Here is a 48,414-nt window from a genome sequence, read left to right as displayed (position 1 = left end):
TAATCAATTCTCGATTAAACTAACCATACTAGAAAAATGATTACGTGACTACTGTCAAATCAAAAATAAATCCTCTATCACTTGCAGAAGTAAGAAAAAACTGATCATCAGCAAGCGATTACATTTATTCTTCGATTAATTCTCTGTATTTTGAACATCAGATATGTTTCTTTCGCAAATAATTGTAAACTAATAACGTTAAAGAAGCTATGAAGAGTCAACTCAACTCATTATTGATCGTTGGTCCCTCACTCAAGACCGTAATCATTATTATTACCAAAAAAGGAGACACCGGATGCGAACCAATGCCTTATGGTGATCGTCTTTTTAAAAAGAATCCGTGAAAGTAGAGCCGTGATCATCGGAACAGTCGCCAAAATCACACTGCTAGTTGCCACATTAACCTTCTTCACCCCTTTATTAAAAGTGAGCATGCACAAAAAGAACCTCGATGCGCCTGATAATAAGATGCGGTCAATGTCCTTTCTCCTGATCTTTCACAATTTTAGAAAAGGAATCAACACAACCAAAGCCGCCGATGCAACCAAGTAACGCAAAAAGCTTAATGATTCTGATGAAATTTCCACCATTACCAAACGAGACAAGACAAATGCCAAGGACCAAAAAATGATCGTGACCATCGCATACACATGGAAACTAGTTTCTCTTTTCAATTTCACTCCTCCGGTCAAAAACTCCTTTAGCCTAAAATACAATAATCCTTAGGGAACAACTACTGTTTATTAAAAAAAACGTTTTTTGTCCACTAGTTTTTAGCTTAATGCTTAAACTAAAAAACCTCACAAAAAATGTGAGGCTAGTTTTTGTATTCATTTAATTGCTCTTGGAACCAAGCAAGGTTGACCTCATGATGGCGTTTTGAGTTTTCCATCATTTTGGCAAATTCCGGTCGCGTTTGCTTCTGGGATTTTAGTGCCAAATCGATCAGTTGGATTTTTTCTTGAGTTTGCTGAATCTGTTTTTCCAATATTTCTTTCATGACTTCTGGTTCTACTTCATCTACAAACAGCATCGGCGTATAAAAAGGAAATGTGACTGGTTCACTCTTACTGCCATATTTCAAAAAAAGACGTTCGAATTCTTTTTCCCCTAACTCAGTAAGGACATAACGATTCTTTTCCTTCTCGACTGTCGACTTCTCCGTCATTACTTTTTGGATCATGCTCTTTTCTTCCAGCTGCTGCATATTATAATAGAAGGAACCCTTCGTAAAGTGGACAAAATACTGAAAGTAATTTGTTTCCATATCTGCTAATAGTTCATAGCCGTAGGATTCCGGTCGTTCCTTTAACAAGCCTAATATTAAAAGCGGGATCATCCTTCCACCTCTTTCAATTATTGGGCGATCTCAGCATATTTTTCCATGAACTTCTGATAATCAATTTTGCCAAAAGCAAAATCACGACTCAATAAATAAATTTTTTCATTTTTAGTCGTTTCTCGACCATAGATTTTACTTAATCTTTCGTCTTCATCCCCCATAGTTCCGGGAACATCTGCTTTTCTTGAAAAAGCCTCATAATAACGAATACCGAATTGTCGTTGCGATTCAGCATCGATATGGATTCCATCTGGATTCGCCGCCAGGTTTTCTGCGCTGACTAGATAGCAATTTTCTACTTCCGCTACAACCTTCGCCATTTCTCGATTGATTTCTTTAAACTCAGTTGCACTCAAACCAAAACCAGTTTTTCCTAAAAAGTCTGGTAGCTCGCCAACGATGATCGGCAACTCTGGTAATCCAAGTTCATTCCGGAAATGATCAAATACGGCTTTTAATTTCCCAGCGTATTCTTCATAGCGTCCGTTCAAGCTGTCATTTTCTCCTTGATGCCATAGGATTCCGATCAGTTCACTTGTTTCCATTGCAAATTTTGCTTCAGCAAGCGCATGACGCGTCAGCATCTGATCCTCGCCCCATTCATCGATGGAGCTTCCCCCTTCAGCACAAGGAATCAAACCTAGCTTTTCGTCTGGATGATCCTGTGACCACGCAGCCGCAAAAGACGCAGCAGGTCCGACACCCGCAACTTCCCGATCAAAATGAATCGGCTCTGCCATCATTTGCCAGCGTCCGTTCCGGAGCATTTCAATATTTTCATTATAGATAGCAGGAACATCACGTAAATATCCACGTCCCGCCATATTTGATTGACCAATTAATAAAATTGATTTCATTTTCTCCACCTCAAATTCTTTACACCGCCCACTATAGTCTAATTAGACTATAGTGTCAATTATTCTCTTCGATAAAAAAAGCCCTTCTAAGCAGAAGGACTCATCTATTTAGTCTGTTATTTCTTGAAAATGATGATCAAAGCGTTTCGTTTCATTGGCAAAATCATAATAAGCTGGCTTGCGATCATAAAATAGCTGCAAGCCAAAATCAGCGACTTCAATAATTTGCGGAAACAGCTCTGCATTAAAGCAATAATGATCCCTATCTATATGATGCCAAAATAGATAGGTACCGCAAGTAGAACAGAAGCAACGTTCTACTTCTTCACTAGACTGATAATAAGTCGCAGAATCTTCTGCTAAATCCAAGACCACGTTCTCGCCTTTTTCCGGATCAACGCCCATCACCGGACCCGCCGACATTTTCCGGCACATATCACAATGACAGCTGTAAACAAAGTTTCCATATTGTTTAAGCGTGATATGATTTTTGCCACACAAACAAGTTCCCTTAACATTTTCCATCCTATCGCCTCTTCCTTTTTTCTATCAATAAATTATATCGTGCTAGCGATCTCACTAAGCTTAGTATGTCACTTTTTCTTTCCTGCTTATGAACAAATAGAACAGTAAACCAAGTAGACAATGAACAGCTAAAACCCCACCGTATTGCAGCATATTCGACAACCGACCATTCAATAAATCCATCAATCCATAGAATGTGGCACATGATGGCAATAGGAAAGATAAAAGCCGTATGCCGCTCTTCTCAGGAATCATCAGGTAAAAAAGAATTGGCGGTGCTAGATACAAAATCATCACGATCTTGATATAGGCGATACCAACCATCATATTACTCGAAAAGCGTCCGATAAATAAGCCAAGAAGTGCCGCAACGAAGGCTGAAAGAAGGCTCAAGAGCAACATAGCTAGAAATTTAATTGTATCTAGACGAATACAAATAGCTGCGGTCACGAGCGATGACACTGTTGCCCCACAAAAACCTAAAAAAATTTTTTGAAGGAGATATTCACTAGATGTCATGGGTGTAATCTTATTAATCAGAGCGATTCCTTCCTCTTTTTCACCAATGATGCTCATCGCATTAAAGGTACATCCCATAAACATGGCTGTTACCATTGTAACTACTAGTAATAATTTTTTTAACCCATCAGAATTACTTTTTGCCGGCAATATATCGAGTTTTACTGAATTAGCGCTTTTTCTCTTAGCATACATCGTTGGTAGTTTTTGACCGATCGCTGTGTAGAGAGTCCACTCATCACCTGATAGAAACGTCTGAAGCTCACCTTCATTTGCTGCTACCCCGATCATTTGAGTAGCAGGATCATTAACGGCTTGATACAGCCGTTCTTGGTTGTCGTAAAATGTGAGTTCACCAACAGTTTTCAACCAAACGGACATTTCCTTCGTTAACGATGCTTTCACCGCACCAAAAGCGGGCGCTTCTGTCCCTGAGAGATCGACCTTCGCAAAAACATTTACCGCCAACCCAAGGATAATCGGTAGAAGAAACGTCAAAATGCATAGCTTGTCTCTACGGATATTCCTTAATTGATACAACATCCCTCTCACGAATTATCCCTCCTTTATCATTTCCAGCGACAACACCTTACGCGCTGTGAAAAAAAGCAGCAAAATCACAGCACAGCAGCTGTAATAATAAGCAACACCAGCCGTTGGATTTTGAAAATAGGCCTGTTTAAATGCCATAAATAAATGATACAACGGATGAAAAATGATCCATTCCCAAGTAACACTCGTTTGTCCCACCAAGAAAATCGGTGTCGTAACAAAAACCGCGAGAACTAAATAGACCAATGAAAATTGTTTGAAATCAGATAAATAGACCGCACAGATAAATCCAATAAGCGCCATAATCAGCGCCAGAATTCCCGTCTGCAGCAGCACAGCCGGCAAAATACTGAATCCAGGACTGATACCCAGATTAAGCAGCGTGAGTAGGCAAGCAAAAACCAAATCAGCAATTAAAAATAAACCTATTTTTGATAGAATAAAAAGACTCTTACTTATGGGCATCACACCATGAATCCTGATGACACCCATCTGCTTTTCCTTAAACAAGGTCGAGGCAACCCCTAAAAAACCGACTGCCACTAACTCAAAAAATAGAAATTCACTGGTGATCTCTCGCAGTTTTTTCATTCTTTTAGTGAATTGACCAATAGTTTTTACCTTAGTATTCTGGTTGCTGTCCAGCAGGGATAAAGCATAGTTGATTTTCAGGTGATCACTCTTCTTTGTGCCGGAAGTCTTCATCACGAGCTTAGGCTTTTCTTGCGTGAAGTCGATGCCAATTCCGTCTTTGTCAATTGCCTGTTTCTTAAGTTCAGCCGATGAGTCCACTTGCTTTATACTAGTCGATACCTCTGAGACCGAACTATTGGGATCGTAAAGAAAGACCGGATAGGCTTCTTGATCAATGTTTACGTATACCAGTTGGATGTAGCAGCAATAAAGGATCAATGAGCCAAAAGCCAGCAGCAAAAATTTACTGGATATCATCATACTGAAATCTTTTTTTAAAAGGGAAAGCAAGGTCTTCCTCATCAAGACAACCCTCTTCCTGTATACTGGATGAATATCTCTTCCAATGTCGGCTCTTGAGAATGAATCCGTATAAGCTCGTCATGTGGAAACGACAGCCCGCCGCCAATCTCAAGCAGTGGCAGGGTTTTACTCATTCGTTCTTTATTTAATGAATAAGTGACTACGACTTGTCGCTCGCTATTTTGCTCCTTCATGTTTTTTGGTGTATCAATTGCAGCAATCGTGCCATCTACTATGAATGCTACACGATCACATAGCAAATCGGCATCAATCATATTATGAGTCGTTAGAAAAATCGTCGTTCCTTTCTTACGCTCCTCTTCAATAATTTTGCGAAACAACACCGCACCGGAAGGGTCTAATCCGCTGGTTGGCTCATCTAAAAACAGCAGCCTTGGACTTGTCATTAGTGCCCTTGCCATGCTCACTCGTTGACGCATCCCTTTTGAATAGGAAGAAACAGGTTTGTTGAGATAATCATGTTTAAATTCAAGCAATTCTAGTAATTCAGAAATGTCTCGCAGCTGATCCTTTGGGTAAAAGGATGCAAAATAATGTAAATTATCTAAAGCACTCAAGTTCGAATATAGATAAGGGTATTCAAATAGAACACCGATCTGCTGAAAAAAACTTTGCGGCAGTTTGGAACGAATATCCTGACCAAATAAAGCTACATCCCCACTGTACTCTCGTAATACACCTGTGAGAATTTTTTGAGTTGTCGATTTACCTGAACCGTTTGGTCCTAAAAATCCGAAGATTTCTCCGTCCTCCACGGAAAAATCAATACCGTGCAGTGTTTGCTTGTTTTTCCCATAAGTGAACCTCAGATTCTTTACTTCAATCATTTCTCATTCCCCCATTTGTCGCGTTTTGTTTCTTTTCGTTTTCGCTCTCCCCACCAATTCATGAATTTGATTTTAAACGGCAGTGAAAGAAGAAAAATTCCCGCAAAAACAAGCCACCAATACCATGCAAGACCTAGAAACATCATGATCCCTCCCATCTACAAATATCGTTTTATCTTCTCTAAATTTACGCTGTTCCTGTAAAGACGGTGTAAAGATGAGATGAAGACAACGTAAAAAAAGCCGCGCTTGCTTCAGCACGGCTACTACTCAATTGTTATTCAACTATAGGTAAAGAAAAATAAAATTCCACACCAGCAGCATGATTTATAAAACCATAATCCGCCTGATGCATGGTCAGAATTTGCGCTGCGATAGTGAGCCCTAATCCCGATCCGTTTTTATTTATTGCACTTTTATCTCGTTCAAACTTTTTCCAAATCTCCTTTGTCACTTTCGGACCATCATTGTAAATAGAGAAGCGGGTACGTCCATCTGAGCTGGTTAATGCAATATGAATTTTACCGTCAGCTGACACAAATTTCTTCGCATTGCTCATAAAATTGTGCAGTACTTGGCGCATTCGATTCTCATCAGCAGTAATAATCACAGGTTGATCTGGCAGTAAATAACTGATTTCAAAGTTTGTTGTCGGACTATCAATGTATTCACGTCCAGCAACGACTTCTACTAATTCAACCAAGTCAAAGGGTCCTTTCATCAGCTTTGTTGAGCCGGCCTCTAACGCAGATAAATCGAGTAAATCATTGACCATCTCTGACATTTTTTCCGTTTCTTCGATGATTGTTTGGCGATAGGCCGCTTCTTGTTCTGGCAGCGCATCCCCTAAGCCTTCTGCATAAGCACGAATGACCCCCAATGGTGTTTTCAGTTCATGCGACAAGGAATCCGTTAGGTCTTTTCGTTGGCGCAGGGCCTGCTCAAGATTGCTCGCCGTTTGATTTAAATTTTCCGCAAGTGCTCCAAGCTCATCGTTAGAATTGACCGGACACGGTTCTGAAAAATCTAAAGCGGTCATGCGCTGAGCTGCTTCACTGATTTCATGAATCGGTTGAGAAACAATTTTTCGCAATAACAAATCCCAGCTTAAAATCAACACCAGCAGCAAAACGATAAAGACACTGTCTCTGATCCAACCATCAAAAGCTGAAGACACGATGTAGGACAAGAGACAGCCGGCAATGACGATTTTAGATAGAAAAAAGATTTTTTTATTTGTTAGATAGATCGAATACCACTTGTGAGAAGAGTGATCAGTCATCCGCATTCACCTCAAATTTGTAGCCCGAACGAATCAACGTAACGATCGCCTGTCCTTCTTTTCCTAATTTTTGCCGCAGATTCTTCACGTGGACATCTACTGTTCTGGTCGTTCCCTCAAAATCATAACCCCAGATTCGATTAAGCAGCTGTTCCCTTGAGAAGACGTGCTTAGGATGCTGCATGAATAACAGCAGAAGCTCATATTCCGTGTGGGTCAATTCAACAACAGCATCTTCTACTGCTACTTCATGAGAACTGGGGTCTAAAACGATCTGACCTGCTTTCAGGAAATCCTCCTTCTCCGCTCCCCCTCCTGTCCTTTTGAGAAGTGCTCGTACTTTTGCCATCAGAACATTGGGACTAAAAGGTTTCGTTACATAATCATCGGCACCCAAGTGATAGCCATGCAGCTTATCTGCTTCCTCAACTTTCGCGGTTAGGAAAATAATCGGTAAATCACTGATTTCTCGAACCTGCTTACAAACATCATAACCATCGACATTCGGCATCATGATATCCAGGATCAGTAACTCAACTGGATGATTCTTTAGGATAGCCAGCGCCTCAGCACCATCATCAGCCAAAAGTACCGAATGATCCTCCTTCTTAGCATAATCCGCAATAATCGTTTGGATCTGTTTTTCATCTTCTGCAATCAATATAGTAGCCATAGTGTTAACACCTCCAAGAATACACGTTTGCTTCCCTTATTTTATCATATAGGATTTATGTACTTGAAGATGGCTTATTATCAATGAGGTAAATAAGTAACCCTAGCTTGAGAACTTTTCACCAAGTAATTCTTCCCCCAGCATCCATAGCCGTTCTGCTTTAGCAGGATCAATCGACCAAGGACGGACACCAAATTTTGATGTGCTTGCTTCGCTAACAACTGTCCCGATATTCGAATCCTCGATAAATACTCTGCCTTTATCCTTCAGCAAAGGACTAGTAGCCGCCCACAAGATCGATGCCGCCCCTTGATTCACCGTTTTGAAATAATCGTATTCTTTCTCACCATGCAGTTTAGCAGCTAGACGATTTTTAGTACTGATCAAGCGGGTGACTTGCAACTCATTCATAACAAGTGTACTATCTTCAAAATTGATTCAATCTACTCAATAAAAGACGATGCCATAATCAACTCTATAATCTCCAAAAGCTGCTCAAATTATAGCCTGCTGATCGATGACTGGAACTCGATTTCTACTCTGGCATTTGTCATTCTATCGATTGAACTTTTCTTTTTAAAATAACAGACTTTAATTTGAAATTTTCAATAAATGTTCTATTTTAAGACAGCAGCAATCTCGCCAACTTGTTTTTCGCCAAAATTTATTTCAACTTTTTTGTCCTTCAATTCCGGGAAAACGACGATCACGACATCATCTTTCTTGTTTTCTGCTAAAAAAGCCAGATCAACTTGAACCAATGGATCACCAGCTTTGACTTTTTGACCTTCTTGAATGGTTGAACTGAAGCCGTCACCGTTCAACTCGACAGTGTCCAGCCCGATATGAATCAGAATGTCCAAGCCATCTTCGGCTTCCAAGGTCAAGGCATGCAATGATGGGAAGACGGATTTCACTGTACCCTTGATCGGTGCACAGATTTTTCCATCTGAGGGTTTCACAGCGAAGCCTTCCCCCATCATTTTTTCGCTGAACATCGGATCACTGACTTCTTTTAGATCAACAACCTCGCCATTAACAGGTGTATTGATCTCGCTGCTTTTACTTTTGAATAATCCAAACATATTTTTTTGCTCCTTTCATCCGATCTTTTGTTTCAACTCTTCAAAATGCTGATTTCTTTTTTTCAATCCCCTTAGTGTATAATACCAAAGTAAGGGCTCTATTGATTATTATAAGAGGTGTGAAAATGGATTTAGAATTAGTGACTAAAGGAAAACAACTATCGGATAATGACCGAACGATCTTGACTTACTTAGCAGCTCACGTCAATGAACTAGATGGTGTTTCATTAAGAAAAATCGCTGCTACCTTATATACTTCTCCAGCAACTATTGTGCGTCTAGCACAAAAATTAGATTTTTCTGGTTACTTAGAGCTATTTTACTTCTTGAAAAATCAATACCAACCCCAAAACCAATTGGTTGAGGCTACCGTTGATATCTCAATTCCAACCGAGAGAATCGCTCCTTCGATCCAAAATATGAAGCAAATCTATCAAGCCGATCAAGGAAAGTTCATCACGATTTACGCGACCGGTTTTTCAAGTATCATTGCCGAATATCTTTATAAGAAACTCCTGGTCAATGGAATCAAGACGCTTTTCGTAAATGCAGCAGATTCGTCGGGGATCATCAACAATAATGCCGATAACATCAGTATGCTGATTGTCATATCCAAATCCGGCGAGACTCAAAAAGTGATTGAGAAAATGCAGTTTTCCCAAGAACGCAAGATCCCTACTATTCTGTTTACTGGTAACAGTCAATCCCGCGCGACTGAGGCGGCAACGATCATCTTTGAAGTGGCTGACGAACGGCCGCTAGATAGTCAAAACATCAAATACAACAGCTTCTTTGGCAAGCTATTATTATTGATGGAATACATCGTTCAAGAATTCACTCAAAGCTAATTGCTAAAGTAGGTTTGAGCTAGCCGCGTATAAGATTCATGATTGGTTGGCTCAGGGAAAAAGGCTTCTTGCGCCTCTTGAACCAGTACGTTCGGCTGCTCTAATAAATAGTACAAACCGAAAATCGGCTCATTTTGCGGTGCGTAATAGCAAGCTACACCAAAAACGTCTGCTGCTAATTGCCCCAAAACTGCTGTTTGGAAAAAGCCGCCGCTGACAGATAATGATTCATCCTTTGCGACAAGTTCAACCAGCTTACGAATATTTAATAGAACCCCTTCAATCACACTTCGCAGCATATCCATTCGTGTATGCTGCAGGGTCAAATCATAGAAACCGCCTTTGATTTCATTACTCCAGTAAGGGGCGCGTTCGCCATTCAGATAGGGCCAAAAGCGTAACCCATTCGCACCTAACTCCGTTTGTTCGAATAGATCTGGCAGCAGTTCATAAAATTTCGCTGGATTATCAGCTAAATGATTGGCAGCCCAAGCCAAAACGACCCCACCGTTGTTAGAAGGTGCCCCACTAACAAATAAATCGTTTTTCAAGTAGTAGCAGAAATTTTGCTTGGTCTGATCTAAGTGAATGGTGTCCGTGATCTGACGGACCGCCGCGCTTGTTCCGATCGTTAAGCTAGCGGATCTGCCCGTCGCATAATAGCTGGCATAGGCCGCTAATGTGCCATCGCTTGCGCCAATGACGACCTTTGTGCCAGCAGAAAAGTCAAATAGATCACGTATTTCAGGGAGTAGCTCAAATGCTTGATCCGTATCAACTAGCGGTGCTAATTGCTCCGCATTAATATCAAGGTAAGCGAGAATCTTAGGGCTCCATTGTTTTTTCCTCAAATCGAACAAGCCTGTTGCGGAGGCGGTAGAGTAATCGATCACTGGTTTTCCAGTAAAATACTCCATGACCAGTTCCTTGATCCCATACCAACGTGTCCCTGCTGGATACAGTTCTTTTTCTTGGAAATAAAGCAGCTTGGCAAACGGAGACATGGCATGGATTGGAGTGCCGGAAATTTCATAAAAATGTGTTGCTAAGTTCGTTTGCTTAAAGCGATCCATCGTCTCCGCTGCTTGCAGATCTGACCATAAAAAAACTTGCTTTTCGCCATCATCAGGCATCAGGCTGTGCATCGCTGTACTGAAACTAATAGTCGAAATTTGTTGACGAAGCGAAGTCGGAATGGCTAAAATTCCAGCCTGCAAAATCGTTAAAAGTTCATTTCCGTCTTGATACTTGATCCGATCATCTCCATAGGTTTGAAGCGGTAAATCACTGGTATAAAGCAAAGCATTTTCCTGAATTACACCTAACTTGATAGCGGTCGTGCCGATATCTATTCCTAAAAAAACTGACAAAATCATTCATCCTTTACAAAGGCGTGTCCGCCAAACTGATTGCGCAATAATGCGACAAGCTTCTCACTTATTTTATCACAATCCTCTGATGCAAAGCGTGTCATAAGTGATTGGGTGATCACCGGCAGGTTCACCTTTAATTTCAGCGCTTCCTCAACCGTCCATTTCCCCTCTCCGGAAGATGGGATGATTCCTGCAATCTCAGTCAGATTCACTCGATCGCGATAGATATTTTCCATTAGTTCCATTAACCAAGAGCGAATCACTGAACCATGATTAAATACTTGAGCAACATCCTTCATTTGATAGTCATAAGGACTATGATGAAGTAAATTGAAGCCTTCGCCAATTGATTGCATCATCCCATATTCGATGCCGTTATGAACCATCTTAAGATAATGCCCGCTTCCAACAGCTCCGCAATAGATAAAGCCTTTTTCTACGCATAGATCAGCAAAGATTGGCTTCAGATCCTCAAAAACAACCTGTTCGCCACCGATCATCATACATGCCCCATGCTTTGCACCTTCCACACCGCCGGAAGTTCCAATGTCAATAAAATGAATACCCTTTGCCTGACAATAATCAAAATTGTTTAAGCTGTCCTGATAATGAGAATTTCCGGCATCAATCACGATATCGCCTTCCTTCAATCTTTCAGTAACCTCTACAATCATATCATTCGTCAAGCTTCCGGCTGGCAGCATCAGCCACACAATCCGCCGATCCCTTTGATTTTCTAACAGACTTTCAATATCTGAGTAAAAGACTCCGCCTAAATCTGTTAATGTTTCTGCAACATTAGGATCTATATCTAAACCTTTCACTTTATGTTGATGTCGCAATAAATTCTCAGCAACTCCTAAACCCATTTTGCCCAGACCGATCATCGTAATTTCCATTCCCGTTCCTCCAGTAATCTTTTTAGAAAAAAAGGATCGTAGCAGCAACTCAATCATCGTTGCTGCCACATCCTTTAAAATTAATGTAATTCTGGCCAAGCATCACCGTTTTCGGCAATCAGATCATCTAATAGTTCCTTAGCTATCTGCGCACTTGGAACGGTTTTCGATAAAGTCAATGCTTGCCACATTTTTTGATAGCTGTTCTCTACATAAGCCTCGACTACTAATTTTTCAACAGTGACCTGCTGGAACATCAATGCTTGCTGGAAGGCTGGAATTTGTCCTTGAGTCAATGCTTCTGGTCCATCTGTACCAACAATACATGGGACTTCCACCATTGCATCATCAGGGAAATTGGCGATCGCGCCATTATTTTCCACGATCATCACCATCCGTTCATGAGTATTGAAGGCAATCGCACGCGCTAAGTTAACGATGAAGGTCGCATGAGCATCAATGTCAAAGGCAATGCCCTCTGCGGAGCCATTAGCGATGATTTGTTTGGCATGATCAAAAACATTTTTTTCCCGACCTTCCATCACTTCATTCGCACGGGTAAATTCTGGATGGTCCTTCATGTGTTCAAATACGTAATCAGGATACAAGTAATATTTCAAGTACGTGTTCGGCAAATACTCTGGTGTTACTGCTAAAATATCCTTGGCTTTCTTATGAGTTTCCTGCCAGCTTGGATCGGTATGCTGGGTATCTACTTCGATTTGCGTCAAGTAGCCATGTTCGGAAACATAATTCCGAATTTGGTCAATGTACTCATGTCCCTCTTTGTCCTTGACACTGGTCCACCAGCCAAAATGATTCAAGCCAAAGTAGCGAACCTCTAATTCTTCCGGTTTCTTGCCGATGATCTGGGACATCCGGCGCAGTGTTCCTATCGGCATATCGCAAATGTTCAGCACTTTCGATTCTGGTCGCAACACACGGCAGGCCTCAGCGACGATCGCCGCAGGATTAGAATAATTCAGCATCCAGCAGTCCGGCGAATATTTTTCTATGTAATCGATAATCTCCAGCATGCCAGTGATGCTGCGCATGCCATAAGCGATTCCGCCTGGCCCGCAGGTTTCCTGACCAAATACGCCATGACGCAATGGAACTTTTTCATCTTTTTCCCGCATCGCGTATTTTCCCACACGAATATGTGCCATACAAAAATCTACATCGGTGAATGCAACTTCCGGATCGGTCGTATACAGAAAGTCAATCTCTGGTGCTTGCTCCTTCAACAAAATCTCTAATGCTTCACCGAGAACTCCTTGGCGATCGCCATCATTGTCGTATAATTTCAAGGTTTTTAAGGGAAAGCGTTCTAAGTTATCCAACATCATCATGACGATTCCTGGAGTAAAGGTACTCCCGCCGCCGGCAATTACTACTGAGAATTTTTTCATATCTATTCGTCTCCTCCACTGTCTCTTCCTAAATATTTTTCAAGTTTCTCGCGCACTTGCGGTACGGTCAAGCCGTAAACCACATGGACATTTTCTCCGTTACTGATAACGCCTTTTGCCTGGGTTTGATTTTTCAACAGCCCTTCATTCACTAAAGCTGGATTGGCTAGCTTTAGACGCAGCCGGGTGTAACAATTATCGATGGTTTTGATATTTTCGGCTCCGCCCAAACCTTCCACTATTTTCCCTGAAAGTTCATCATCAGATGTTGGAGCTGCTAATGCGCCATCATCCGGTACTGCCATTTTTTTCTCGTTATAATCCTTCTTCGAATAAAGCTTCGTCTCTTGGTCCTCATCTTCTCGTCCAACCGTCTTGAAGTTAAACTTAACGATCAAGAAGCGGAAAATAAAGTAATAGATAAAGAAGAAGGCCACACCGACTAAGAGATAGATCGGCCATCGGGTCTTCTCTGTTCCCAATGGAATATTATAAAGCAGAAAGTCAATAAAGCCATTCGGACCGATCGCCCTTGATCCGAGAATATTCAGTGCCACCATACTCAATCCGCTCAAGGCTGAATGAATGACAAACAGTGCCGGGGCCACGAACATAAATGAAAATTCAATCGGCTCAGTTACTCCGGCGACAAACGAGGTCACAACTGCTGGAATCAAGATCGCTTTTACTTTGAATTTGTTTTCTGGCTTCGCTGTCTGATACATCGCTAAACAAGCTCCGATCAAACCGAACATTTTCGAAATCCCTCGAGCATCCCAGATCACGCTTTGAGATAGGACTTTGATCGCAGGATCAGCAATCTCTGCAAAGTAGATATTTCGCGCGCCTTCGAAAACCTGACCACCAACTTCTGCCACGCCGCCGAGAGACGTATATAAGAATGGCGTATAGATTAAATGATGCAATCCAGTCGGGATCAACAACCGTTCTAACGATCCATAGAGGAAGATTCCAAAGTTTCCAGTTTTCTGAATGACTCCGCCTAAACCATCGATCCCTTGTTGAATAACCGGCCAGATAAATGAAAGCAGAATAGCTACCAGCACTAATACCGGAATCAAAACAATAAAGACAAAGCGGGCACCGCCGTAAACTTGAAAAGCATTATTAAAGGTCGTATCAATGAAACGATTGTGGATCAACGCCACTACGATCCCAAGAATAATTCCTAGAAAAACACCCATGTCCAAGACTTGAACGCCTAAAACTAAAGCTTGTCCTGAACCTTGCAATTGTTCAGGCGCCACCAGCATATCGCGAATCTCCATAAATTTATTCATGGCATATAGGAATACTAAGTAACCAAGCAGCGCGGTAAACGCGGCCTCCGCCTTTTTCTTATTGGCTAATCCCAACGCAATTCCGACACAGAAGATCACTCCGAGGTTTGTCAAAACTGGCAGTAAGGCCGCTGACAAGATACTGCCAAATCCCATCGTGATCGGATTATCTAAAAAGCCAAAAGTCTCAATCAACCGCGGATTGGTAAACACATTTCCGATCGCAATCAAAATACCGGCTATCGGCAAAATCAATACAGGAACAAACATTGCCTTCGAAAATTTTTGCATGCTATCCATGATTTTCGCTTTCATCATTTTCTCTCCTTCTTTTATGATGTGTTTAGTATACGGGCCGCTATTCCAAAAATAAATAGATACCGCTTACAACTCAACTCGTTTCACGATCTGAAACACGTTTCATGATTGCCACAAAAAAGAGCTTTCCCGCAAGAAAACTCTTAATGGCTTTAGCCTTATAATCAATTCTATTTTAATAATCAGTCATAATTATTGGACTTTTTAGACAGCAGATTTTCAATATCAAGCTGAATAACATGATCCACCAGCACGGGATTTCTCGTTCGATATGGCCATGCGCCTCCTTCAAAAAGTGCATACAACTGATTGCCGTCAGTAGTGATTTGTTCAATGTAAGGCGGCGTGTCCACTGAAAACTCTGCATCCTTAAGCGAGAAGAAATTATCGACCTTATCTAGATTAAAGAAATAGATTTTCTCTGGGCGATCAGGTCCCCACGACTGAGACATCACTAAATAATCCTTATAGAAAGTCAATCCTTGAATCATGTCCAAAGTTTTCCAAGAACCAAGGGAACGAGCAAATTGAGAGGGTGGAATCGGTGTTACTCCCGATTGACCCTTCTTTCCCTGATCAAAACTCGAAACCTTTTCTTGGGAAGCGATCGTTAATTCACCTTGATTGTTTAAACGATAAGTCGCCATGCGTCCATATTCACCCAAAGTAAAATAACCCACGACTAAAACGCCAGAGGTATAGCTCAAAGCCGAAGCATGAGAAACTTCTTTTAAGGAAAATTGCTGATGGTACGAAATGACATGGTTCTTCTTCAGCTGATATGCTTCCATCTCTTTCAAATCAATCGACGATAAGCCCGCAAACAGTCCTCCAGTTGTGACCCAAACCCGCTCATGCTTCGGATCATAGGCCAACCCGCCAAGATGTGGGTGCCCTGGCAATACGACAGTTTTAATAAAACGATGTGTTTGTCGATCCAGCATATAGATCACGGAATGATTCTGATGATCATGACTGTACGCCGAGATCAAAAGATATTTTTCTGTCAGGGTAACTCCCTGCGGTGTCATCGTCCGACTATCCACAATCTCATTGGTTGCCAAGCTCAGTGTTTCAGCCTGATATAATCCTGGAATTTTGTACATACCAAAATCATCGTCAACGCCCTCATTAGAAAAAGCCGCTCCATAAAATTGATGGTATTGTTTCAGCTGCTCCATTTGCTGTTCAGTCGTCAGCCAATGATGAGCAGCTTGGGCTTTCACTGGGAAAAGGAATAGAAGAAATAGGAGAATGATTCCATAACTTTTCTTATACATTCGAAAGGCTCCTTGTTTTTTTACTAATCAGACCATAGCAGATATTTCCTTAAACAACAATTAAAGCGCTGTGGTGTTCAATTATTGTTGACTGCGAAAAGCCAAACTGACAGTTAGCTCGTAATAAGGAAGCATTATGCAAAAAAAAAACGAGCCCTTTTTTAGGAACTCGTTAATATCTATTTCATTCAGTTATACTACTACATCAACAGGCTCTTCCAGCTTCTCCTCTTTTCGTTTCTTTTTGCCCTTCGTTCGTTTGTCGCGATTAACGATTGCTACCTGCATCACGATACATAGAAGCATCAGTAAGCCGACAAATATCTTGGTCCACCATGAGCTGAGCGTTCCTTGGAAATCGACCATCGTACGTATCACACCAGTAATCAAGACACCAATCACCGGTCCGATCAGAGAACCGACACCGCCTGTCAGTAATACGCCGCCGATTACACAGGCCGCGATTGCATCCATTTCCAGCCCTTGAGCATGCAAGCCATACCCTGATAAGGTATAGAAGCTGAACATGACACCCGCTAGTGAAGAAGCAAAGCCGCTTAATGAGTAAATCATTATTTTTGTCCGACCCACTGGCAATCCCATTAGCATCGCTGATTGCATATTGCCGCCCATCGCATAAACGGTACGACCGAACTGCGTATATTTTGATAAGTAGATACAAACAAGCACGAAGACGATCGCAATCAACACATTGAGGGAAATAAAGTAGCCCGGCAACAAATAGACTTTAAATTGTGAGAGATCGTAAAAAGCATCGTTTGTAATAGGAATCGATTCGATCGAGATCAAGTAGCAGACTCCGCGGGCAAAGAACATACCCGCCAGAGTAACGATCCATGGATGCATTCTGAAATACTGGATCAAGAAGCCTTGGACTGTTCCGAAGACAGCACCGACGATCAAACAAATAGCGATCACTAAAAAGGCATTCATACCACCCTTTAATAAAGCTGCCGCAATCATCGAGGTCATCGCAATCACTGCGCCAACTGATAAATCGATACCGCCAGTCAAAATTGGAAAACAAATACCGCAAGCCAACACGATCAGATGCGCATTATTGATAAACAGATTTAAAACAACTCGTAAGGATAAAAAGCTAGGATACATGACTGAGCCGGCTAGAAACAAGAGTAAGAAAATCCCAATAGAAGCCAATAACGGAACGTTTAAATTGCCAATTTTAATTTTCAACTGAGGCACCTTCCTTTCTTTTCTGTTTCATAGCCGCCGACCAGTCTTTCATTCGTTCGGAAGAAAGCAGTACGACAAAGATGACAACGATGGCCTTGACCACCATGATTGTTTCTGAAGGAATCCCAAAGGTAAAGATAGTCGTACTCAGGGTTTGGATAAACAGGGCCCCGATGACCGTTCCGCCAAGGTAGAATTTACCGCCATCCATTGAAGTTCCGCCTAATACAACAGCTAGAATCGCATCTAGTTCCAACGCTAATCCATTGTTGTTTCCATCTGCACTGGAAACATTAGCGCTATCCATCATACCGCTCAATGCCGCCAGCACACCACAAATTATGTAGCAGATCCATAGAACTTGGCGTGTATTGATACCTGCATAACGTGCCGATTGTTCATTGATTCCAACAGATTCGATCGATAATCCGAGCGACGTTTTTCTAGTCAGCAGATAAACACCCAGTACCACCAAGCCCATTAAAATTGCAGGAAATGGCAAACCAAAGAGGTAACCGCGACCGATAAATGAATAGGAAGTTTTGCCCAAAGTTAAAATCTCTCCGCCTGAAATGATTTGGGCAAGCCCACGTCCGACTGTCATCAAGATCAACGTTGCGATCATCGGTTGGATATTCAATCTTGCCACTAAGAAGCCATTCCATAATCCGCAGAGACAGCCAGCGATCAGTCCGGCTATGATTGCTGCACCAACGGGCATTCCGATCGTCAATAGATAAGCGGCGATCATCGCCCCTAAGGCATTGACTGAGCCGACGGAAATATCGATCCCGCGAGTCGCGATAACTAAACAAACGCCGGTAGACACGATCACTAAGGAGGCTCCGCGGTTCAGCACATCGATCATGCTTCCATAGAGATGTCCATCATTGATAGACAATTTGAAAAAGTTCGGTGAGAAGAATAAGTTGAACAATAAGATCAGCAACAGACCGACTACCGCCCACAATTCCTTTCGTTTTAACAATGGTTTGAGTTTTTCCATTATGATACCTCCCCGGCAATAGCGCTCATAATATTATTTTCGGAAATTTCTTCTTCGATCAATTCAGCTACTGAAAGTCGATCTCTTAAAACGATGATTCGATCACAACAGCGAACCATTTCCTCGTATTCAGAAGAGATAAACAAGATCGATACTCCGTCTCTAGATAGTGATAAAATCAAACTTTCAATCTCTCTTTTAGAACCGATATCGATCCCTCTTGTCGGTTCATCTAAGATCAACAACTTGGGTTCGGTGACGAGCCAGCGTGCCAACAAGACTTTTTGCTGATTCCCGCCTGATAATTCCCCCACCTTTTTATCGGCATTTGGTGTTTTGATATTCAACAGCTTGATATATTTTTCTGCAATCTCCTGCTGCTCCTTGAAGCCGATCCGTTTCCAGCCGCATTTTGCCTGTAGGGAGACGATGATATTCTCACGAATACTTAGATCAGCTAGGATTCCTGACACTTTTCGATCTTCGGAACAAAAACCAATATTTTCCTTGATCGCTTTTTGCGGATACATTTTTTTAATATGATCATTATCGAGATAAAGAACGCCATCATCGAATTCCTGTGCTCCGAACAACAGCTCTGCCACTTCACTTCGCCCAGAACCCAGCAAACCTGCGAGGCCTAAAACCTCGCCTTCACGAATACTCATTGAAAAATCATTGATCACACCTTTTTTAGTGACATTCCGCATTTGAATAAAATTTGTTTGCGGGTATTCCGTAGTTTTTCTAAAGGCTCGTGAGTTTTCGTCCTTAAATTCCTGTCCAATCATTTTCGTCACCAAATCGATCTGACTCAGTTCACTTGCCGGATATTCTCCAATCCAACGACCATTACGCAACACTGTGATTCGATCCGAGATCGCGTAGACTTGATCCAAAAAGTGCGTTACGAATAAAATCGCCATGCCATTCTTTTTCAACTCGCGAATGATTCCGAATAATTGCTCTACCTCATTGCCATCCAAACTTGACGTTGGTTCATCTAAAATCAATACTCCTGAAGACATATCTACTGCCCGGGCGATGGCGATCATTTGTTGGACTGAAACGGAGTAACTGTCGAGAGTTTGTGTGACATCTACATCGATCTTCAATGTTCCTAATAGCTTCTTGGCATCAAGATTCATTTTTTTCCAATCGATCTTACCCATCTTTTTTGGTTGACGACCGATATAGATGTTTTCCGCTACTGTCAAATTCGTACATAAATTGATTTCCTGATAAACGGTACTGATACCTGCTTCTTGTGCTTCTTGTGGTGTTTGCGGTTCGATCTGTTGATTATTCAGTAAGATCGTGCCGCTCGTCTTGGGATAAACACCAGTCATTACCTTGATCATGGTGGATTTTCCAGCACCATTTTCGCCCATCAAGGCGTGTACTTCTCCCTTGCGGAGATTGATCTTTACGTCATCTAAAGCCTTCACCCCAGGGAACTCTTTTGAGATATGCTCTAGGGATAGGACGATTTCATTTTCCATGTGTGGATTCCTCCTCTAAACGCTTCTAGCTAGAATAAAAAGGAATAGAGTGACCTCTATTCCTTTTAAAGTATTAGTAAGGTCTTGGTAGGTTTTCTTCAGCATTCTTACTATCAAAGATGCCGTTTTTAACAATTACTTCTTTTTCGACTTTTTCGCCTTTAGCTAATTTTTTAGCTGTTTCGATGATGTCTTCCCCATATAACGGACTACATTCTACAACACAATTGATTTTTCCATCGACGACTTGTTCTAACGCATCATTGGTTCCGTCAAAAGAAATAACGGTAATATCTTTACCAGGCACTTTGCCGACTTCTTCGATTGCTTGAAGTGCACCCATCGCCATATCATCATTTTCCGAGAAGAGCACATCGATATTGTCGCCATTCGATTTCATAAAGGCTTCCATAACTTCTTTTCCTTCAGCACGAGTGAAGTTTCCAGATTGCTTTTCAATAACCTTCCATTTATCATGCTTCGCAACGCCTTCTGTGATCCCAGCTGTACGGCCTACTTGAGCAGAAGAACCAGTCGTTCCCTGCAGATGAGCGATGTTCAATTCATCGCCTTCTTTGCCATCAGCTTTCAACTTGTCTTCTAGCCATTTGATACCGCGTTCGCCTTCATCTTTAGAGTCGGTCCCGATCCGTGCGTTGTACAGATCCTCAACCTTCTTGCCTTCCACCTTCCGGTCAACGATTAATACAGGAATATTTGCATCCTTGGCTTCGGTTAAGACTGTTTCCCAACCAGTTTCTACAACGGGAGCTACTGCGATCACATCGACACCTTGTTGAATGAAATTACGAATAGCTGAAATTTGATTTTCTTGCTTTTGTTGCGCGTCAGAGAATTTTAAGGTTACGTCTGGATCATTTTTCGCTGCATCTTGGACGGATTTCGTATTGGCTGTCCGCCACTGACTTTCTGCCCCTAATTGAGAAAAACCAATCGTGATCTTGTCGTCTTTGCCTTTTTTCGCACCTGAATCCTCAGAGGCGTTTCCTCCTCCGCCACATCCGGCTAACAGTGTACCAAGGATTGTAAGTGACATAAACGCGCTGACCAATTTTTTCTTCTTCATTAATTTTCCCTCGCTTTTCTTTTGATGAGTTAATCATAAAGCGGGATTGAAAACGCTACCACGAATCATTTATGTTGATTTTCTTTAAATTATTCAGCAGATTATAGCATCATAGAAAATCATTCAAAAAGAACCTTGATTATTTTCAGAGACTTGCTATAAATATTTTCGATACGCTATCTTTGGTAATTTTTTTTTCATACAATATAAGTAAGAAGCGATAGCGCTATGAGGAGGACTACAAAATGAAAAGGTTTTCGTTTTTAATGCTAGTGCTTTTATTGTTGACTAGCTGCTCAGCAGGAAACTCCAACTCAGATGAAGAAAAGAAACAATATGTAATCGGGTTCTCCCAGATCGGCGCAGAAAGTTCTTGGCGAGAACGCAACACGGAATCTGTTTTAGAGGCGGGAAAAAGGGCTAACTATAAAATACTTTACGAAAATGCGAACCAAAGTCAGGCGGAACAAATCAAAGATGTCCGTTCCTTCATCGCCTCACGCGTAGACCTGATTATTCTGACTCCGATCGTGGAAACTGGTTGGAAGCATGTTTTAGAAGAAGCAGCCGATGCTGATATCCCTGTAGTCATCAATGATCGGCTGATCTCCAAAGAGGATTCGGATCTTTATAAAACTTTCGTTGGACCCGATGTTCCAATTCAAGGAATCCAAACCGCGGATTTTCTAAAGAAAAAATATAAGGATGCTCCAGCACCAATCAATATTGTAGAGATTCAAGGCAGCAAGGATGCTTCTCCGGCGATCAGCCGCCATGATGGCTTAGTTGAAGGATTGAAGGACGATCCACGTTTCCAACTGGTTGCTTCAGTCCACGGCGACTTTATGCTTTCCAAAGGTCGAGAGGCGATCAAAAATGTGGCGAAATCTCAGGATCTAAAACAAGTCGATGTGATTTATTGCCACAATGATGATATGGCGGATGGCGTTGTCTCCTATTTAGAAGAGACTGATATTAAACCAGGCAAGGATGTCACGATTTGCAGTGTTGACGGTCAGCAAAGCGCCATTGATTTACTGAAGGCCGGGAAGATCAATTGTGTGATCGAATGTGATCCAAACATGGGTGATAAACTGTTTGAAGTCGTCACTGCTGTCTTAGATGGAAAAGATGTCCCTAAGGAAAACTACACAACGGGACAGGTCTTCTCCGAGTATTCCGATTTAACTAAAATCGATGAACGAGGGTATTGATCATGAAGCGGATAAGTATCGGAAATACCTTAGATTATCATTATAAGCTGGTGATCCTGTTAGCCATTCTGCCCATGGTGTTGATCAGTATTTTCTTTATGGTGAATATCTTTCAATACCGACAGTCGATTGAGAATGTCAACGATGTCAATAAGCTCAATTCTGAAATGGCGGTAAAAATCGATAATTCAGTCTTTTACTTGATCACCGGCAAGCCGACCAGAATGCAGGACCCGACAGAGGTGATCCTGCATTATCAAAAGGAATTAGATAAATTGAAGGACAGCTCTTCATCTTTCGACCAGCAGCAAACATTAGATGTTGCTAAACGTATTTTGGACACGGATCGACATTACGTTTCTACTATCAAAAAAAATTTCGCCGCTGAAAAACCAATCAGTGACAGCGAAGCCATCCTAGTTGAGATTCGAAACGTCAATGTTCTATTAAAAGACACGCTGCAGGAATTCGTGACCGGCGAGATCAATCTTTCCAATAAAAAAAGCAACCAGATTTTTCAAACCATCATTGTTTTACTATTTTTAGAAATTTGTTTAGTGATCGTTCTGGTCATTATTATCAGCCGCAATAAAAAGAATTTAAATGCTCGCATAAAGATTCCGATGGATAAAATTTTGACCTCTCTGTCTGAAGTTTCTAAAGGAAATTTAGATACCAAAGTCGAAAGCTCCGAGATCATCGAGTTCGACCATCTTTCCACTGAGGTCAATCAAATGACGACTCAGATCAAAGCCTTGCTGGAACAGAACGATCGCAAGCAACAAGCCATCGCTAAGGCTGAGCTAAGAGCCTTGCAAGCTCAGATTACTCCGCATTTTATTTACAACAGCTTGGATGCGATCATCACCCTGTCTGAATTAGACGAACCAGAACGTGTCGTTGAAACGACGTTAGCCTTATCAAACTTTTTTAAATTGACCCTTAACAACGGCAACGACTGGGTGACCGTTCAACAAGAAATTGAACACGTTAAAAGCTATCTGCAAATTTTAAAAACCCGTTATGGATCAATTTTGGAGTACCAAATCACGATCGATCCGAAAATCGAGCAGGTCAGAATGTTGAAAATGATCCTGCAGCCAATCGTCGAAAATGCCATGTATCATGGCATCAAGCACAGCCGTCGACGTGGACTTATCCAAATCAATGGCAGCCAGCAGGAGCAGCGTTTAGTTTTTGAAGTCACTGACAATGGTGTGGGGATGTCTCGCCAGAAAATCGAAACCTTACAAAAGAATATCCGCGAGCTGGATCCGACTGGTGTATCAGGCGGTTATGGACTATATAATATTTACCGCAGATTGCGCCTTTATTTTGGTGAAACGGCTGAGCTGAAGATGACAAGTCAAGAAAATCAAGGAACGACCGTTACGATCATTTTACCGATCCAGACAGATGTCTTTCAAGAAATGGGGAACGAAGATGCTTAAAGTGTTTATTGCGGAAGACGAAGAAATCATTCGCTTATCCCTGCGCAAACAACTCGCCAAATTGGAAAAAGAAGGTGAAGTTCAGTTTGTCGGCGAAGCCAGTGATGGGGACATGGCCCTTTCCATGATGCAGGAATTGAAGCCGGATCTGCTTTTGACAGATATTCGGATGCCCTTCATGAACGGATTAGATCTTGCTCGTTACGCTAAAGAAATGCTGCCTTGGCTTCATGTGATCATCATCAGCGGCTATGATGATTTTGCCTACTCCCAAGAAGCGATCTCTATCGGTGTCGATTCCTATATCACCAAACCAGTGACTACGAACGAGCTGATCAGCGCTATCATGTCCTCGCAAAAACAGATCCAGCAAGAATACGAACGACAAAAGCAGCCGGATCAAAAGAACAAAATACTGCACTTCGAATACTACAAGGAACATTTTTTTCATCATTTAGAAAAAAGCGGCTACGAGCCTGGTGAATTGATCGAACGGCAGGAAAAGCTCAACTTCAACTTATTAGGGCAATATCTAACCGCTCTTTACGTCAAACTGCCTCAGCAGCATTTAAATGAACAAAACTATCAACACTTGATCCTGCGTTTCAATGAAATCTTTGGCTCTGATAAAAGTGTTCTGTCAGTAGTCTATGATACGTTGACGATCAAGGGGCTGGTAAGCGGTCCAACAGAAGCGAAGTCCATGGAAAAAGCCTATTATGCGGCTGATATTTTAAAATATGAACTTCAAAGTATTGAGGAATCCGCTTTTGTCATCGCGCTCGGCAATACCTCCAATCGCCTGACAGAGCTGCGCAATAATCTGCTGGTCACGCAGCAATATGCGATCGACAACCTTGAACCCTTCAGCGGAAAAATCATTCGTCTTGCCGACACAGTAAACATTGAAGACGCGAGATTCGTTTTACCAGATAAAACCCTGCTGGATCTCAATCAAGATTTTCGTGTAACAGAGTCAATCAATGTAATTTTACAAGGTCTACAAATAGAAAAAGGTTTCTCTTCCTCCTACGCCTATCAAATTGCCCAATACTTGATGAAGTTCTTGGAGAAACTGGATACTAACCAAGGGAAGAAAGTTTTGGCCGAATATCAAGAATCCGACCTTGTCTTGATCAGTAATACCCCTTCCGTATATCGGCTTTTACTGGAAGTCCTGCTGACAGCGATTAAAAATGGGGTAAAAGAAAAAAGCTATCAAAAAAAGGAACAAGAACATCCTGTTGTGACCACCGTATACAAAGAAATGCTGGAAAACTATTCGGATCCAAATCTTTCCTTACAGGCAGCCGCTGATGATACAGGCGTCAGCTTGACTTATCTAAGTACCCTTTTCTCTCAAACAAAGGGAAAAACCTTTATTGATGCACTAACTGAGATTCGGCTGAATCACGCCAAAGAACTACTAAAAGAAACAGATCTGCTGATCACAGCAATCGCCTTTGAGATCGGCTATAATGATCCAAATTATTTCAGCTACCTCTTTAAGAAAAAAGTCGGTATCTCGCCGAAAGCTTTTCGCACGGAGCAAAATAAATAAGCACAAGAAGAATTCGTCTTTCTTCTTGTGCTTATTTCCTAGTCATCAATTAATACCAATCATCCATCATCTCTAGTGTCATAATGCCGTCATCCACGCCCATTTCGATCTGCTCTCGAATCTCCGGCATATCCGCTGCCTTCACTTCGCCTGCTGCAATCAAAAACTGATAGAACTTTTTCATTGATGAACCAGCCTTTTTGACCGCACTTTCACTGATCCACACATTTTTACGTGCCCCCCAACTAAAGAAGTCGCTAATGACCTCGAAAGAAGAAACGGCTATATCAAAGCCATAAAAAATCAAATAACCACTAAGATAATCTTCAATATTTGCCAGATGTTTATTGACGGTTTTCTTGGTCTGCTTCTCATGCTGTTCAAGATATTTTTGAAACGCAATTAAAATCAAGCGATTATTCGCTAATGCCGCATCAAATTCCTCTTCAGAAAAATCACCAGTTTTGTAATTGATCAAGCTTTTCCAATTTTTCTCTACTACATACTTTTCCTCCGCGTCTTCCTGAGAGACAGCGTGAAGTTCGAAAGGTTTTTTAAAAGTTTCTCGCAGGTTATCCAGAGGAAACTCTCGCTTAAAAGAATCGTCTGCCAATCTCAAGCTAAGTTCAACATCAACCAGTTTATCTAAATTAACTCCTTCATGATACTCCATGGATGCGATCATATTATTGATGATTCCCGTAATGACACGATTATATCCTGCACCTACTTCAATCTCACCAGCTAAATCGAGATATTCAGTGATTTTTTCCTGAGGGATTCCTGCTGCTTGAAAAACTTCTGTAATAGCATTCGGAATAATTTCCTTCAGCTGCTTTTTCGTTTTAGCATCAACATCAATCAACACGATTGGAAAATAAGTTAAGTCATTGACTAGCAATAAAACTTTCTTTCTTTTAACATTAAAGTAATTCGCATGCCAAGAAAAAAGTGGATTTTTATCAGAAAAACTTCTCGCCAATTTCTTATCAGCAGCTTGTGGCAACTGATTAAATAGTGGCAATGCCTTTTTCGATGGATTGATAATCATTTAAGCACCTCGTTTAATCGTTTTGTGTATTTCAACCTCAGTATTAGTATAGCAAAAGTTATTTATAAATACGGTTTTTATCAATCAAAAACCATCATTCCTTTACGAGTATTGCAGACAATAAACTTGGCTGCTAAGATTATAATACTAGTGGGATTTTTTGGAGGGATTAAGGATGAACAGTCTATTGGGAATTTTTATTGCTTTGCTTTTATCCTTTATTGTGACGGGTATCGCTATTATAAAAAATGATGGCTACTTTATTGCGCGTAATCCGTTTTTCGGACCTGAAGAAACGAATCGAGAACAACAGGCCGGGTTCAAATTAGCTTATAGTCTAATAGGCTTTTCGACAATTTCGCTATTTATTCTTCTGCTTTTTAACGTACACAATTTATTTTTGAAAGTTGTATGTCTAACCTTCTTAACTGTTTTTATCCTCTGGCACTATTCCAAAAACATAAAAGAGAAATGATTATACTAAAAAACGAGCTTTCCATAATAGGAAGCTCGTTAAAGTCTGTATGAACAGAATTTTTATTTTTCCTCTGCGTTGGCGTCTTTGAGACCGTATTTCTTGTTGAAACGATCGACACGTCCATCTGCTTGAGTGAATTTTTGACGTCCAGTGTAGAATGGATGAGAGTCTGAAGTAACTTCGACACGGATTACAGGGTAAGTGTTTCCGTCTTCCCATTCAACTGTTTCTTGTGAAGTTTTAGTTGAACCTGACAAGAATTTGAAACCTGTAGTTGAGTCCATAAACACAACCGGATGATATTCTGGATGAATTCCTTGTTTCATAGTTTTTTTCGCTCCTTTGCCCTGAATCATTTGCTGGTTCAGAGTTATTTTTGCAATTTGCAACATGACTATACTATCATGAATGATTCGACAATGCAATTATCTTTTCAGATTTCTGCGGGGAGTTTTTCCACCGAATGAAACATCCTTGAAAGCTTTGAAAACATCATCGTTATTCTTCGTCTTTTTCAGGAAGTTCACGAATTGTGAGGTATATTCCAATGAATCACCCGTCATATTATTGCGCAGCTTGAAGATTTCTTCTAGACGTGACGGTGCCATCAATAATTCTTCTTTACGCGTACCAGATTTTTTGATATCGATTGCTGGGAAAATACGACGTTCGGATAAATCACGGGACAATTGTAATTCTAAGTTCCCTGTTCCCTTGAACTCTTCATAGATTACATCGTCCATTCGGCTTCCGGTGTCAACCAAGGCCGTCGCCAAAATCGTCAAGCTGCCGCCTTCTTCGATATTCCGAGCTGCACCAAAGAATTTCTTCGGTTTGTACAACGCAGCGGGATCGATCCCCCCACTTAATGTCCGACCACTTGGCGGAACCACTAAGTTATAAGCACGAGCCAACCGGGTGATACTGTCCATTAGGATCACGACATCACGCTTGTCCTCGACTAGACGCATCGCTCGTTCCAAGACCAATTCAGATACACGTGTATGATTTTGTGGTTGTTGATCAAACGTTGAATAGACCACATCGCCCTTCACGCTGCGTTCCAAATCTGTCACTTCTTCAGGGCGTTCGTCGATCAGTAAGACAATCAATTCAACATCAGGATAATTATCAGTAATGCCATTGGCAACTTCTTTAAGGATTGTTGTTTTTCCGGCTTTTGGCGGAGCTACGATCAGACCGCGCTGGCCAAAACCGACAGGTGAGAAGATATCGATCATTCGGGTAGATAAACGACCAGGTGTTGTTTCTAAGACTAATTGTTTCTCAGGGTAAAGAGCAGTCAATGCTGGGAAATGCGGACGTTCTTTGGCTTCTTCTGGATCCTTGCCATTGACGCTTTCCACATGCATCAAGCCATAATAACGTTCTGATTCTTTTGGTGGGCGAGCTTTTCCTGCTACTTTATCACCGTTTCGTAAGCCAAAACGACGAATCTGTGAGGAAGAAATATAGATATCCTCGGCACTTGATCCATAATTGATTGGCCGTAAAAAGCCGTAGCCGTCTTGCCCGACGATATCCAAGACTCCTTCCATGTAAAAGAAGCCTTGTTTCTCTGCCTGCGCCCGAATCACAGCCAATGATAATTCTTTTTTGTTCATCTGGCTGTAATAAGGAATTTTAAAATCCTTTGCATAGGTATAGATTTCTTTCAGCGTCTTGTTTTCAAGTTCCGCCATTGTTAAATAATCGCTCATTATTCCGCCTCTTCCTCGTCGATCATTTCGATAGTAGCACCAAGAGCCGTCAGTTTCTCAATAATATGATCGTATCCACGTAAAATGTATTCCACGTTAAAAATAGTTGTTTTTCCTTCAGCCATCAATCCAGCGATAACTAAACAAGCCCCAGCGCGTAAATCAGAAGCCACTACTTCTGCACCGTGTAATTTGTTCGAGCCATTTAATATGATTAGGTTGCCTTCCACGCGGGCATCAGCGCCCATGCGGACTAATTCAGGAATATGATTTACTCGTTTTGAATAGATCGTATCAATAATTTCAGCCGTTCCTTGGGCTTTTAATAATAACGGTGTGATCGGCTGCTGCAAATCTGTCGCAAAGCCTGGATATGGTGATGTAGTAACATCCACTGTCTTCAAGTTCTTAGACGGCAGCACTTCAATACTGTCCTCTGAGATATTCATTTCCACACCGATTTCTTCCAATTTCGCAATAAAACTTTCAATATGTTCATAGATTACGTTATGAACGGTCACGCCTTCACCCATCGCAGCTGCCAGAGCCAAATAAGTCCCCGCTTCGATTCTGTCAGGGATGATCGAGTGGACACAGCCATGTAACTCTTCCACACCTTCAATCCGAATTTCATCAGTACCTGCACCACGGATTTTTGCACCCATGTTATTCAGCAACGTTGCTACATCAATAATTTCCGGTTCCCGAGCAGCATTTTCGATAATCGTCTTGCCCTTGGCTTTAACAGCAGCGAACATCACGTTGATGGTCGCACCAATAGAAACCACATCCATAAAGATGCGATCGCCCTTTAAGCCGTCTTCATCTGTTCGTAAATAAATCACGCCATGCTCATTTGAAACTTCTGCACCTAAACTCTCAAATCCCTTGATGTGTAAGTCAATTGGACGAGGTCCTAAGAAACATCCGCCGGGTAAGCCAACAACTGCTTCACCAAATTTTCCTAATAAAGATCCCATGAAATAGTAAGAAGCACGTAATGAATTGATTTTACCGCTGGGCATTGGGATTGATACGACTTTACTTGGATCGATCACCATGCGATTATCTTCAAAAGACACTTTTGCTCCCATGATCTCTAGAATCTCAATCAATGAATGCACGTCTTGAATGTCTGGAACACCTTCTAAAGTAACTGGCGAATCCGCCATGATTGCTGCTGGAATTAATGCGACAGCACTATTTTTCGCGCCGCTGATTGTAATATTACCTGATAATGGCTTTCCGCCATGAATTTCGATTTTTCTCATTTATTTTCACCTAATTAATTATTTTGAAGTTTATAGACCATTATCCATTCTAGCATATTATTGCCTGCATAAAAAGGAAGCTTTCTCAAATCTCACAAGAAAATAAGCAGGTTTTCCACGTTCGAATTGGATTTCATTATCTGGCCGCTAATTTTGGTCTAGAACTTTCTTACTTAGCTGAAAATATTAGTATTTTTAAAATTTTTGGAACTAGAATTTCTGAATAGATCCAATATAAATCATTTTTTTCATGTTATTCATTGAAAAGATAATTTCGTAATTATTTTATATTTTTATGCGCAAAAAAAGCCTCGAAGCGAATGCTCCGAGACTCTAATAAACAAATTAAGCTTTGTTTGCTGAACCGAACCAGTCAATATGTTCTTCAGCATCTTTAACGATTGCAGCAACACCTGGTGCCAACAATTTACGAGGGTCAAAGCCTTTTCCTTCTTTATCTTTGCCAGCTTCGATGTATTCACGAGTTGCTTTAGCAAATGATAATTGGAATTCAGTGTTAACGTTGACTTTAGAAACACCCATAGAAATTGCTTTTTGGATTTGTTCTTGAGGAATACCTGATCCACCGTGTAATACTAGAGGAACATCAGAACCTACAGCATCAGCGATAGCTTGTAAGTGGTCAAATGCAAGACCTTTCCAGTTTTCAGGGTATACACCGTGAATGTTACCGATACCGCATGCTAAGTAGTCGATACCTGTAGCAACCATTTGTACACATTCGTCGATGTCAGCTAATTCGCCAGCACCGATGATTCCGTCTTCTTCACCACCGATTGAACCAACTTCACACTCAACAGAGATACCTTTAGCGTGAGCTTTTTCAACAACGTCTTTAGCCAATTTCAAGTTTTCTTCAAATGGAAGATGAGAACCATCAAACATGATTGAAGTATAGCCAACTTCGATACATTCTAAAGCAGCTTCGTAGTCACCATGGTCTAAGTGGATTGCAACTGGTACAGTGATACCCATTGAGTCAACTAAATCAGTGATGATATCTTTAGCAACTTTGTATCCGCCCATGTATTTTGCAGCGCCCATTGAAGTTTGGATAAGAACTGGTGCTTTTTTAGCTTCTGCAGCTTTTAGAATAGCTTGAGTCCATTCTAAGTTGTTTGTGTTGAATCCACCAACTGCATATCCGCCTTTACGTGCAGCTTTTAAGAATTCTGCTCCTGATACTACTGGCATAAAAAATTCCTCCTAAGGTTTTTTACTATTTGGTTAAGCCGTGCTTAACTAACGTGTTAATTCTATCAAAGTTTTTCCATCTTTGCTACTCCAAACCTTCCGATAAAACCTTTACATTTCAAGTTTTTTGCTTTTTTTGTAAAAAAAACTGAAAGGCGTCTATGCCTTTCAGTCAAAACTACTATTTTGCTTCTTTACTTTCCAATGATGCGCCAACGAAGGCTTTGATCAATGGTTGAGGACGATTTGGACGAGAGATCAATTCTGGGTGGAATTGACAGCCCACGAAAAATTTGTTTTCCGGAATCTCAACGATCTCAACTAAACGATTGTCAGGAGATACGCCAGAGAATACCAATCCTTTATCTTCAAACAACTGACGGTATTGGTTATTGAACTCATAACGATGACGATGACGTTCTTGGATCACATCGCCATTTCCATATGCAGCGGCTGTCTTGCTGCCTTTTTTTAACTTACATGGATATAGACCAAGACGCAATGTTCCACCTAAGTTTTCAACATTTTCTTGATCTGCCATCAAGTCGATAATGTTGTTTGCTGTATCCGGAACAGTTTCTGCTGAATTCGCATCTTCAAGCCCTGCCACGTTGCGAGCAAATTCGACACAGGCCATTTGCATTCCAAGGCAAATACCTAAGAATGGCACGTCATTTTCACGGGCATAGCGAATTGCTTCGATTTTCCCTTCGATCCCGCGATCGCCGAATCCACCAGGTACTAAGATACCATCGGCATCACCTAAGACTTCTGCGACATTTTCTCGAGTAACATCTTGTGATTGGATCCATGCAATCTCGATATCTGAATCAAAAGCAAAACCAGAATGCTTCAATGCTTCTACCACAGAGATATAAGCATCAGGTAATTCCACATATTTCCCAACTAATGCGATTTTGACCTTCTTCTTAAGGTTCAGGACTTTTTCTTCTAATGCACGCCATTCAGTCATGTCTGCTACTGGAGCATCGATTTTCAGATGATCACAAACGATTTGATCCATGCCTTGCGCTTGTAATGCTAATGGAATGGAATAAAGTGTTTCTACGTCACGAGATTCGATAACTGCTTCTGGAGCCACGTCACAGAATTGCGCTAGTTTATTTTTTGTACTTTGAGAAACAGGCTGTTCTGTGCGAACGACTAAGATATTCGGTTGAATCCCTAAACCACGCAACTCTTTCACACTATGCTGTGTTGGCTTCGTCTTCATTTCACCAGCAGCCTTCAAGAATGGTATCAACGTCGTGTGGATATACATCACGTTGTCTGCACCGACTTCTGCTTTCATTTGACGCAAAGCTTCTAGGAATGGTAATGATTCAATATCACCAACCGTACCGCCAACTTCAGTAATGATCACGTCTGAATCCGTCATCTTTGCAGCACGCATAATCTTTGATTTAATCTCATTTGTGATATGCGGGATAACTTGGACGGTCGCACCTAAGTATTCACCCTTACGTTCTTTTCGAATAACTTCTGAATAGATTTTTCCTGTCGTTACGTTGGAGTATTGATTCAAGTTGATGTCGATAAAACGTTCATAGTGACCCAAGTCTAAATCCGTTTCAGCACCATCATCTGTCACAAAAACTTCTCCGTGTTGATAAGGACTCATCGTACCTGGATCGACATTGATATATGGATCGAATTTTTGAATAGTTACTTTCAATCCCCGATTTTTGAGCAAACGACCTAATGATGCTGCCACGATCCCCTTGCCAATTGATGAAACTACGCCGCCAGTTACAAAAATATACTTTGTCATAAATGAAAAAACTCCTTCATACTAATTTGCAGGAAACGTCTAGAAAAAACAAAGAAGCTCCCTATCCGATTGAATAGGGAGCTTTGAATTCACTAAACACTGACCCTTACTAAAAGGGTGCCCAAGCAGTATAATACCGACACTTTGGAAAAATGTCAACTGTAATTATTAGTTGCTTACTTTTCTTTAATCAAATAATCTGCCAAAAAAGCTTTTCTTTTCCTTTGGCGCCTCTTGATCTGCATTTTTTTCTTGTGAGTACTTTTCTTCAATATCGATGATCTCTTCATTTACTGCATGATCAGTTACCAACAGCAAACCAATACTATCCTCTGAATCAATCGTTGCGTCATTTACAATGGTAAAATCAACAGAATTTTTTGACGCCAAGGCAATGAAATCTCTTTGGACTTGTTCATCAACTGAACCATTGATCAGCAATTTCCCTTCAGGATATTTTTGAATTTCTGTTAGCAAGTGTTCCCGGTCCTGTCGATTTCTCATTTCGCGCATGGTCATACTTACAAAGCAACGTTCGCGGAATGTTCCTAAATACTTGCGCTGTTCATCCGGATTGATTCGTGCTGCACCAAATCGTCCCTTATCTAAATGTTGCTGTAATTCATCTTTTGCCAAAAAAATTCACTTCCTCATCAGATACTTTTAACCAAGTATATCAAAAGAGTGATTAAAATGCTCAACTCTGATCATCCAGTAAAAAATTTATTAAAAATTCCAACTGAACAGATCAATTCAAGTAACGATGAAAGAAATGAATAATTTTCAGAAACGCATAATAAAACTATTGTAATTTTATTCTCGCTCTTTTATAGTTAAAGTTGGTTTTAAAAAATGATAAATTTTTTTATAAAAGCCCGTTTTTACGGGCTTTTGTCGTATTTTCTAAAAAGGAGTGCTTTATGATCAATCGTTATAAAAATTTGTTACAACAGGAATTTATGCATTACTCTAAAGAAAAACTACAAAAGGATCTGCTGGCCGGGTTGACAGTCGCGGCTGTCGCTTTGCCTTTAGCATTAGCTTTTGGAGTCTCTAGCGGAGCGGATGCTGCCGCTGGAATGATTACAGCTATTATTGCGGGTGTCGTTATCGGAAGCCTTTCAGGCGGGTTCTACCAAATTTCTGGACCAACTGGAGCAATGGCTGCGATCTTAACTGGAATTATCGCAACACAGGGTCTGGCAGGTGTTCTAGTTGCGACATTTATCGCAGGGATTTTCTTACTGATCGCCGGACTTTTCAAACTTGGGAATCTCACCTCATTCATTCCGGCGCCAGTTATTACCGGTTTTACTTCCGGTATTGCTATCATTATTGCTTTAGGACAAATCGATAATTTTTTTGGAACCACCTCAGTTGGCGAAAATGCTTTAGCAAAACTTCTTAGTTATCGATCCGGCTTCACCCCGAACTTACCCACTCTTTTATTAGGACTGGCTGTTTTACTACTTTTGATTTTCTATCCTAAAAAGTGGAGTCAAATTTTACCAGCTTCACTGGTTGCTATTATTTTGGCGACATTTGTCACAATTATTTTCAAACTGCCTGTTGCTAAAGTTGGGAAAATTCCTACTTCATTAGTAACAAGCGAACGACTCCAGTTAGCAACACTTAACCTTTCTTTAGTAAAGCAATTATTGCTGCCTGCGATTAGTATTGCCATGCTAGGAATGATTGAGAGTTTGCTTTGCGGGGCTTCTGCTGGACGAATGACTGGAAAAGACCTTGATAGTAATCAGGAATTAATCGCACAGGGGATCGGTAATATAATCTTGCCGTTCTTTGGTGGAATCCCGGCAACAGCCGCGATCGCTCGAACAAACGTAGCGATTAAGTCCGGTGCACAAACTCGATTAGCTGGCATCTTCCATGCGCTCTTCCTATTTTTATCGATGATCCTATTTGCACCGATCATGTCCCAAATTCCGATGGCTGCACTTGCCAGCGTTCTTTTGGTTACTAGTTGGCGAATGCACGAATGGGAGACAATCAAAACAATGATCCGACAGAAAAAAAGAACAGCGATCCTACTGTTCTTCGTTACCATGCTTAGTACGATCATTTTTGATTTAAGCATTGCCATCGTGATTGGCGTCATATGCGGCTGCATCTTCTTCATTGCCAAAAGTGCGAAAATTTCTATTATTACAGAAGAGATTGATTGGCAGCGGATGGAACTGCCTCGTTCTGCTGCTGGTGCTGAATGGGCAGTCATCTATATTACCGGCCCATTATTCTTTATGTCAGCTAACCAACTAAAAAAAGAACTAGATAAAGTCGTTGATAAAGAAGGACTCATCTTTTCACTTCGAGGAGTACCAAGCATTGATGTAACAGCATTAGATACTTTTGCAGATTATTTTTCTATCGCGGCGCTAAATGAACAAAAACTCGTTTTTACTTCTATGCAGCCTGATGTAGAAAAGCAATTTCAACAGCTATGGGACAATCAAGTTCATTGTCCGATTCAACATCCAACAGTTGCCCATGCGTTACACGCCCTGCATCAGGGATACTAAATCCTTTCCATATAAAAAGAGAGCTGTGAGGAAAAATCCTCACAGCCCTCTTTTTTGTTAATTATTTACCGATGAATGGGTTGTTTTTTAAGTTGTAGAAAGATTTAATTCCTTTGTATTCTGCAACATCACCCAATTGGTCTTCGATACGTAATAATTGATTGTATTTAGCAATACGGTCAGTACGTGAAAGAGAACCAGTTTTGATTTGACCAGCGTTAGTTGCAACAGCGATATCAGAGATTGTAGAATCTTCTGTTTCACCAGAACGGTGAGATACAACTGCAGTGTAGCCAGCTTCTTTAGCCATTTCGATAGCGTTGAATGTTTCTGTTAAAGTACCGATTTGGTTAACTTTGATAAGGATAGAGTTAGCAACACCTAAATCAATAGCTTTCGCTAATTTTTCAGTGTTTGTAACGAACAAGTCGTCACCAACTAATTGAACTTTATCGCCTAAAGCTTCAGTTAATTTCTTAGTACCTTCCCAGTCATTTTCGTCTAGACCATCTTCGATTGAGATGATTGGGTATTTAGCAACCAATTCTTCGTAGAATGCGATCATTTCTTCAGTTGTTTTTTCGCCTTCACCTGAATCAGCTAAAACGTAAACACCTTTTTCTTTATCGTAGAATTCTGAAGAAGCAGCATCCATAGCAAGAACGATGTCTTTACCAGGTACATAGCCAGCTTTTTCGATAGCTTCGATAATTACTTCGAAACCTTCTTCGTTAGAACCAAGGTTAGGAGCGAATCCACCTTCGTCACCAACTGAAGTAGCAAGACCTTTAGCTTTTAAGATTGAAGCCAAAGCGTGGAATACTTCTGCACCATAACGTAAAGCTTCTTTGAATGTAGGAGCGCCAACAGGCATGATCATAAATTCTTGGAAGTCAATAGAGTTATCAGCATGTGATCCACCATTGATGATATTCATCATAGGAGTAGGCAAAACTTTTGTATTGAATCCGCCAAGGTAGTTGTACAATGGGATTTCTAAGAAGTCAGCAGCTGCACGAGCAACGGCGATAGAAACACCAAGAATAGCGTTCGCACCTAATTTACCTTTGTTAGGAGTGCCATCTAATTCGATCATAGCAGCATCAATAGCAGCTTGGTCACGTACGTCGTAGCCGATGATTGCTTCAGCGATAATGTTGTTTACATTATCAACTGCTTTAGTAACACCTTTACCGCCGTAACGAGCTTTGTCGCCATCACGTAATTCAACGGCTTCGTATTCACCAGTTGAAGCACCTGAAGGAACCATACCGCGGCCGAATGCGCCGTCTTCTGTATAAACTTCTACTTCGATTGTTGGGTTACCACGTGAGTCTAGGACTTCGCGTGCGTAAACGTCTGAGATAATTGACATGTTTTGTCTCTCCTTTAAAATTTGTTTTTATTAAAGGGCTAAAAACCCTTATAACCAATATTAGTGAAAATCGTCGGCAGTTGCAAACAAAAGCCGTAATTTTCTATAAAAAATTATTTTGCGCCTTCTAATAAAGCTAAGAATGAGTCAGCCTTCAAGCTAGCTCCGCCGACTAAAGCGCCGTCAACGTTTTCTTTTGCCATGTATTCAGCAATGTTTTCTGGTTTCACAGAACCGCCGTATTGGATACGAACAGCTTCAGAAACTTCTTTACCATAAATACCTTCAACTGTTGACCGAACAACGCCGCAGATTTCGTCAGCGATTTGTGCGTCAGCAGATTTACCAGTACCGATAGCCCAGATTGGTTCATAAGCAATAACCATGCTTGAAACTTGTTCAGCAGAAAGATCAGCTAAACCAGCTTTGATTTGACCTTCGATCCATTCAGCTGTTTTGCCAGCTTCATATGTTTCTAAAGACTCACCACAGCAAAGGATTGGCAACATGCCGTTAGCGAAGATTGCTTTGGCTTTTTTGTTGATTTCTTCGTCTGTTTCATGGAAATATTCACGGCGTTCTGAATGGCCGATGATTACATATTCCACACCCAGATCAGCTAAAGCAGCAGGTGAAGTTTCACCAGTGAATGCTCCAGCATTTTCCCAGTAGCAGTTTTGAGCAGAGATTTTTAAGTCAGTGCCTTTTGCTGCTTCAACTAATTCTTGTAAGAATAAAGCAGGTGATCCAATCACTGAATCTACTTTATCGTTAGCAGGAATATTGTTTTTTACTGCTTCAGCAAAATCTTTTGCTTCAGATGCAGTTAAGTTCATTTTCCAGTTACCAGCAATAATTGGTTTACGCATTTAGAAAACTCCTTTTTCGTATTAAGGTGTTAATTTTTTTCAAAAATTAATTTGATTCTCAAGCCGTATACCATCCAACTAAACAGATCAACACTGTTCAATGAAGTTCCATCATGTAAATTCTTAACACATTGTGAAACTGCAAAAAGTTGGACTGGCATCCTTTTTCGTATTAAGGTGTTAATTTTTATTTATCGTTGATTGCTGCTAGTCCAGGTAATTCTTTACCTTCTAGTAATTCAAGACTTGCGCCGCCACCAGTTGAGATGTGAGTGAATTTGTCAGCAAAGCCAAGTTGTTCAGCTGCCGCTGCAGAATCCCCACCACCGATGATTGTTGTAGCATCTTTCAAGTTCGCGATTGCTTCGCAAACACCGATTGTTCCGCGAGCGAAGTTGCTCATTTCGAACACACCCATAGGTCCGTTCCATACAACTGTTTTCGCGCCTTCTAATGTTTGAGCGAACAAAGCGATTGATTCTGGTCCAATGTCAAGACCCATTTGTCCAGCTGGAACATCACCAGTATGTTCTTCAGTAGGAACGTCGTTTGAGAATTCAGCCGCTGTAATTGAGTCAACTGGTAAAACTAACTTGTCGCCAGCTGCTTCGATCAATTCTTTTGCTAAGTCAACTTTGTCAGCTTCTACTAATGAGTTGCCGATTTCCATGCCTTTAGCTTTGTAGAAGGTATACGTCATTCCGCCGCCAATCAAGATCTTGTCAGCTTTAGGAATCAAGTTTTTGATTACGCCGATTTTGTCAGAAACTTTCGCGCCGCCTAAGATCGCGATCATAGGGCGTTTAGGTTCTTCAACAGCTTCGCCGATGAATTTGATTTCTTTTTCCATTAAGAATCCAGCAACAGTTGGAATTCCAGTAGAAGCGATACCTACGTTAGAAGCGTGCGCACGGTGAGCAGTACCAAATGCATCATTGACGAATACATCGCCTAATGAAGCCCAGTATTTACCAAGTTCAGCGTCATTGCCGCTTTCTTTTTTGCCATCGATATCTTCATAACGAGTATTTTCAAAGACAACTACGTCGCCGTCTTTCATGTCTGCGATTGCAGCTTCTAATTCAGAACCGCGAGTCTCAGGTACGAACGTTACGTTTTTACCTAATAATTCGCTTAAACGTTCAGCTACAGGTTTTAATGATTTGCCTGCTTTGTCTTCTTCTGTTTTCACACGACCTAGGTGAGAGAACAAAATAGCTTTGCCGCCTTGTTCTAAAATGTAGTTGATTGTTGGTAACGCCGCTTTGATACGAGTGTCATCAGTAATCACGCCATCTTTAACAGGAACGTTGAAGTCCACACGAACTAAAACTTTCTTGTCTTTCAAGTCAAGATCTTTAACTGTCATTTTTGCCATGAAAGAAAACCTCCAAATTGTTTTTTTAAATCTTTTCTATTATACAACTCTTTTTAGGAAAAGAGCTAACGATAGACATAAGCTTACTAAAAAACGGAGAAGCGCGTTGCTTCCCCGCCTTGTTTCAGACAATGTGTTTTCGTTTAAAATAAATCTTAAAGTTTAGCGAAGTATTCTAAAGTACGAACTAATTGAGCAGTGTATGACATTTCGTTATCATACCAAGCAACAGTTTTAACTAATTGTTGTTCGCCAACTGTCATTACTTTAGTTTGAGTTTCGTCAAATAATGAACCGTAAGTCATACCTACGATATCTGAAGAAACGATTTCGTCAGTGTTGTAACCGAATGATTCGTTAGATGCTGCTTTCATCGCTGCATTTACTTCATCAACAGTAACTTTTTTGTTAAGAACAGTAACTAATTCAGTTAATGAACCAGTTGCAACAGGAACACGTTGAGCAGCTCCGTCTAATTTACCGTTCAAGTCAGGAATAACTAAACCGATAGCTTTAGCAGCACCAGTTGAGTTAGGCACGATGTTTGCTGCAGCAGCACGCGCACGACGGAAGTCGCCTTTAGGGTGAGGTCCATCAAGAGTCATTTGGTCACCAGTGTAAGCGTGGATAGTTGTCATTAAGCCTTCAACAACGCCAAATTCGTCATTCAAAGTTTTAGCCATAGGAGCTAGACAGTTAGTAGTACATGAAGCACCAGAGATAACTGTTTCGTCACCAGTTAAAGTTTCGTGGTTAGTGTTGTAAACGATTGTTGGAACATCGTTACCACCAGGAGCTGAGATAACAACACGTTTAGCACCAGCTGTTAAATGTTTTTCAGCAGCAGATTTTGAAGTGAAGAATCCAGTACATTCTAATACGATATCTACTCCTAGTTCTCCCCAAGGTAATTCTTCAGGGTTGCGGTTAGCAAGAACTTTAACTTCTTTGCCGTTCACGTTGAATGAACCTTCATGAACTTCAACAGTTCCGTTAAAGCGACCTTGAGTTGTATCATATTTTAACAAGTGAGCCAACATTTTAGCGTCTGTTAAGTCGTTGATAGCTACAACTTCCAATCCTTCTACATCTTGGATACGGCGGAATGCTAAGCGTCCGATACGTCCAAATCCGTTAATTCCAACTTTTACTGTCATTTAAGATTTCCTCCTTATGGAATCAAAAAATATATTTATTTTAAAGGGGATGTCCCTTTTAAAATCTCATTTGCGGCGGCTTCATCGGTGATGAGCCACGTTTGTTTTGGAGCATTTTTCATATACGCTGTAATGGCTTTGACTTTGCTTTTACCACCAGCGACTGCTAGAATCGTCGGCATCTTCTGAATATCCTCTAAGGATAATCCGATTCGCGGTACCTTATGAACGATCTCTCCATTCTCGTCAAAAAAGTACCCAAAAGATTCTGCAACAGCATTTTTTTGTTTCAGACGAATGATCTCATCTTCTGACATTTTTCGCCTTGCTGCCATGTGTACGGCTCGACCAATACTGTGAACAACACAATTGGCTTCTTTGATCATCGCCAGGACGGTTCTAATCGAAGGTTCTTTCAGCAGTGTATGGTACGCTTCCTCACTTAACTGTTCCGGCACATATAATGCACGATGTTCGCCGTGGGCATTTGCTGCCATCAAGGCGCTCACTGAATTAGCTTGAATCGATACGGCTTCACCGATACCGCCCCTAGCTGGAACAAAAAGATTATGGCGTTTTGCTGTTTCCAATGGACTGACATGTCTGGCAACTTCTGCCATTGTCGTACCGCCCATCACTGCAATAATGTTTCGGCCATCTGGTAATTGACGCTGCAAAGCCTCATCAACTAACTCGCCAAATTCACCGATTACTTTTTCCTGCTCATCACTGTTTCCAGAAACGATCAAGCAACGTTCGATTTTGAAAATTGAAGCGAGCTGCTTTTCTAACTGATCCATGCCGGTAAACTGTTCCATCAAAAGTTCCAGATGCTGCAACAGTCCCTCGCCCTTTTCAGTTAATAACATACCGCTCTTCGTTGCATCAATCAAACGCTGATCTCTAAGATAATCTGTCTCACCACGTAAAACTCGTTCGGTAAGACCCAATGAATCAGCTAAGTTTCTTCGACCGATCGGCTGCATCCAAAAAATATTCTGCATGATACGATATCTTTTTTTTACAACCTCTAACACATCAGGGGCGATTGCTTCAAGTACTCTTAGTTCACTTAACAAAGGAATTCCTCCGTTGGACTTAAGTAGTCCCTCATAGACTTTTAGCGACCCATGAATATTAAAAAAAATGCAAGAAAGTCAAATCAATCATTTGATATTTGCTAATTTCTTACATGACAAAGTGTAACAGTTTTGTCCCATCTGCGCAAGGAAAAAGCCAAGTTTTTTTACTTGGCTTAATCAAAACGTTTTCTTTTCGATGAGCTGGGAATATTTAAAGCATCACGGTACTTTGCGACCGTTCTTCGAGAAATTTTTTGCTCTTTTTCAGCTAACAGTTCAACGATTTTTTGATCAGATAATGGTTTGCGTTTATCTTCTTTTTCAACTAAAGACGTGATAAGTTGTTTAACTTCATCGGCTGAGGTATCTTCGTCGTTAACTTTATTGACAAAAAAACTGCGTAATTCAAAGACACCAAAATCCGTCTCAATATATTTTCCATTAACTGCACGGCTGATCGTTGATTCATGGACGTCCAATTGTTTCGCCACGTCTTTCAGCATCAATGGCTTCAAAGCACCTTGTTTTTCTTCAAAAAAATGTGCTTGCTGCTGTACGATAATCTTACCGACTTCTAGAATTGTATCTTTTCGCTGCCCTAGGGTTTTGTTTAACCACTCGAACTGCTGCAGCTTTTCTTTCAAATAAACTTTTGTTTCCTCATCAGCCTGCTGCTTCAAACGATTAAAATAATTCTCCTGGAAGTTTAGTCTCAGTTGACCCCTTTTATTCGACAGTACAACTAATTCTCCTTCTCTTCTAACTAATGTCAAATCTGGAATAATGAAATTCGAGTCTTGTCCGCCAAAGCTTGCGCCTGGGAATGGATTCAAGGTTCGAATATAATCCAAAATCTGTTGAACCTGAGCTAGACTGATTTGATATTCCTTCGCAATCTGTTCAAATTTTCTTTTGGCAATCGCGTCGAAAGACTCTTCTAATAGAAGATAAGCTAATTCTGGGGCATAATCATCTTGTTCTGTCTGCAGCATCAAACACTCCTGCAGGTTTCTCGCACCTACCCCTGGCGGATCCAACTGCTGCAAAAGCGTCAAAGCATCCAGATATTGAATATCTGTCGCCTTCAGCTCTTCTTTGATCTCTTCTTCATCGACTCTTAAATAACCATTTACATCGACATACTCTACTAAGACAAGCATAATCTCACGAATGAACGTATCTCGATAGTTTAAGTGAATTTGATTGATTAGATGTTCAAACAACGAAACAGGATGATCAGCAATCTGAATGAATGACTCTTCTTTGGCCGCTCCGCTATTGTGCATCTGCATCAAGTCGCTTTGAATTTTTGGAGCCACTACATCAAATAGCGGATTCTCTAAAGAGACCGTTTCAACGTAGTCCTTCAACTCCTCAGTATTGAATTGTAATATTTGAATCGCCTGCTGCAACTCCTGAGTCATCGCCAGTTTTTGAGTTTGCTGCTGCTTCTGCGAATAACCTTGCTGAAACTTCATATACTTTCCCCTTGTTTTTTTAAAATAATATGCTAAACTAATATTCGTGCTTATGACCAATACACGCGCCCTTAGTGTAGTGGATATCACGTAAGATTCCGGTTCTTGAGACGGGGGTTCGATTCCCTCAGGGCGCATTATTTCGACACTTCTCAATTCGAGGAGTGTTTTTTCTTTTAACGAACTAAAAAAATCGAACTCCATAACAGCTATTATACTTTTTTAGCTGGCACTTATCAATTTTGATTCAGTCAAAGGAGATTAGCAGCTATCAATAAAAGAAGAAAACCGCTCCTAACAGGAACAAATCCTGATAAAAGCGGTTCTCTATCTGATTATTTCTTAATTAATATTGCCTTGCTCTTCGGATAGGTTGGAAATTGATTCATTGGAATTGTCCAATCCTGTTCTGGCACAGAAAACTGATACTTATTCACCAGCTGATCTGAAAAGACCCTTAAAGTATGCAAAGTGATCCATTCTCCTGCACAGCGATGCATTGCTTCAAATTTTCCGCCGCCTTGAGCAATCATTTCATACTCTTCATCGTAAGAAATATGCTTTTCTTTTCCTAAATAACGAGAGATTCGGAATACTTCCGGTGTTTCGATCATGCGTTCATCATGATTTGTTCCATACAGATCAAGAACAACCCAGCTATCTTTAGGAATCAAATAACCATCAACTTCAACATCTTGTTTCGCGAAAGCCGGCAACATCGGAAAGAAAGGATAATAACGACGCATTTCTTGTATGAAAGAATCTTGCAATTGATCGAATTCAGCATGGAGCCGTTGATAAATATCGGGACGGCTAAACAAAGCATGGCCCATTAAAGCAATCCAAACAGTCAAAGCAACTGTTGGACGAATCACATTTAACAATTCAACAGCGGCTACATCAATTGGTAATAATTCTCCCTGATCATCTGTAGCATTAGCAAAAGCATATAGGGCAACGTCCTCTTTTCCAGCCACTGGGTTTGTACGTGCCTTTTCAATCAATGATTGTGCCCATTTTTCTGATTTTTTTCGATTTTCAATGCCTTTGATATGAGTTGTCGGATTGGTTACAGCAGAGCTGATCATTGAGATTTGGTATTCCGCTAATTGCTCAACTTCCTTCTTGTCAATTTTTGATAAATCAATTCCCGACCACTCACAAATTGAACGAAATAGAACATCCTTCGCGACATCGAACAGTTCAAATTCTCCCTGCTGTTGATCCATCTTCTGGGTTAGATTCTTGTCCAAAATCCGATGATACGCTTCCATTCGCTCTGGTGTCATCAAATTCATAAAAATAGTTTTTCTATGCTCATGAGCATTCCCATCCAAGGTTTGAACCCCATCTTCTCCAAACAACGTTTTTAAAACAAGCTTCGGCATCGCGCCTTCTCTTTTAAAATTTCGTGGATCATAAAATTTCTTAGCCGCTTCTTTTCCATAAATCGCGATGACTTCCTTCTTTAGCAATCGGGCCTTTACGACTGGTGCATCTGCTTCTTTGCGTAATTCTGTGAGCAGTAGATAGCCTTCGTCCAGACGTTCACTCACATCTGTTAATTTGATTTTGATTTCAGGTACTTTTTCCATGACAATCACCTTTCTGTGTTTCTTTTCTAAATTCATACTATCGCGTTACTCAGAAAAGAATCAACGAAAGCGCTTGTGAAAATCTAAAGGAAAATTAAAAAAAGAATAGATCAAATTGATCTACTCTTCATCATCGTCTTCAAATTCATCATCGTCATCATCGATCACGCTGAGATCATCTTCGATACCGCCAGGAACAACTTCTTCGTCATCCTCATTTGCATCCGCTCCGATTTCTTGTAGATCAGAGTTATATGCTGCGATTTCATCATCATCATCGTCATCATCGTCGTCGATTTCATCTTCGTCATCGTCGACTAACAAATCAGTATCTTCAGGGTCATCATCGTTGTAGTCGATCGCATCTTCATCATCGTTGATAAAGGCATTGACCTTCTTACGTTTCTTACGACGAGGCTTGTCTTCTTCATCGTCATCTTCTAAGCCATGGTTGACTTCTTCATCAATCGAATCGATCGCGTACCATGAACGTAATCCCCAGCGATTATCGCCTAGAGAAATAAAACTTCCATCAATATTCAAATCGGTATAAAATTGTGCTAATGCATCACGAATCTCACTGTCTGATTTGCCAAGATAGTTTTGGATTTGATTGACTAGATCTGAAAAATCCATTACATCTGCGCGTTCTTCCAGAATTGCGTGTGCCACTTCAATCATTGATAATTCATCTTTGTTCAAACCATCAAAAATACTAAGTTCCAAGTATGACACGTCCTTTCAAAGTCTACTCCTTATCATACAAAATCAAAAGGTAAAAAGCAAACCTTTCTTATGCTTAGGTGGTAAATTCTAAAACTAGGTGATAGTCTCCCACTTTTTCCTCTTTCATCAGAAGAGCATAGTCAATTGTAATGATGCCTGAAAATGGGCGATCCTTTAAACTGACATGAAGATTTTTCGCATAAGTCGTAATCATAAAAATACCATATGGTGTCTTATAACTAGTCTCTAACTTCTCGCGATAAGCAAAACGCAGACGCATCCGTGATTCACCGGAACGAATCAGTTGAACTTGAGAATCTGGCGTTACTTTGACCGTGACCGGGGTTTCTTGTCCATCCGGTTGAACTTCTTTGTAGCGAATGTACAATGTGTCTCCCATTTTCACAACTTGACCGGGAAGATCAAAGACGAACTCCTCTGTCTCGTCGTTCTGAGTGACCTTCGTTTGTACTTTAATTTTTGCGGGAATACCTTCATTGATATTCACAGAGCTTCCACTCCTTCTTAGTTTAATGTACTTGTCCTGTTGCTCTGCTGAACCTTTAAGTGTCAGGTAGACATGTCTCTTCCGGAAATCATCACTAGATTAGATGACAAATTCTTTTTCAGTTTACTACCTACAAAGAAAGACTGGCAAAGCCAGAAGCAGAGCTGACAATCTTCCACTATTTATTTTTGTCGCTTTTACTTTTTTTGTCAACTACTTCTGCTTTTTGAGCTACATGATTACTTACTTTCCGTATTTTTGTTTATAATAGTAGGGAATACACGGAACGAGAGGAAGATTAGATGAAAGAAGCATTGCTTTTTGATCAAGAGATGCTCCCAAAAAACGACTTATTCAATCCTTTTGCCTTGACGGATGTGCTGACAGAGTTTAGCGGTGATCAGGATCAGCCGATCATCCATTTTTGGCAATTGCCTAAAACCTTGATCTTGGGAATGAAGGATAGTCGTGTCAACTATTTTAAGGAAGCCCTAAGAACTGTTCATAAGAGAGAATATGAGCTTCTTTTACGTAATGCTGGCGGCTTAGGTGTGATCAGTGATGAAGGAGTATTAAACGTATCGTTGATTCTTCCCAAAGAGACGATCTCTTCATTATCAATCGATGATGGTTATCAAGCAATGGTAGACTGGATAGAGCAAACTAGTTTTGGCAAGTTAGGCATCGATGTTGGCGAAGTCGCCGATTCTTACTGTCCAGGGAAATACGATCTCTCAATAAATGGAAAAAAAATCGCCGGTATTGCCCAGCGACGAGTCAAAGAAGGTGTGGCGATCATGATGTATCTTAGTGTCAACGGCGATCAAACGCTTCGTGGAGAGGTTATTCGTTCCTACTATGAAGAAGGTTTGAAGGATCAGTTTGGCGTCAACTATCCTCCAGTTAATCCTGCTAGTATGACAACACTAGATGATATTGCACCCTTCGACGTTTCAATCGATTCTGTTAAACAGCAGTTATTACTGGCGATGTCTCATCGTGACCAAACAGATGCTTTAGCAAGTTTCTATCAATTAGAAGAATATCAGCGTCGCATTCAAAATATGCAGCAGCGCAACGCGATTATTCAGGAGGTACTAAATGACTTATAAATACCAAATGCTCCCACTGGAAAAAGTTTTTCGCGATCCAGTCCATAACTATATCCATGTCCAACATCAGGTCATTTTAGATTTGATCAACTCAAAAGAAGTTCAACGTTTGCGGCGAATCAAACAACTCGGCACAACCTCTTATACTTTTCATGGTGCAGAACACAGCCGTTTTTCTCATTCGTTAGGCGTCTACGATATTACTCGGCGAATTTGCGATATTTTTCAACGAAACTACTCTCAGGAAAAGTACGGCAAAGACGGGTGGGATGACTCCTATCGCCTAGTCGCCTTGTGTGCGGCATTGCTTCACGATGTTGGTCATGGTCCCTATTCCCATACCTTCGAACATATTTTTCATACAGATCATGAAGCCTTGACCGTTGCGATCATTACATCCCCGGAAACTGAGGTATTTCAGATCTTAAACAATGTCGAAGAAGGCTTCCCAGAAAAAGTTGCTAGCGTTATTACTAAAACCTTCGAGAATCCGCAGGTGGTGCAGATGATCTCCAGTCAGATTGATGCAGATCGGATGGATTATTTGCTGCGTGATGCCTATTATACCGGTACTGAATATGGTACTTTCGACTTAACAAGAATCTTACGTGTGATCCGTCCTTATGAAGGCGGAATTGCCTTCTCTATGAATGGGATGCACGCTGTGGAAGATTACATTGTCAGTCGTTATCAAATGTATGTCCAAGTTTATTTCCATTCAGTTTCTCGTGGAATGGAAGTGTTACTAGAACATCTTTTAGATCGTGCACACGAATTATATCAAGAAGATGCGGAAATTTTCTCTCTTCATTCACAATTCTTAATACCTTTTTTGAAAGAAGATTTTTCATTAGAGGACTATTTAAAATTGGATGACGGGGTATTGAATACGTACTTTGCCCAATGGATTGATGAACAGGACCTGATTTTAAGTGACCTAGCCTACCGCTTTTTAAATCGCAAACCGTTAAAATCTATCACGGTCGATTCTAGTGATAATCCGCTGCTGCTTGAAATGAAAGACTTAGTTGAAAAAGCTGGATTCAATCCACGTTACTACACAGCAATTAATTCCAGTTACGACTTGCCATATGACCTTTATCACCCAGAAAAAGGCAGTCACCGAACACAAATCGAATTAATGCAAAAAGACGGTTCATTAATCGAACTTTCTAAGGCTAGCCAGCTGGTTTCAGCGCTGACTGGACAAGGTCAAGGCGACATCCGCTTCTATTATCCGAAAGAGATGACGCAGTTGGATAGTAGGAATTCAGATTTGTTCGATGATTATTATCAAGCATTTGCCAAACATATTCACAATGGTGCGCTAGTAAAATAAGCAAAAAAACTTTCTGATCACTCAGAAAGTTTTTTCTTTAGCCATTCTTCTACGGCCCACTTATGACTGCCACGTTTCAATAATTCAATCGCCTGTGCTGGCGGTTCCCAGCTGCTATTGTTGCCCTCTTCTAATGGTTCAGAAACTTTTTCCCAGCTTTTTGTAGAATAAAAATAGCCCGGATTATAAAAGAAAGTCGCCCGATGACGGGAATAGAAATATTCATCTGCTTGTCCTAAATACTCTGACAAAACAACTTCAAAGCCTAACTCTTCCAGCATTTCACGCTCTATCGCCTCTTCTTTTGTTTCATTTCCTTCGATTTCTCCGCCAGGTAAAAAGTATGCACCATTAGGAGCTTGGACTAGCGCAATTTTTTCCTCATCATTCATTAAAATTGCGTAAGCTGCATAACGTGCTTGATAGTTTTTTTCGGCTTCCTTTTCGCCAAACACTGGGATCATTGGTGTCCTCCTGCATAATGTATTTACTAGCTAGTTTACATTAAAAAAAACTCATAAACAACTGCTGAGCATAAATGCTGGCAAATTGATGTTTTATGGTATTATGAATTTAATAAT

General features: G+C 40.8%; 47 protein-coding genes and 1 tRNA gene. 9 read left to right on the top strand and 39 right to left on the bottom strand.

What is annotated here, in order from left to right; translation table 11 throughout:
- Positions 1-248 precede the first annotated feature (248 nt).
- From AC4J95_RS14710 to AC4J95_RS14650, 13 genes are all read right to left on the bottom strand, one after another.
- On the bottom strand, positions 249-470 hold the full coding sequence (locus tag AC4J95_RS14710; RefSeq protein WP_494550515.1) for an EamA family transporter: 222 nt from the start codon (positions 468-470) through the stop codon (positions 249-251).
- Between the two features lie 27 nt (positions 471-497).
- Positions 498-674: a hypothetical protein gene (locus AC4J95_RS14705; RefSeq protein WP_494550512.1), complete on the bottom strand. Its 177-nt coding sequence runs from the start codon at positions 672-674 to the stop codon at positions 498-500.
- Positions 675-817: 143 nt separating this feature from the next.
- On the bottom strand, positions 818-1,339 hold the full coding sequence (locus AC4J95_RS14700; protein ID WP_494550511.1) for a PadR family transcriptional regulator: 522 nt from the start codon (positions 1,337-1,339) through the stop codon (positions 818-820).
- 17 nt (positions 1,340-1,356) lie between these two features.
- Positions 1,357-2,199: a sialate O-acetylesterase gene (locus AC4J95_RS14695; RefSeq protein WP_494550510.1), complete on the bottom strand. Its 843-nt coding sequence runs from the start codon at positions 2,197-2,199 to the stop codon at positions 1,357-1,359.
- Positions 2,200-2,307: 108 nt separating this feature from the next.
- Positions 2,308-2,724, bottom strand: coding sequence for a GFA family protein (locus tag AC4J95_RS14690; protein WP_494550509.1), 417 nt, complete (start codon positions 2,722-2,724; stop codon positions 2,308-2,310).
- A gap of 60 nt (positions 2,725-2,784) precedes the next feature.
- On the bottom strand, positions 2,785-3,786 hold the full coding sequence (locus AC4J95_RS14685; RefSeq protein ID WP_494550514.1) for an ABC transporter permease: 1,002 nt from the start codon (positions 3,784-3,786) through the stop codon (positions 2,785-2,787).
- Positions 3,787-3,798: 12 nt separating this feature from the next.
- Positions 3,799-4,791 carry an ABC transporter permease gene (locus AC4J95_RS14680; protein ID WP_494550508.1) on the bottom strand — a complete coding sequence of 331 codons (993 nt, stop codon included), beginning with the start codon at positions 4,789-4,791 and terminating at the stop codon, positions 3,799-3,801.
- Positions 4,791-5,639: an ABC transporter ATP-binding protein gene (locus AC4J95_RS14675; RefSeq protein WP_494550507.1), complete on the bottom strand. Its 849-nt coding sequence runs from the start codon at positions 5,637-5,639 to the stop codon at positions 4,791-4,793. Before AC4J95_RS14675 ends, AC4J95_RS14680 begins: the two co-directional genes overlap by 1 nt.
- A complete protein-coding gene (locus tag AC4J95_RS14670) occupies positions 5,636-5,782 on the bottom strand; it encodes a hypothetical protein (protein WP_494550506.1) in 147 nt (48 codons plus the stop codon). Before AC4J95_RS14670 ends, AC4J95_RS14675 begins: the two co-directional genes overlap by 4 nt.
- A 134-nt stretch (positions 5,783-5,916) precedes the next feature.
- Positions 5,917-6,921 (bottom strand): HAMP domain-containing sensor histidine kinase, encoded by a 1,005-nt coding sequence (locus AC4J95_RS14665; RefSeq protein ID WP_494550505.1) that lies wholly within the window; start codon positions 6,919-6,921, stop codon positions 5,917-5,919.
- Positions 6,914-7,594: a response regulator transcription factor gene (locus AC4J95_RS14660; RefSeq protein ID WP_494550504.1), complete on the bottom strand. Its 681-nt coding sequence runs from the start codon at positions 7,592-7,594 to the stop codon at positions 6,914-6,916. The genes AC4J95_RS14665 and AC4J95_RS14660 overlap by 8 nt, the downstream gene beginning before the upstream one ends.
- A gap of 102 nt (positions 7,595-7,696) precedes the next feature.
- On the bottom strand, positions 7,697-8,005 hold the full coding sequence (locus tag AC4J95_RS14655; protein ID WP_494550503.1) for a hypothetical protein: 309 nt from the start codon (positions 8,003-8,005) through the stop codon (positions 7,697-7,699).
- Positions 8,006-8,211: 206 nt separating this feature from the next.
- Positions 8,212-8,679 carry a PTS sugar transporter subunit IIA gene (locus tag AC4J95_RS14650; RefSeq protein ID WP_494550502.1) on the bottom strand — a complete coding sequence of 156 codons (468 nt, stop codon included), beginning with the start codon at positions 8,677-8,679 and terminating at the stop codon, positions 8,212-8,214.
- Positions 8,680-8,804: 125 nt separating this feature from the next.
- Between AC4J95_RS14650 and AC4J95_RS14645 the strand changes: the two genes are divergently transcribed.
- The gene (locus tag AC4J95_RS14645) at positions 8,805-9,527 is read left to right on the top strand and encodes a MurR/RpiR family transcriptional regulator (protein WP_316401778.1); all 723 of its coding nucleotides are present in this window, start codon (positions 8,805-8,807) and stop codon (positions 9,525-9,527) included.
- Here AC4J95_RS14645 and AC4J95_RS14640 read toward each other — a convergent pair.
- The 9 genes from AC4J95_RS14640 to AC4J95_RS14600 form a co-directional block, all read right to left on the bottom strand.
- A complete protein-coding gene (locus tag AC4J95_RS14640) occupies positions 9,524-10,903 on the bottom strand; it encodes a gluconokinase (RefSeq protein ID WP_494550501.1) in 1,380 nt (459 codons plus the stop codon). The two genes, AC4J95_RS14645 and AC4J95_RS14640, sit on opposite strands and share 4 nt — an antisense overlap.
- The gene (gnd, locus tag AC4J95_RS14635) at positions 10,900-11,799 is read right to left on the bottom strand and encodes a phosphogluconate dehydrogenase (NAD(+)-dependent, decarboxylating) (RefSeq protein WP_494550500.1); all 900 of its coding nucleotides are present in this window, start codon (positions 11,797-11,799) and stop codon (positions 10,900-10,902) included. Before gnd ends, AC4J95_RS14640 begins: the two co-directional genes overlap by 4 nt.
- Positions 11,800-11,879: 80 nt before the next feature.
- A complete protein-coding gene (locus AC4J95_RS14630; protein WP_494550499.1) occupies positions 11,880-13,211 on the bottom strand; it encodes a 6-phospho-alpha-glucosidase in 1,332 nt (443 codons plus the stop codon).
- 2 nt (positions 13,212-13,213) lie between these two features.
- The gene (locus tag AC4J95_RS14625) at positions 13,214-14,827 is read right to left on the bottom strand and encodes a PTS transporter subunit EIIC (RefSeq protein ID WP_494550513.1); all 1,614 of its coding nucleotides are present in this window, start codon (positions 14,825-14,827) and stop codon (positions 13,214-13,216) included.
- 185 nt (positions 14,828-15,012) lie between these two features.
- The gene (locus AC4J95_RS14620; RefSeq protein ID WP_494550498.1) at positions 15,013-16,110 is read right to left on the bottom strand and encodes a YncE family protein; all 1,098 of its coding nucleotides are present in this window, start codon (positions 16,108-16,110) and stop codon (positions 15,013-15,015) included.
- A gap of 192 nt (positions 16,111-16,302) precedes the next feature.
- The gene (yjfF, locus tag AC4J95_RS14615; RefSeq protein WP_494550497.1) at positions 16,303-17,325 is read right to left on the bottom strand and encodes a galactofuranose ABC transporter, permease protein YjfF; all 1,023 of its coding nucleotides are present in this window, start codon (positions 17,323-17,325) and stop codon (positions 16,303-16,305) included.
- Positions 17,315-18,331: an ABC transporter permease gene (locus tag AC4J95_RS14610; protein WP_494550496.1), complete on the bottom strand. Its 1,017-nt coding sequence runs from the start codon at positions 18,329-18,331 to the stop codon at positions 17,315-17,317. The genes yjfF and AC4J95_RS14610 overlap by 11 nt, the downstream gene beginning before the upstream one ends.
- Positions 18,331-19,833, bottom strand: a complete 1,503-nt coding sequence (locus AC4J95_RS14605; RefSeq protein WP_494550495.1) for a sugar ABC transporter ATP-binding protein — start codon at positions 19,831-19,833, stop codon at positions 18,331-18,333. Before AC4J95_RS14605 ends, AC4J95_RS14610 begins: the two co-directional genes overlap by 1 nt.
- A gap of 73 nt (positions 19,834-19,906) precedes the next feature.
- Positions 19,907-20,920, bottom strand: a complete 1,014-nt coding sequence (locus AC4J95_RS14600; RefSeq protein ID WP_494550494.1) for an ABC transporter substrate-binding protein — start codon at positions 20,918-20,920, stop codon at positions 19,907-19,909.
- A gap of 245 nt (positions 20,921-21,165) precedes the next feature.
- Between AC4J95_RS14600 and AC4J95_RS14595 the strand changes: the two genes are divergently transcribed.
- Genes AC4J95_RS14595 through AC4J95_RS14585 form a run of 3 tightly spaced genes read left to right on the top strand, consistent with a single transcriptional unit; the run spans position 21,166 to position 25,146 of the window.
- Positions 21,166-22,134: an ABC transporter substrate-binding protein gene (locus tag AC4J95_RS14595; RefSeq protein ID WP_494550493.1), complete on the top strand. Its 969-nt coding sequence runs from the start codon at positions 21,166-21,168 to the stop codon at positions 22,132-22,134.
- Positions 22,135-22,136: 2 nt separating this feature from the next.
- Positions 22,137-23,585, top strand: coding sequence for a sensor histidine kinase (locus AC4J95_RS14590; protein ID WP_494550492.1), 1,449 nt, complete (start codon positions 22,137-22,139; stop codon positions 23,583-23,585).
- Positions 23,578-25,146 (top strand): response regulator transcription factor, encoded by a 1,569-nt coding sequence (locus tag AC4J95_RS14585; protein WP_494550491.1) that lies wholly within the window; start codon positions 23,578-23,580, stop codon positions 25,144-25,146. Before AC4J95_RS14590 ends, AC4J95_RS14585 begins: the two co-directional genes overlap by 8 nt.
- A gap of 49 nt (positions 25,147-25,195) precedes the next feature.
- Here the strand turns inward: AC4J95_RS14585 and AC4J95_RS14580 are convergent, their stop codons facing one another.
- The gene (locus AC4J95_RS14580; RefSeq protein ID WP_494550490.1) at positions 25,196-26,197 is read right to left on the bottom strand and encodes a DUF6933 domain-containing protein; all 1,002 of its coding nucleotides are present in this window, start codon (positions 26,195-26,197) and stop codon (positions 25,196-25,198) included.
- Between the two features lie 175 nt (positions 26,198-26,372).
- On the opposite strand from AC4J95_RS14580, the gene AC4J95_RS14575 reads away from it, so the two are divergent.
- Positions 26,373-26,672, top strand: coding sequence for a hypothetical protein (locus tag AC4J95_RS14575; RefSeq protein ID WP_494550489.1), 300 nt, complete (start codon positions 26,373-26,375; stop codon positions 26,670-26,672).
- A gap of 62 nt (positions 26,673-26,734) precedes the next feature.
- Here the strand turns inward: AC4J95_RS14575 and AC4J95_RS14570 are convergent, their stop codons facing one another.
- From AC4J95_RS14570 to AC4J95_RS14545, 6 genes are all read right to left on the bottom strand, one after another.
- Positions 26,735-27,001 (bottom strand): type B 50S ribosomal protein L31, encoded by a 267-nt coding sequence (locus AC4J95_RS14570; protein ID WP_010744532.1) that lies wholly within the window; start codon positions 26,999-27,001, stop codon positions 26,735-26,737.
- 99 nt (positions 27,002-27,100) lie between these two features.
- A complete protein-coding gene (rho, locus tag AC4J95_RS14565; protein ID WP_494550488.1) occupies positions 27,101-28,396 on the bottom strand; it encodes a transcription termination factor Rho in 1,296 nt (431 codons plus the stop codon).
- Positions 28,396-29,667: a UDP-N-acetylglucosamine 1-carboxyvinyltransferase gene (gene murA, locus AC4J95_RS14560; RefSeq protein ID WP_316401795.1), complete on the bottom strand. Its 1,272-nt coding sequence runs from the start codon at positions 29,665-29,667 to the stop codon at positions 28,396-28,398. Before murA ends, rho begins: the two co-directional genes overlap by 1 nt.
- Positions 29,668-30,012: 345 nt before the next feature.
- Positions 30,013-30,882: a class II fructose-bisphosphate aldolase gene (locus AC4J95_RS14555; protein ID WP_048718717.1), complete on the bottom strand. Its 870-nt coding sequence runs from the start codon at positions 30,880-30,882 to the stop codon at positions 30,013-30,015.
- 181 nt (positions 30,883-31,063) lie between these two features.
- Positions 31,064-32,674, bottom strand: coding sequence for a CTP synthase (pyrG, locus tag AC4J95_RS14550; protein WP_316401796.1), 1,611 nt, complete (start codon positions 32,672-32,674; stop codon positions 31,064-31,066).
- Positions 32,675-32,860: 186 nt separating this feature from the next.
- Entirely contained in the window at positions 32,861-33,310 is a 450-nt protein-coding gene (locus AC4J95_RS14545; RefSeq protein ID WP_494550487.1) for a YueI family protein, read from the bottom strand.
- A 284-nt stretch (positions 33,311-33,594) separates the two neighbouring features.
- On the opposite strand from AC4J95_RS14545, the gene AC4J95_RS14540 reads away from it, so the two are divergent.
- On the top strand, positions 33,595-35,214 hold the full coding sequence (locus tag AC4J95_RS14540) for a SulP family inorganic anion transporter (RefSeq protein WP_494550486.1): 1,620 nt from the start codon (positions 33,595-33,597) through the stop codon (positions 35,212-35,214).
- 61 nt (positions 35,215-35,275) lie between these two features.
- On the opposite strand, the gene eno is transcribed toward AC4J95_RS14540, so the two are convergent.
- From eno to rpoN, 6 genes are all read right to left on the bottom strand, one after another.
- Complete coding sequence (eno, locus tag AC4J95_RS14535; RefSeq protein ID WP_010744523.1) at positions 35,276-36,589, bottom strand: phosphopyruvate hydratase; 1,314 nt, start codon at positions 36,587-36,589, stop codon at positions 35,276-35,278.
- A gap of 113 nt (positions 36,590-36,702) precedes the next feature.
- Positions 36,703-37,458 (bottom strand): triose-phosphate isomerase, encoded by a 756-nt coding sequence (tpiA, locus tag AC4J95_RS14530; RefSeq protein WP_206919135.1) that lies wholly within the window; start codon positions 37,456-37,458, stop codon positions 36,703-36,705.
- Between the two features lie 187 nt (positions 37,459-37,645).
- Complete coding sequence (locus AC4J95_RS14525) at positions 37,646-38,836, bottom strand: phosphoglycerate kinase (protein ID WP_316401799.1); 1,191 nt, start codon at positions 38,834-38,836, stop codon at positions 37,646-37,648.
- A 155-nt stretch (positions 38,837-38,991) separates the two neighbouring features.
- On the bottom strand, positions 38,992-39,993 hold the full coding sequence (gap, locus tag AC4J95_RS14520) for a type I glyceraldehyde-3-phosphate dehydrogenase (RefSeq protein WP_316401800.1): 1,002 nt from the start codon (positions 39,991-39,993) through the stop codon (positions 38,992-38,994).
- 35 nt (positions 39,994-40,028) lie between these two features.
- Positions 40,029-41,072, bottom strand: coding sequence for a sugar-binding transcriptional regulator (locus AC4J95_RS14515; RefSeq protein WP_316401801.1), 1,044 nt, complete (start codon positions 41,070-41,072; stop codon positions 40,029-40,031).
- A 176-nt stretch (positions 41,073-41,248) separates the two neighbouring features.
- Entirely contained in the window at positions 41,249-42,553 is a 1,305-nt protein-coding gene (rpoN, locus tag AC4J95_RS14510; protein WP_494550485.1) for an RNA polymerase factor sigma-54, read from the bottom strand.
- Positions 42,554-42,618: 65 nt separating this feature from the next.
- Between rpoN and AC4J95_RS14505 the strand changes: the two genes are divergently transcribed.
- Positions 42,619-42,690, top strand: a tRNA-Arg gene (locus AC4J95_RS14505).
- 198 nt (positions 42,691-42,888) lie between these two features.
- Here AC4J95_RS14505 and AC4J95_RS14500 read toward each other — a convergent pair.
- From AC4J95_RS14500 to AC4J95_RS14490, 3 genes are all read right to left on the bottom strand, one after another.
- On the bottom strand, positions 42,889-44,148 hold the full coding sequence (locus AC4J95_RS14500) for a cytochrome P450 (protein WP_494550484.1): 1,260 nt from the start codon (positions 44,146-44,148) through the stop codon (positions 42,889-42,891).
- A gap of 120 nt (positions 44,149-44,268) precedes the next feature.
- On the bottom strand, positions 44,269-44,874 hold the full coding sequence (gene rpoE, locus AC4J95_RS14495; protein ID WP_494550483.1) for a DNA-directed RNA polymerase subunit delta: 606 nt from the start codon (positions 44,872-44,874) through the stop codon (positions 44,269-44,271).
- Positions 44,875-44,947: 73 nt separating this feature from the next.
- A complete protein-coding gene (locus AC4J95_RS14490) occupies positions 44,948-45,382 on the bottom strand; it encodes a YwiB family protein (RefSeq protein ID WP_316401805.1) in 435 nt (144 codons plus the stop codon).
- A gap of 302 nt (positions 45,383-45,684) precedes the next feature.
- On the opposite strand from AC4J95_RS14490, the gene AC4J95_RS14485 reads away from it, so the two are divergent.
- Positions 45,685-46,494: a lipoate--protein ligase family protein gene (locus AC4J95_RS14485; RefSeq protein ID WP_494550482.1), complete on the top strand. Its 810-nt coding sequence runs from the start codon at positions 45,685-45,687 to the stop codon at positions 46,492-46,494.
- Positions 46,484-47,833 carry an HD domain-containing protein gene (locus tag AC4J95_RS14480; protein ID WP_494550481.1) on the top strand — a complete coding sequence of 450 codons (1,350 nt, stop codon included), beginning with the start codon at positions 46,484-46,486 and terminating at the stop codon, positions 47,831-47,833. The genes AC4J95_RS14485 and AC4J95_RS14480 overlap by 11 nt, the downstream gene beginning before the upstream one ends.
- Before the next feature lie 17 nt (positions 47,834-47,850).
- Here AC4J95_RS14480 and AC4J95_RS14475 read toward each other — a convergent pair whose 3' ends face one another.
- Positions 47,851-48,297 carry an NUDIX hydrolase gene (locus tag AC4J95_RS14475; RefSeq protein WP_494550480.1) on the bottom strand — a complete coding sequence of 149 codons (447 nt, stop codon included), beginning with the start codon at positions 48,295-48,297 and terminating at the stop codon, positions 47,851-47,853.
- Between the last annotated feature and the right edge of the window lie 117 nt (positions 48,298-48,414).

The organism is Enterococcus sp. GPZ-007 (assembly GCF_059374735.1).
The sequence above is the reverse complement of the archived record's forward strand: the minus strand, read 5'-3'. Positions and strand labels throughout refer to the sequence as shown.

Excerpts from the sequence above, each read along its gene's own strand:
- AC4J95_RS14700 (WP_494550511.1), bottom strand. The coding sequence starts at position 1,339 with ATGATCCCGCTTTTAATATTAGGCTTGTTAAAGGAACGACCGGAATCC.
- AC4J95_RS14695 (WP_494550510.1), bottom strand. The coding sequence starts at position 2,199 with ATGAAATCAATTTTATTAATTGGTCAATCAAATATGGCGGGACGTGGA.
- AC4J95_RS14690 (WP_494550509.1), bottom strand. The coding sequence starts at position 2,724 with ATGGAAAATGTTAAGGGAACTTGTTTGTGTGGCAAAAATCATATCACG.
- AC4J95_RS14685 (WP_494550514.1), bottom strand. The coding sequence starts at position 3,786 with ATGTTGTATCAATTAAGGAATATCCGTAGAGACAAGCTATGCATTTTG.
- AC4J95_RS14680 (WP_494550508.1), bottom strand. The coding sequence starts at position 4,791 with ATGAGGAAGACCTTGCTTTCCCTTTTAAAAAAAGATTTCAGTATGATG.
- AC4J95_RS14675 (WP_494550507.1), bottom strand. The coding sequence starts at position 5,639 with ATGATTGAAGTAAAGAATCTGAGGTTCACTTATGGGAAAAACAAGCAA.
- AC4J95_RS14670 (WP_494550506.1), bottom strand. The coding sequence starts at position 5,782 with ATGTTTCTAGGTCTTGCATGGTATTGGTGGCTTGTTTTTGCGGGAATT.
- AC4J95_RS14665 (WP_494550505.1), bottom strand. The coding sequence starts at position 6,921 with ATGACTGATCACTCTTCTCACAAGTGGTATTCGATCTATCTAACAAAT.
- AC4J95_RS14660 (WP_494550504.1), bottom strand. The coding sequence starts at position 7,594 with ATGGCTACTATATTGATTGCAGAAGATGAAAAACAGATCCAAACGATT.
- AC4J95_RS14655 (WP_494550503.1), bottom strand. The coding sequence starts at position 8,005 with ATGAATGAGTTGCAAGTCACCCGCTTGATCAGTACTAAAAATCGTCTA.
- AC4J95_RS14650 (WP_494550502.1), bottom strand. The coding sequence starts at position 8,679 with ATGTTTGGATTATTCAAAAGTAAAAGCAGCGAGATCAATACACCTGTT.
- AC4J95_RS14645 (WP_316401778.1), top strand. The coding sequence starts at position 8,805 with ATGGATTTAGAATTAGTGACTAAAGGAAAACAACTATCGGATAATGAC.
- AC4J95_RS14640 (WP_494550501.1), bottom strand. The coding sequence starts at position 10,903 with ATGATTTTGTCAGTTTTTTTAGGAATAGATATCGGCACGACCGCTATC.
- gnd (WP_494550500.1), bottom strand. The coding sequence starts at position 11,799 with ATGGAAATTACGATGATCGGTCTGGGCAAAATGGGTTTAGGAGTTGCT.
- AC4J95_RS14630 (WP_494550499.1), bottom strand. The coding sequence starts at position 13,211 with ATGAAAAAATTCTCAGTAGTAATTGCCGGCGGCGGGAGTACCTTTACT.
- AC4J95_RS14625 (WP_494550513.1), bottom strand. The coding sequence starts at position 14,827 with ATGAAAGCGAAAATCATGGATAGCATGCAAAAATTTTCGAAGGCAATG.
- AC4J95_RS14620 (WP_494550498.1), bottom strand. The coding sequence starts at position 16,110 with ATGTATAAGAAAAGTTATGGAATCATTCTCCTATTTCTTCTATTCCTT.
- AC4J95_RS14610 (WP_494550496.1), bottom strand. The coding sequence starts at position 18,331 with ATGGAAAAACTCAAACCATTGTTAAAACGAAAGGAATTGTGGGCGGTA.
- AC4J95_RS14605 (WP_494550495.1), bottom strand. The coding sequence starts at position 19,833 with ATGGAAAATGAAATCGTCCTATCCCTAGAGCATATCTCAAAAGAGTTC.
- AC4J95_RS14600 (WP_494550494.1), bottom strand. The coding sequence starts at position 20,920 with ATGAAGAAGAAAAAATTGGTCAGCGCGTTTATGTCACTTACAATCCTT.
- AC4J95_RS14595 (WP_494550493.1), top strand. The coding sequence starts at position 21,166 with ATGAAAAGGTTTTCGTTTTTAATGCTAGTGCTTTTATTGTTGACTAGC.
- AC4J95_RS14590 (WP_494550492.1), top strand. The coding sequence starts at position 22,137 with ATGAAGCGGATAAGTATCGGAAATACCTTAGATTATCATTATAAGCTG.
- AC4J95_RS14585 (WP_494550491.1), top strand. The coding sequence starts at position 23,578 with ATGCTTAAAGTGTTTATTGCGGAAGACGAAGAAATCATTCGCTTATCC.
- AC4J95_RS14580 (WP_494550490.1), bottom strand. The coding sequence starts at position 26,197 with ATGATTATCAATCCATCGAAAAAGGCATTGCCACTATTTAATCAGTTG.
- AC4J95_RS14575 (WP_494550489.1), top strand. The coding sequence starts at position 26,373 with ATGAACAGTCTATTGGGAATTTTTATTGCTTTGCTTTTATCCTTTATT.
- AC4J95_RS14570 (WP_010744532.1), bottom strand. The coding sequence starts at position 27,001 with ATGAAACAAGGAATTCATCCAGAATATCATCCGGTTGTGTTTATGGAC.
- rho (WP_494550488.1), bottom strand. The coding sequence starts at position 28,396 with ATGAGCGATTATTTAACAATGGCGGAACTTGAAAACAAGACGCTGAAA.
- murA (WP_316401795.1), bottom strand. The coding sequence starts at position 29,667 with ATGAGAAAAATCGAAATTCATGGCGGAAAGCCATTATCAGGTAATATT.
- AC4J95_RS14555 (WP_048718717.1), bottom strand. The coding sequence starts at position 30,882 with ATGCCAGTAGTATCAGGAGCAGAATTCTTAAAAGCTGCACGTAAAGGC.
- pyrG (WP_316401796.1), bottom strand. The coding sequence starts at position 32,674 with ATGACAAAGTATATTTTTGTAACTGGCGGCGTAGTTTCATCAATTGGC.
- AC4J95_RS14540 (WP_494550486.1), top strand. The coding sequence starts at position 33,595 with ATGATCAATCGTTATAAAAATTTGTTACAACAGGAATTTATGCATTAC.
- eno (WP_010744523.1), bottom strand. The coding sequence starts at position 36,589 with ATGTCAATTATCTCAGACGTTTACGCACGCGAAGTCCTAGACTCACGT.
- tpiA (WP_206919135.1), bottom strand. The coding sequence starts at position 37,458 with ATGCGTAAACCAATTATTGCTGGTAACTGGAAAATGAACTTAACTGCA.
- AC4J95_RS14525 (WP_316401799.1), bottom strand. The coding sequence starts at position 38,836 with ATGGCAAAAATGACAGTTAAAGATCTTGACTTGAAAGACAAGAAAGTT.
- gap (WP_316401800.1), bottom strand. The coding sequence starts at position 39,993 with ATGACAGTAAAAGTTGGAATTAACGGATTTGGACGTATCGGACGCTTA.
- rpoN (WP_494550485.1), bottom strand. The coding sequence starts at position 42,553 with ATGAAGTTTCAGCAAGGTTATTCGCAGAAGCAGCAGCAAACTCAAAAA.
- AC4J95_RS14500 (WP_494550484.1), bottom strand. The coding sequence starts at position 44,148 with ATGGAAAAAGTACCTGAAATCAAAATCAAATTAACAGATGTGAGTGAA.
- AC4J95_RS14485 (WP_494550482.1), top strand. The coding sequence starts at position 45,685 with ATGAAAGAAGCATTGCTTTTTGATCAAGAGATGCTCCCAAAAAACGAC.
- AC4J95_RS14480 (WP_494550481.1), top strand. The coding sequence starts at position 46,484 with ATGACTTATAAATACCAAATGCTCCCACTGGAAAAAGTTTTTCGCGAT.
- AC4J95_RS14475 (WP_494550480.1), bottom strand. The coding sequence starts at position 48,297 with ATGATCCCAGTGTTTGGCGAAAAGGAAGCCGAAAAAAACTATCAAGCA.